Source organism: Micrococcus sp. 116, from assembly GCF_902506395.1.
GTDB lineage: Bacteria > Actinomycetota > Actinomycetes > Actinomycetales > Micrococcaceae > Micrococcus > Micrococcus luteus.
In genome coordinates this window covers 237955-295625 of the sequence record NZ_LR732370.1, presented here as the reverse complement: position 1 = coordinate 295625, position 57671 = coordinate 237955, and the positions used below count along the sequence as shown (strand labels likewise).

Genomic DNA, 57671 nt, shown 5'->3' with positions numbered 1-57671 from the left:
CCTCGCCCTGGACGAGATCGTCCCGGACTCCGCCAACCAGCCCTACGACATGCTCGAGGTCATCGCCTCGATCGTGGACGAGGGCCACCTGCTGCAGCTGCAGGAGCTGTACGCGCCCAACGTGATCACCGGCCTGGCCCGCCTGGACGGCATGAGCGTGGGCGTCGTCGCGAACCAGCCGATGCAGTTCGCCGGCACCCTGGACATCGCCGCCTCGGAGAAGGCCGCGCGGTTCGTGCGCTTCTGCGACGCGTTCAACATCCCGATCATCACCCTCGTGGACGTGCCCGGGTTCCTGCCCGGCACGGACCAGGAGTTCAACGGCATCATCCGCCGCGGCGCCAAGCTGATCTACGCCTACGCCGAGGCCACCGTGCCGAAGCTGACCGTGATCACGCGCAAGGCCTTCGGCGGCGCGTACATCGTGATGGGCTCCAAGAAGCTCGGCGCGGACCTGAACCTGGCCTGGCCGAGCGCCCAGATCGGCGTGATGGGCGCCCAGGGCGCCGTGAACATCCTGTACCGGCGCGACCTGAAGGCGACGGCGGAGGCGGGCGGCGACGTCGACGCGCGCCGGGCCGAGATCGTGGCCGACTACGAGGCCGAGCTGCTCAACCCGTACCAGGCCGCCGAGCTGGGCTACGTGGACGCCGTGGTGCCCCCGCACGCCACCCGCGGCCAGCTCATCCGCGCCCTGCGCGCCACCCTGCACAAGCGCGAGGCCCGCCCCGCCAAGAAGCACGGGAACATGCCGCTGTGAGCGCCCTGCTGGGTCCGGGCGCCCCGGACGAGAACGACGAGTCGACGCAGGCCACGCCGGCGTCGGCCGACCCGCTGCAGCTCAGCGGCCCGGAGTTGGAGCCGGAGGAGATGGCGGCGCTGGCCGCCGTCCTCGAGGCGGCCGCCGCGGCCCGGGCCGAAGCCGCCCGGCTCGCCGCCGCGGCCGCCGACCCCCGTCCCCTGGACCGCACGCTCCGCCGTCGCGGCGACCTGGGCCTGTGGGCCCGGCCCGGCCGCGGCCAGTGGCGTCAGGGCGCGGGCCCGCAGTGAGCCGGGGGCGGGTGCCAGCGCCTAGAGTGCCGGTATGACCCAGCACACCTCCGAGGCCGCCGCCGACGGCGCCCGCACCCCGTCCGCCATCGACGCGCTCGCCGAGCGCTACGTGACCGACCTCCTCGCCCTGCATCCGGACACCGCCACCGAGCTCGGCTTCCCCGGCCGGGAGACCGAGTACACGGACTTCTCCCCCGCCGGCGCCCGCGCCGACGACGAGCTCAACGCCCGCCTGCTCGAGGACTTGGCCGCGCTCGAGCCGCAGGACGAGACGGACCGCGTCACGAAGGCGGCCATGCAGGAGCGCATCGGCCTCGAGCGGGAGATCCACGCGACCGGCCGCACCGAACTGAACAACATCGCCTCCCCCGCTCAGGGCATCCGCGCGGTCTTCGACCTCATGCCCACGGACACCGCGGAGCAGTGGGGCCACATCGCCGGCCGCCTCGAGAACCTGCCGGCCGCCCTGCGCGGCTACACCGAGTCCCTGCTCGCCTCCCGCGACGCCGGCCACGTGGCCGCGGTGCGCCAGGTGGACATCGTGGTGGAGCAGGCCCGCGCCCACGGCGGCGCGGGCGGGTTCTTCCCGGGCCTGGTCGAGCGGGCCGAGGCAGCCGACGTCGTGGACGACGCCCTGGCCGCCCGCATCCGCTCCGGCGCGGACACCGCCGCGCAGGCCTACCGCGACTTCGCGGCCACGCTCGAGGCCGAGCTGCGCCCGCACGCCCCGGAGGCGGACGGCGTCGGGATCGACTACTACCGGCTGGCCTCCCGCGTCTTCCTCGGCGCCGAGATCGACCTCGAGGAGACCTACCGCTGGGGCCAGGAGGAGCTGGCCCGCATCATCGCCGCGCAGCAGGCGGACGCCGAGCGCATCCGGCCGGGCGCCACGATCGAGGAGGCGCGCGCGATCCTGGACGCGGACCCGGAGCGCACCCTGAAGGGCACCGAGGCCCTGCGCACGTGGATGCAGCGGCTCTCCGACGACGCGGTCGAGGCCATGAAGGAGCACTTCGAGATCCCGGCCCCGATGGACCGGCTCGAGTGCATGATCGCCCCCACCCAGGAGGGCGGCATCTACTACACCGGCCCCTCGGACGACTTCTCCCGGCCCGGCCGCATGTGGTGGTCCGTGCCCCCGGGCGAGGACGAGTTCACCACGTGGGCGGAGACCACCACGGTCTACCACGAGGGCGTGCCGGGCCATCACCTGCAGATCGCCACCGCCATGATGAACCGGGAGAACCTCAACCTGTGGCGCCGCAGCTTCTGCTGGACGTCCGGCCACGGTGAGGGCTGGGCGCTGTACGCGGAGAAGCTCATGGAGGAGCTCGGCTTCCTCGACGACCCGGGCGACCATCTCGGCATGCTGGACATGCAGCGCATGCGCGCGGCCCGCGTGGTGTTCGACATCGGCTACCACTGCGGCTTCGACGCCCCCGAGTCCGAGGGCGGCGGCGCGTGGACCCCGGAGAAGGGCTACGCGTTCCTGGCCAAGCACCTGATGATCTCCGAGGGCCAGCGCCGCTTCGAGTTCACGCGCTACCTCGGCTGGCCGGGGCAGGCGCCGGCGTACAAGGTGGGCCAGCGCATCTGGGAGCAGATCCGCGCCGAGCACGAGCAGGCCGAGGGCGCCGACTTCGACCTCAAGGCCTTCCACACCCGGGCCCTGCGCCTGGGCGGCATGGGCCTGGACACCCTGCGGGAGGCGCTCGCGTGATCCCGCACGACGACGGCGCGGCCGGCCCCGGCACGGGCCTGCGGCTGGTGCTCGGCTCGGCCTCCCCCGGCCGGGCGGAGGTCCTGACCCGGGCGCGGGTGCCGTTCCGCGTCGTCGTCTCGGGGGTGGACGAGGCGGCCGTGGGCGCGGCGGCGGGCGACCCGTCGCCGGCGGAGCTGGCGGGCCTGCTGGCGGAGGCCAAGGGCCGCGATGTGGCCGCCCGTGTGGCGGGCGCCGGCGTCGAGGCCCCCACGCTCGTGCTCGGCTGCGACTCCGTGTTCGAGTTCGAGGGCCGCGCCCACGGCAAGCCCTACGAGCCCGAGGTCGCCGTCGAGCGCTGGCGCGCCCAGGCCGGCCGGGAGGGCGTGCTGCATTCGGGCCACTGGGTGGGCCTGGTGCTGCCGGAGCCCGGGGTCGAGTCCGGGATGGCCGCGGAGGCGGGCGTGGTGTCCGCCGTCGTGCGCTTCGGCGCCGTCACCGAGGCCGAGATCCAGGCCTACGTGGCCACGGGCGAGCCGCTGCACTGCGCGGGCGCGTTCACGGTGGACGGCGCGGGCGCGGCCCTCGTGGACGGCGTGGACGGGGATCCCAACGCGGTGATCGGGCTGTCCGTGGCGTGGCTGCGGCGGGCCACGGCGGCCCTGGGCCAGGACTTCACCCGATTGTGGGAACCCTCCAACGCGCAGCGCTGATCCGGCGCGACAGGGCCACGTGCCTCGGAGGGTTCCGCCACAACGAGTAGGGTGCTGGTCAGAGTCGGCGCCGTCCCGCGCCTTTCGCCCCACCGGGTGAGGGGCACGACCCCGGACGTGGCGCCCGCACCCCCAGCCGTGATCGTCCGAGGAGTCCATCGCCCATGAGCATCGCCGACGCACCGCAGGCCTCGGTCGTCCCGCCCGTCGACCCCGCGGCGGAGCGCCGGTTCTCCCGGGTGCTGATCGCCAACCGCGGTGAGATCGCCGTGCGCATCATCCGGGCCTGCCAGGACGAGGGGCTGACCTCCGTGGCCGTCTACGCCGAGCCGGACCGGGACGCCCTGCACGTGAAGCTCGCGGACGAGGCCGTGGCCCTCGGCGGGGAGAGCGCCGCCGACTCCTATCTGGTGGTCGGCAAGATCCTCGACGCCGCCGAGCGCGCGGGCGCGGACGCCGTGCACCCCGGCTACGGCTTCCTCTCCGAGAACGCGGACTTCGCGCGCGCCGTGGCCGACGCCGGCCTCGTGTGGATCGGCCCGCCCGCCGCGGCGATCGACCGGCTGGGCGACAAGGTCTCGGCCCGCCAGCTGGCCACCAAGGTCGGCGCCCCGCTGGCGCCGGGCACCACCTCCCCGGTGACCGGCACGGAGGAGGTCGTCGCGTTCGCGGACGAGTTCGGCCTGCCGGTGGCCATCAAGGCGGCCTACGGCGGCGGCGGCCGCGGCATCAAGGTGGCCCGCACGCGCGAGGAGATCCCCGAGTTCTACGAGTCCGCGGTCCGTGAGGCCGTGGCCGCGTTCGGCCGGGGCGAGTGCTTCGTGGAGCGCTTCCTGGACAAGCCGCGCCACGTGGAGACGCAGTGCCTGGCGGACGTGCACGGCGACGTCGTCGTGATCTCCACCCGCGACTGCTCGCTGCAGCGCCGCAACCAGAAGCTCGTGGAGGAGGCCCCGGCGCCGTTCCTCACGGACGAGCAGAACGCCCGCCTCGTGGAGTCCTCCAAGGCGATCCTGCAGGAGGCCGGCTACGTCGGCGCGGGCACGTGCGAGTTCCTCGTGGGCCAGGACGGGACCATCTCCTTCCTCGAGGTGAACACGCGCCTGCAGGTGGAGCACCCGGTCTCCGAGGAGATCACCGGCATCGACCTCGTGCGCGAGCAGTTCCGCCTGGCCCGCGGCGAGGCCCTCGGCTACACGGACCCGCAGCCCCGCGGCCACTCGATCGAGTTCCGCCTCAACGGCGAGGACCCGGGCCGCAACTTCCTGCCCGCCCCCGGCCGGCTCACCACGTTCCGCATGCCCAGCGGCCCGGGCGTGCGCGTGGACTCCGGCGTGGTGGAGGGCGAGACCGTGTCCGGGGCCTTCGACTCCATGGTCGCCAAGCTGATCGTCACCGGCGCGGACCGCCGCCAGGCCCTGCAGCGCGCCGCCCGCGCCCTGCGCGAGGCCGAGATCGTCGGCATGCCCTCGGTGCTGCCCTTCCATCGCGCCGTGGTGCGCGACCCCGCCTTCGCCCCCGAGATCGCCGGCTCGGAGGAGCCGTTCTCGGTGCACACCCGGTGGATCGAGACGGAGTTCGCGAACCGCATCGAGCCGAGCGCCCTCACCCCGGCCGAGCCGGCCCCCCGCGAGGCGCGCCACACCGTGACCGTGGAGGTCAACGGCAAGCGCGTGGACGTCACCCTGCCCACGTGGGGCGAGGCCCTGCACACGATCTCCGGCGCCGCCCAGCGGGCCGGTGCGGGACGACGCCGGCCCCGCGGCAAGCGCGGCGCACCGGTGGCCGCGGCCGTCAGCACGGACGCGCTGACCGCCCCGATGCAGGGCACCGTGGTGAAGGTCGCCGCCGAGAACGGCCAGACCGTGGCCGAGGGCGACCTGATCGTGGTCGTGGAGGCCATGAAGATGGAGCAGCCGCTCGCGGCCCACCGCGCGGGCGTGGTCAGCGGTCTCGAGGTCGAGCCGGGCCAGACGGTCACGGCCGGCACGGTGATCGCCACCATCGCCGACGCGGAGTGAGCCGCCGGCGACGACGGCGGGGAGCGCCGGCGTCGTGGGCTGGTTCCACATGGTGGACGACGAGGATGTGACTCTCGCAGATCGGCGCGACGAGGCTTAACCTGACACGCATCTTCGTCTCACATCGTGGTCGCTCGCGACCCCCTGTGCCCGTCATACCAGGGAGACACCATGTCCCACTCCACCCCGCCCGTGAACCCGGGCGCCCCCACCGATCTCACGTCGGACGCGGTCGCCACCGCGGAGGAGGTGCCCCGCTCGCGGGTCATCATCGCCTCCCTCGTGGGCACCTCGATCGAGTTCTACGACTTCTACATCTACGCCACGGCCGCCGTCTCGGTGTTCCCGCTGATCTTCTTCGCGGGCGGCGACGACAACACGGCCCTGCTGGCCTCCATGGCCACCTTCGGCGCGGCGTTCATCGCCCGGCCGCTGGGCGCCGTCGTCTTCGGCCACCTGGGCGATCGCGTGGGCCGCAAGACCACGCTCATCGGCTCGCTGCTGACCATGGGCATCGCGACGTTCCTCATCGGCCTGCTGCCCACGTACTTCCAGATCGGCCTGTGGGCGCCGGCCATGCTGACGCTGCTGCGCTTCTTCCAGGGTCTGGGGCTCGGCGGCGAGTGGTCCGGCGCCGCCCTGCTGGCCACCGAGTACGCCAAGGACGGCAAGCGCGCGCAGGCGGCCATGTGGCCGCAGCTCGGCGCGCCGATCGGCTTCCTGCTGGCCAACGGCCTGTTCCTCGCGCTCGTGCTCGGCTTCGACCACGACTCCACGAGCCCGGTGCTCGACGGCCCGTTCCTCACGTGGGTGTGGCGCGTGCCGTTCCTGCTCTCGATCGTGATGGTGGCCGTGGGCCTCTACGTCCGCGTCAAGCTCGAGGAGACCCCGGTCTTCCAGCGCGCCCTCGACCGCGACCAGCGTGTGAAGGCGCCGCTGGGCGAGGTCTTCCGCCGCAACTGGTGGGAGCTGATCCTGGGCACCTTCGTCATGTACGCCACCTACGTGCTCTTCTACCTGATGACCACGTGGATCCTGTCCTACGCGATCGGCAAGCCGGCCAACGGCTTCCTGGGTGTCCCCTACGCCGAGTTCCTCGTGCTGCAGCTGGTCGGCATCCTGTTCTTCGCGGCGTTCGTGCCGGTCTCCGGCCTGCTGGCTGACCGCTTCGGCCGCCGCCCCACCCTGATCGTGATCTCGGTGCTCATGGTGCTGTTCGGCCTCTCGTTCGGCCTGTGGCTCTCGCCGGAGAACATGGGCGTGGGCGCGGAGCTGAACGTGCCGCTGATGCTGGCGTTCCTGGCCACGGGCATGACGCTCATGGGCCTGACCTTCGGGCCGATGTCCGCGGTGCTGCCCGAGCTGTTCCCCACGAACACGCGCTACACCGGCTCCGGCATCGCCTACAACGTGTCCTCGATCCTCGGCGCGGCGCTGACCCCCTTCATCGCGGCCTGGCTCGTGCAGAAGTTCGACGTCTCCTACGTCGGCTACTACCTGGCCGCCGCCTCGGCGATCACCGTCATCGCGCTGGTGCTCTCCCCCGAGACCCGCCACACGGACCTCGACACCGTCACCTCGGCCCGGGAGCGCCGCGCCGCCACCCGCTGACCCCGCCCGCCCGGGGCCCCCGCCCGCACTGTCGAACGTGACATCGGGGGAATGGACGCTTTCGGTCGTGAGATAGGGCCTATCTCACGACCGAAAGTCGTCTCTGGGTCAGATGCGCACGTGCAGGCGGCGGGCCGCCTCCGCGATCGACCCGGACATGGACGGGTACACGGTGAAGGTGTCCGCGAGGTCGTCCACGTGCAGCTTGTGCGTGACCGCGAGCGCGAGCGCGTAGATCAGCTCGGAGGCGCGCGGCGAGACCACCACGCCGCCGATCACGGTGCCGGAGCCCTGACGGGCGAAGATCTTCACGAACCCCTCCTCCGCGCCGGACATCTTGGCGCGGGGGTTGGTGTGGAAGTCCAGGCGCAGCACGTCCGCCTGGTACTGGCCGGAGTCCACCTGCGCCTGCGTGACGCCCACGGTGGCGATCTCCGGCGAGGTGAAGATGTTCGAGGCCAGCAGGTGCGGGCGCAGCGGCTTGAGGGCGTCGCCGAGCAGGTGGGCGACGGCGATGCGCCCCTGCATGGCCGCCACCGAGGCGAGGGCGAGCTTGCCCGTGCAGTCGCCCGCCGCGTAGATGCTCGGCACGGACGTGCGGGAGACGCCGTCCACGAGCACGTGGCCGGAGCCGGTCAGCTTCACGCCCACGTCGTCGAGGCCGAGGCCCGCCGTGTTCGGCACGCCGCCGACGGCCACGAGGGCGTGGGAGCCCTCGATCGACGGGGTGTCCTCGGCGCCCTCGCCGGAGAGGTGCACGCGCACGCCGGTCTCGGTCCGCTCGACGGACTCGGCCCGGGAGCGGGAGACCACCCTGAGGCCGTTGCCCTCGAAGACCTTCTCGAGCAGCTCGGCGGCGTCGGCGTCCTCGCCGGGGAGCACGCGGTCGCGCGAGGAGACGAGGGTGACCTTGGCGCCGAGGCGGTTGTAGGCCGAGGCGAACTCGGCGCCGGTGACGCCGGAGCCCACGACGATCAGGTGCTCGGGCAGCTCCTTGAGGTTGTAGACCTGCTTCCAGTTGAAGATCCGCTCGCCGTCCGGGACGGCGGTGGGCAGCTCGCGGGGGCTCGCGCCGACGGCCACGAGGATCGCGTCCGAGGTGATGATCTCGGGCTCGGCGCCGGCGTCGGCGTCGTCGAGGGCGCGGACGGACACCTCGTGGGGGCCGACGACGCGGCCCACGCCGTCGATCACCCGGACGCCGACCCGCTCGAGGCCCGCGCGGATGTCCGAGGACTGCTCGTGGGCCAGGTTCAGGATGCGGCGGCCGACCTGGCCCATGTCCGCGTGGACGTCGCCCCCGCCGAGGTCGACGCCCAGGTCCACGGAGGCGCCCACGCGGCGCATCGAGTCGGCGGCGGCGATCAGCGTCTTGGAGGGGACCACGTCCGTGAGGACGGCCGCGCCGCCCAACCCCTGGCGCTCGACCAGGGTCACGCGGGCGCCCAGCTTCGCGGCCACCATGGCGGCCTCGTAGCCGCCGGGGCCGCCGCCGATGATGGTCAGGGACGGGATGAAGGTGCTGTTTTCCTCGGTCACGGGCTCCATTGTGTCCGCCACGGACGGGAAAGTCCTAGCCAGCGGCCACGGGACACCGCCTAGACTCCACGACGTGACCGACCAGACCAGCATCCCCTCCCCCGACTCCCCCCTGACCGGCGACCACCCGGGCTTCGCCGAGGCCCGCGCGGCCGCCGACTCCCTCGCCCGGGCGACGGGCGTGGCGGAGCACCGCGTCGCCGTCGTCCTCGGCTCCGGCTGGGGCGAGGCCGCCGGCCTGATCGGCGAGGAGGTCGCCGCCGTGCCGCTGGCCGAGGTGCCCGGCTTCCACGCCCCGAAAGTGCCCGGCCACAACGCGGTGATCCGCTCGGTCCGACTGCCGGACGGCACGCACGCCCTCGTCTTCGGCTCGCGCACGCACTTCTACGAGTCCCGCGACGCCCAGGCCGTGGCGCACACCGTCCGCACCGCCGCCGCCGCCGGGGCGCGCACCGTGGTGCTGACCAACGGCTGCGGTGGCCTGGACCCGGAGATCGCTCCGGGCACCCCCGTCCTGCTCGCGGACCACATCAACCTCACCGGCGCCACCCCGCTCGCCGGCGCCACGTTCGTCGACCTCACCGACCTCTACTCCCCGCGGCTGCGCGCGATCGCCCGCGAGGTGGACCCGTCCCTGCGCGAGGGCGTGTACGTCCAGTTCGCCGGCCCACAGTATGAGACCCCCGCCGAGGTGCGGATGGCGCGCACCCTCGGCGGCGATCTCGTCGGCATGTCCACGGCACTGGACGCGATCGCGGCCCGTCACGCCGGGCTGGAGGTGTTCGGCATCTCGCTGGTGACCAACCTCGGCGCCGGCATCTCGGAGACGCCGCTGTCCCACGCCGAGGTCGTGGAGGCCGGTCAGGCCGCCGGCCCGCGCATCGCGCGCCTGCTCGCGGACATCGTGGGGCGGCTCTGATGCCCGCGCATCCCCCGCACGACGACGTCGCCGCGCTCCCGGAGGACGTCCTCGCCCGGGCTGAGCGGTGGGCGACGGAGGACCCCGACCCCGCGCACCGGGACACCCTGCGCGCCGAGCTCGACGCGGCCGCCGGCGTCGGCCCGGAGGCCGCGGCCGCCCGGGCGGCGCTCGCCGCCCGCTTCGCCGGGCCGCTCGCCTTCGGCACCGCCGGCCTGCGCGCCGAGGAGGGCCCGGGCGAGTCCCGCATGAACCGGCTCGTGGTGCGTCGCACCGCGGCGGGTCTGGCCGCCCACCTGTGGGACGGCGTCGGACGGGACGCTGCCCCGCCGCTGGCCGTCGTCGGGTACGACGCGCGACGCGGTTCGGCCGCCTTCGCCGCGGACACGGCCGCCGTCCTGACGGCCGCGGGCGTGCAGACCGTCCTGCTGCCGGACCCGCTGCCGACGCCGGTGCTCGCCTTCGCGGTGCGCCATCTCAGCGCGGACGCGGGCGTGATGGTCACGGCCAGCCACAACCCGCCCGCGGACAACGGCTACAAGGTCTACCTCGGCGGGCGGCTCACGGACGAGGCGGGCCGGGGGGCGCAGATCGTCTCCCCCGCGGACGCGCAGATCGCCGCCCGCATCGACCACGCGGCGTGGGCCGCGGACATCCCGCTCGCCGACGACGGCTGGACCGTGGCCGGGCCGGACCTGCTGGAGGCCTACCGCGCGGCGGCCCTCGGCGTGCTCGACGACGACCGGCACGGCCACCGCGACCTGCGCGTGGTCTACACGCCCCTGCACGGAGTGGGCGGCGCCGTGGTCCCGGGCCTGCTCGAGGACGCCGGCTTCGGCCCCGTCCACGTGGTGGCCGAGCAGGCCGCCCCGGACCCGGCCTTCCCCACGGTCGCGTTCCCCAACCCGGAGGAGCCGGGGGCGATGGACCTCGCCCTCGCCCTGGCCGCCGAGGTGGACGCGGACCTGGTGATCGCCAACGACCCCGACGCCGACCGCCTGGCCCTGGCCGCGCCCGTCACCGACGCGGACGGTGCCCGCACGTGGCGGATGCTCTCGGGCGACGCCGTCGGGACGCTGCTGGGCGCGCACGCGATGCCGGCCCTGCACGCGGCCGGCCGCAGCGCCGCGAACTCCGTGGTCTCCTCCCCGCAGCTGGCCGCCCTGGCGGAGGCGAACGGGGTGAGGCACCACGTCACGCTGACCGGCTTCAAGTGGATCTCCCGCGCCCCGGACCTCGGCTTCGGCTACGAGGAGGCCCTCGGCTACTGCGTGGACCCGGACATGGTGCGGGACAAGGACGGCATCACGGCCGCCCTCATGGCCGCGGAGCTGGCCGCCGCCCTCACAGCGCAGGGACGCGGCCTGACGGACGCCCTGGCCGACGTCGACGCGGTCACCGGCGCCATGCCCAGCGCCCAGGTCTCGGTCCGCGTGGCGGACCTGTCCCTGATCGCCCGCACCATGACGGCCCTGCGTCAGCAGGCGCCGGCCACGCTCGCGGGGGAACCGGTCACCGTGCGCCGGGACCTGGCCGCCGGCGGGGACGGGCTGCCGCCGACGGACGCACTGCTGTTCGCCACCGACTCCGGCACCCGCGTCCTCGTGCGCCCCTCCGGCACCGAGCCCAAGCTCAAGTGCTACCTCGGCACCCGGGACGCCGACCCGGCCGCGGCCGCCGAGCGGCTCGAGGCGCTGCGCGCCGAGGTGACGGCCCTCGTGGGCGGCTGAGCCTCGGTAGGCTGGCGGACATGACCGTCTCCCTCACCACCGCCGAGCTGGCGAAGTACATCGACGCGACCGCCCTGAAGGCCGACACCTCGGAGGCGGACGTGCGCCGCCTCGTGGCCGAGTCCCGCGAGGCCGGGGTCAAGAGCGTCTGCATCAACCCCGTGTGGGTGCCGCTGGTGGCCGCCGAGCTCGCGGGCTCGGACGTGCTGACCTGCACCGTGATCGGCTTCCCCCTCGGCGCCAACGCCTCGGAGGTCAAGGCCTTCGAGGCCCGGCAGGCGATCGACGCCGGCGCGGACGAGGTGGACATGGTCCTCGACGTCGCCGCGGCCCGCGCCGGGGACCGCGACCGGCTCGTCGCGGACGTCCGCGCCGTGGCCGAGGCCGCGCACGCGGATGGCCCCGCAGGCGACGGCGGGGCGCTGCTCAAGGTGATCGTGGAGACCGCCCTGCTGGACGACGACGCGATCGTCCTGGCCTGCGAGGCCGCGGTCGAGGCCGGGGCGGACTTCGTGAAGACCTCCACGGGCTTCTCCACCGCGGGCGCCACCGTCGAGCACGTCGCGCTGATGCGCCGCACCGTGGGCGAGCGCATCGGCGTGAAGGCCTCCGGCGGGGTGCGCACCCGCGCGGACGCCCTGGCGATGATCGAGGCCGGCGCCACCCGGATCGGGGCCAGCTCCGCGCTTGCTATCCTGGGATCCGACTGACTCGCATCACTTCGGCCGGGCGTCCGCCCCGGCCGGGACCGCACCGAAGGAGCATCACGTGATCCGCAACGGCAAGGCCATCGACCACTCCAACGTGGGCGGCGTCTGGGGTTCCCTGATCGCCTTCATCGTCGCCTTCGGCGCGTTCCTCGGCTGCCTCTACGCCATGGGCTTCTGGTCGCTCGAGTCGGTCTGGATCCCCGGCCTGATCGCGCTGGCCCTGGCCACTGTGGCCTTCATGATCCCCAAGGCGTTCCTGGGCCGCAGCGACACCGTGGACACCACCGCCATCCACACCCGTCCCGTCGTCGAGCACGCCGCCTCCGGCGCCCACGCCGTCGAGACCGGCGCCGCGCACCGCTGAGCCGTCCCGGAGCCGAGGATCGCTGACACCGGTCGTCCGGCCGCCGCGCGCCGAAGGGCGTCCACCCGCAACACGGGGGTGGACGCCCTTCGGCTTGTCTCCATCGCGGCGGTGGTGCTGGGTCACGCATACCTGACGGACCTCACCTTCAGCCGGTACCTGGAGATCTGGCGGATGCCGCTGTTCTTCTTCCTCACCGGCTACTTCTGGACGCGCGGCCGCCCCTGGGCCACGGACGTGTGGGGCCGCTTCCGGAGCCTGATGGTGCCGTACCTGGTGTGGGCGGCGCTCATGTCCGTGGCCGCATTCGCGTGGTTCGCCGACGACCCCGACCTCCTGCGGCGCCTGATGATCACCGGCTGGTACGGGGGCGCGGACCAGGAGCCCCCGTGGTGGGCGTTCTGGTTCATCTCCGTCCTGTTCTTCACCACGGTGCTGCGCCGATTCCTCGAGCGCTTCCCGTCCGCCGTCGCCTGGGCCGTGGGCCTGGCCGGGCTGGCGTGGGCCCACCTCGTGCCGGACTCCGCGATCGCCCGCACGCCGCTGGGCGTCGGGCTGGCCCTGCCGTGCCTGTTGTTCGTCCTCAGCGGGGAGATGTTCCGCCGCCGCGTCCAGCCGCACGTGCGGCGCCACCGGACGCTCATCGGCGTCGGCCTGGTGCTGCTCGGGATGGTCGCGGTCCGGCTGGGCCTGGAGCCGCCCAACATCAAGTTCGGCGGCTTCGGCACGCCGGTGCTCACCCCCGCCGTGGGCGTCCTGATGTCCGCGGGGATGGTGCTCGTGTTCGGTTCCACGGTGGAGAGGCTGCTGCGCTCCTTCGCCCGACGCACCGGGACGGGTCAGGCCCTGCGCCGCGCCATCACCGCCCTGGTCCGGACGGGCACGGTGGTGGTGCTGCTGCACGGCTGGGTGCTGATGTGGGTCACGCGCCACGGCGTGGAGGACAACGCCGCCAAGTTCGCCCTCGCGCTCGCCCTCAGCTGGCTGGCAGGCCTCGCCCTGCTCGCCACCCCCTGTCCAAGCCGTTCACGGGGGCGCGCCGCCGCTGGCACCCGGTGCACCGCCTGCGACGCGTGGAGCCCCCGCACCCCGTCACGTCCGCGCTGCCGCGCGTCACGACCGCCTCGGAGAGGACACACCCATGAGCAGGGATCATCGCCCCCCGATCCGCAATCCGTTCCTGCCGTCGACGCCGGAGGAGCCTGAGGTGCCGACCCGCGACGGCGGCCACCCGGCGGGTGACGGCGGCGACGCCGGCGCCCCGGCGGCCTCCACGGCGCGGGAGGATCGCCTCGCCGAGTTCCGGCTCGGCCCGGCGTTCCTCCCCCACCCGGCCGACCCCGCCGCGCCGCGGCAGCGTGCGACGCCGGCCGAGCGCGCGGTGGCTCCCGCGACCGCCGCGGCCGCTGAGCCGGCCTCGCCTGCCGCACCGGCCGACCGTGTCCCCGGCCCCGTGCCGAGCGCCCGCATCCTCGTCGTGTGCACGGGCAACATCTGCCGCTCCGCCTATGTGGAGTACGCGCTGCAGGCGCAGCTCAACGCCCTGCTCGGTGACCGGGGCCGCGCGGAGGTCACGAGCGCGGGCACGGAACCGAACCAGGCGCTGACCGTCCCCGGCCCGCTGCTCGACCTCGCACCGAGCCGCCGAGTCCGCGCCGCGTTGACGCAGCATCGACCGCAGCAGCTGACCGGGCGTTCGCTGGCGGGACAGGACCTCGTCCTGACCGCGACGGACGACCACCTGGACGAGGTGCTGCGCGAGGACCCCGCGGCGGTGCGCCGGACCTTCACGATCCTCGGCATGGGCACCCTCCTGCGCGACCACGGCGAGGAGCTCGCCGCGGCGGTCCCTCCGGGCGCGGGCGTCACCGCGCTCGTCACGGCGCTGGCGGAGCTGCGCTCCCGCCTGATCGCCCACGGGGAGCGGCCGGACGCGGATCTGCCGGACCCGTTCCGCGGCCCCGCCGAGGGCTACGCCGCGATGGCGCAGACCGCGCAGCCGATCGTCGAGCTGCTGGCGTGGGAGATCGACGGGGACCTCGTGGAGGAGGAGCCGACGGGCGCCTGACCGGCCAGCGTCAGAGATCGGGGACGGGGCCGCCTCCACTGCCACGCGCAGGGGTGCGCAGCCGGGGGGCGGACAGGCGCAGCCTAAGAATGCGTAGGCGCCGAGGATGGCGAGGACGAGCACGACGCCACCCCCATCTGCGGCGTCGACCAGAGCCACAGGACGGCGCACGCCAAGCCCGCCATGGAGGTGCAGGGCCCGTGAGGAAGACGCACACCGCGGCGGTGACGAGCAGGGCCACCTTCCACCGCCGCGTCCGCATCAGAGCGAGCGGCGACTGAGCCGACCGCGGGCGATGCAGTCAACAAGACCGATGAAGCCCGCGATCCGCGCCCATTAGCGCAACCAGTCCAGGTCTGGGATGCCCTGCGGCAGGGGGACGATCGCGGGGAACGGCATGCTCGGTGAACATGAGAATGGAACTCTGCAGGTGGATCTAGACAGGTCGCGCAGCTCATCGCGAGTCCTGCCACGCGTTCATGGATGGCACGTCAACACGGAGCACCCGGGAGCGTGCGGGTCTCGCGCCGTCAGTCCACGAATCCACCTGAACCCCCTTTAACTTTGCACCGGGCATCCGGCACAGTCACCGCCGGGCCTCCTTTGGGTCGACTAAGCTCGCGGCCATGGGAGAACGAGCGACGGGACAGCGACCGGCCGCCCCGCCGTCCCTGGACTTCGAGGTCCGCGTCCGCCTCGCCCACGCCCGCATCACGCATCTGCTGGACCGGGTCGGCATTCGCGGCCTGCACGTCAAGGGCTACGCCACGGAGCCCGGCGTCTACCCGGAGCACCGCCGCAGTTCGGACGTAGACCTGCTGGTCCATCCGGCCGATGCCACCGCCGTCATCGAGCTCCTGCACGCCCACGCCTGGGAACCGGTCGCTGACTTCTCGGAAGGGTCGATCTTCCAGCACGCGGCCACGCTCTGGCACGACCAGCTGGGGTATGTGGACGTGCATCGGCTCTTCCCCGGCCTCGGCGCGTCCCCCGAGGCGGCCTTCGACGCCCTGTGGAGCGAGCACGCCCACCTCGTGATCGCGGGCCGGCCCGTTCCGGTGCCGAGCCCGCGCCACCAGCGGCTCGTCGTGATCGTCCACGCGGCCCGCGACCCGTTCCGCGGTGGCCTCGACGTCCGGCACATCCGGGAGTCCCTCCCCGCCGAGAGCTGGGCCGCCCTGCGCGAGGAAGCCCACCGGCTGCACGCGGGCGCGGCCTGGCACGTCGCCACGGGCGAGGCCGCCGACGGCGTCGACACCCGGCAGCTGACCCTCTTCGCGGCGCTGCACGAGAGCCAGAGCGGTCTTGAGCTGTTCCGCACCCGGTGGCGGTCGGCCGCCACGGTGCGGGAGCGGGCCGTCCTCGTGGCCCGCACGATCCCGGTGAACCGCCCCCATCTGCAGATGCGCCTGGGCCGGCCTGTCACCCGCGCGGACCTGTGGCGCGAGCAGCGCGCCCGGCTCGGCGCACTCGCCGGCTGGGCCTGGACGAAGGCGGTGCGCCGTGACCGTTGAGACCACCGAGGGCTGGGCGATCTCCCCCGACATCGCGTGGGCCCGCACCGCCGGCGGCCAGGCCGCCGTCATGACGCTCGAGGCCGGTCAGCCGCTGCTGTTGGGCGCCTCGGGCGACGTGATCTGGGACGTCCTCGTGGGCGGCCGCACCCCGGAGGACGACCTGGTCGCGGATCCGCCGGTGCCGCTGTCGACGACGGACGTCACGGTCCAGGTGGCGGAGGCGTTCGGCCTCGCTCCCGCCGACGTCGCGGCCGACGTCCACGCCTTCCTCGAGATGCTCGAGGCGCACGGCATCCTCGTCCGCGTGAGGACGGCCTGACCCGCCTCAGCCCTCCGGCGCGAAGATCGCGTCGACCACCTGCTGCGCCCACTCGAGCAGCGGGACGTCCACGAGGTCCTGACCCATGACCGGCTTGGTCTTGGGACGCGGGATGAGGACGCCGTTCAGGGCCGGCTTGACCTGGGCGCCCTTGTACATGCGGGTCAGGCGCATCTGACGGGACTCCGGCAGGTCCGCGGCGGGGCCGAACTTCACGTTCTGCCCCAGCAGCATGACCTCGGTGACGCCCGCGGCTCGCGCCCGGTTGCGGAACCGGGCGACGGCGACGAGCGCCTCCACCGGCTCCGGCAGCGGGCCGTACCGGTCCTTGAGCTCCTCCACCACGGCGTCCACGGCGGCGTCGTCCGCGGCCTGGGCGAGGTTGCGGTACATCTCGAGGCGCAGCCGCTCCCCCGGCACGTAGTCGTGCGGCAGGTGGGCGTTGACCGGCAGCTCCACCTTCACCTCGGCGGGCGCGGTGTCCTCCTCGCCCTTGAAGTCGGCCACGGCCTCGCCCACCATCCGCAGGTAGAGGTCGAAGCCCACGCCGGCGATGTGGCCGGACTGCTCCCCGCCCAGCAGGTTGCCGGCGCCGCGGATCTCGAGGTCCTTCATGGCCAGCTGCATGCCCGCGCCGAGCTCGTTGTGGGTGGCCACGGCCTTGAGCCGTTCGAGGGCCACCTCGCCCAGGGGCTTCTGCGGGTCGTACAGGAAGTACGCGTACGCCCGCTCGCGGCCACGGCCCACCCGGCCGCGCAGCTGGTGCAGCTGCGAGAGGCCGTAGCGGTGGGCGTCCTCCACGATCAGGGTGTTGGCGTTGGCGATGTCCAGGCCGGTCTCGATGATCGTGGTGGAGACGAGCACGTCGAACTTCCGCTCCCAGAAGTCCACCATGATCTGCTCGAGCCGGGCCTCGCTCATCTTGCCGTGGGCGACGGCGATCCTCGCCTCCGGCACCAGCTCGGCGATGCGCTTGGCCACCTTGTCGATGGTGGTGACGCGGTTGTGCACGTAGAACACCTGGCCCTCCCGCATCAGCTCGCGGCGGATGGCCGCGGTGACCTGCTGGTCCGAGTACGGGCCCACCGAGGTGAGCACGGGGTGGCGCTCCTCCGGGGCGGTGGCCAGCGTGGAGGTCTCGCGGATGCCGGTGAGGGACATCTCGAGGGTGCGCGGGATGGGCGTGGCGGACATGGCGAGCACGTCCACGTTGGTGCGCATCTTCTTCAGCGCCTCCTTGTGCTCGACGCCGAAGCGCTGCTCCTCGTCCACGATCACCAGGCCCAGGTCCTTGAACTGCACCTGGTCGGAGAGCAGCCGGTGGGTGCCGATCACCACGTCCACCTCGCCGTGCGCGAGCCCCTCGATGACCTCCTTGGACTCCTTGGCGGTCTGGAACCGGGAGAGCGCGGCCACCTTCACGGGGAAGCCGGCGAACCGGTCGGAGAACGTCTGGTGGTGCTGGCGGGCGAGCAGCGTCGTCGGGACGAGCACGGCCACCTGCTTGCCGTCCTGCACCGCCTTGAACGCGGCGCGCACGGCCACCTCGGTCTTGCCGAAGCCGACGTCGCCGGAGACGAGCCGGTCCATGGGGACGGCCGCCTCCATGTCCTTCTTGACGTCCTCGATGGTGGTCAGCTGATCCGGCGTCTCGATGAACGGGAACGCCTCCTCCAGCTCGCCCTGCCACGGGGTGTCCGGGGCGAACGCGTGGCCGCGCGAGGCCATACGGGCCGAGTACAGGCGGATGAGCTCGCCGGCGATCTCGCGGGTGGCGCGCTTGGCCTTGGACTTGGTCTGCGCCCAGTCCGAGCCGCCCATCTTGGACAGCGACGGCGTCTCCCCGCCCACGTAGGTGGAGATCAGGTCGAGCTGGTCGGTGGGCACGAACAGCCGGTCGCCGGGGGCGCCGCGCTTCGAGGGCGCGTACTCGAGCACGAGGTACTCGCGGTAGGACTCCTCGGTGCCGGGGGCGGTGCGCGGGCCGCCGGTGACCTTGCGGCGCTGCAGCTCCACGAAGCGGGCGATGCCGTGCTGGGAGTGCACCACGTGGTCGCCGGGCTGCAGGGTCAGCGGGTCGACGGCGTTGCGCCGCTTCCGGGCCAGCCGCGCTCCGGGGGCGCGCGTGCCCGCGGTGCGGTGCCGGCCGAAGAGGTCGTGCTCCGTGATCAGGGCGATCTGCGCGTCCGGGATCGTGAAGCCGGAGCCGACGGGCGCCGCCGCGATGGAGACCCGCCCCGGGGCGAGGTCGGCGGGCAGGGGCCCGTCCACCACGGAGGCCGTGAGGCCGGCCTCCGCGTTGAGCTCGGCGAGGCGGCGGGCGGAGCCGGGGCCGTCGGTGAGGACCACGGCATGCCACCCTTCCGCGAGCCGGATGCGGGTGTGCGCGACCATGGCCTCGATGTCGCCCGAGAAGGTCTGCGCGACGCCGAGGGTGGCGCGCAGGGTGGCGGCGTCGGGCAGCAGCTCGGCGTCCGAGACCAGCGCGGTGACGGACCAGAACCCCTGGTCCTGCTCGAGCGCGGCCGCGCGGAGTTCGGCCACCGTGAGGAACCCGCCCGCGGCGGACTGGTCCGCCCCGGCCACGTCCACCGGGGCGACCGCGCCCTGCGCGGCGCCGGCCCACGCGGCCTGGAGGAACTCCTCGTTGGTGGCCAGCAGGTCGTCGGCGCGGCCGCGCAGGCGCTCGGGCTCCACGAGGACGGTCAGCGAGCCGGTGGGCAGCATGCGGGGCAGCGACGTCATGGCCTCGGCCAGCAGCGGGGAGAGGGACTCCATGCCCTCCACGGCCACGCCCTCGGCGATCCGGTCCAGCATGTCCGCGGCGGCGGGCATGGCCGGGATCAGCTCTTTGGCGCGCCGGCGCACGTGGTCCGTGATCAGCAGCTCGCGGCACGGGGGCGCGTACAGCTCGGAGGGGTGGCCCGAGCCGTCCTCCGTGGTGTCCTCGAGGGAGCGCTGGTCCGCCACGGAGAACCAGCGCATCTGCTCCACCTCGTCGCCGAAGAACTCGATGCGCACGGGGTAGTCCTCGGTGGGCGGGAACACGTCGATCAGCCCGCCGCGCACCGCGAACTCGCCGCGACGGCTGACCATGTCCACGCGCGAGTAGGCGGCGTCCGCGAGCGCGGCCACCACGCCGTCGAAGTCCCGTTCCTCCCCCGTCCGCAGGGTCACGGGGCTCAGCTCGCCGAGCCCGGCCACGAGGGGCTGCAGCACGGCGCGCACGGGGGCGACGACGATGCGCAGCGGGCCCTCCGCGTGCTCCTCGGGGTGGGCGAGGCGGCGCAGCACGGCCAGGCGGGCGCCCACGGTGTCCGAGCGCGGGGACAGGCGCTCGTGGGGCAGCGTCTCCCAGGACGGGAACAGCGCGGCGGCGCCGGCGGGGGCCCAGGCGGCGAGGTCGGTCACGAGGTCCTCGGCCTCGCGGGTGGTCGCGGTGACCACGAGGACGGCGGCGCGCTCGCCGTGGCCCTCGGCCAGCGCCTCGGCGAGGACGGTCAGCAGGGGCGCGCGGGCGCCGTCGGGCAGGCCGATCTCCAGTTCGACGCCCCGGGCCTCGAGCGGCCGGGCGGCGGAGGCGGCGGCCGCCTCGAGCGCGCGTTCGGCGCGCAGGCGCGGCAGCAGCGGGGCGAGGACGGGGGTGGTCTCGGGGGCGCTCATGCGCGGACCTCCGGGGTGGCGGTGGAGCCGTCCGTGGCGGCGGGCAGTTCGGTGGTCATGATCTCCCGGATCTCTTCGAGGAAGGCGAGGACGTCGTCGGCGCCGCCCACCGGGCCGCCGGCGGTGAGCCGGTCCGTGCCGAGCAGCACCGCGGTGGGGAACGAGTGCAGACCGAGGGCCTGCGAGGCGGCGCCGGCCGGGTCGGCGAGCACGAGCGACGCGTCGACGGCGCCGCTGTGGATCGCCCCCTCGGCGCCGGGGGCGTGCTGGGGCATGAGGACCCGCAGCCGGACCGGCCCGAGCGCGTCCTTGAACTCGTCCAGCCGGTCGATCACCCGCGTACAGGAGCCGCACCCCGTGGACAGGCGCAGGGCCACCACGGCCCCGTCCGCGACCAGCCGGTGCAGACCGGTGTACTCGCCGTCCGCGACCACGACGGCGTCCGGGAACGGGTGGCGTTCGGGCTCGGCGGCGTCGGCCGGGTCGACGGCGGCCGGAGCCTCGGGCGTGGGCGTCGCCGGGGCGGCGTCGGGTGCGGCCGGGACGGACTCGCGCCCGGCCAGGAACGCGGCGGTCGCGAGCAGCACGGACACGAGCAGGGCCCACGCCCACGCCCCGGCGCCGAAGGCGGTGAGAGGCTGCCAGGCCAGGCCCGCGCCGTGCACCGCCAGCGAGACGATCCCCTCGGCCAGGGCCAGGACGGCGAGGGCCAGGAAGACGACGTTGCGGACCACGGTGGTGCGGGAGATCGGGGCGGCCGAGGCCTCGCCGAAGCAGCCGCAGGAGACGCCGTCGTCCTGGGCCCGGACCACGAGCGCGAGGAAGGCGGCGAAGAGGGCCACGGCGACCAGGCCGACGACGGGACGCAGCAGGGTGAAGGGCTGCAGGAGGGCGGCGGCGAGCAGCAGCTCGAGCCAGGGGAACGCGCGCGCCAGGGCGGGGGCCGCGAACGGGCGGGGCACCCTGAGCCGGGTGAACGTGGCCTGCACGTCCTCGCCGGAACGGAGCTTCGCCGTCCCGCTCAGGAGCAGGATGAGGGCCACGGCCCAGAGTGCCGACATGGCGGACACACCTTCCAGGGGGTTCACGAGGGGTCGCGCGGCCGGTCCCGGCGCCGTGCACGGGACCCGGGTCGCGGAGGCCAGCATATAAGGTGAGGGATGGACGCCCATCGCCGTCGGCGAACCGGTGCCGGCCCTCTCATGGCCCGCCGGGCGCGGTCCGACTTGACCCCGAGGAGACACCGTGGCCTTTTCCGCTCAGCAGTCCATCCCGCACCCGCCGTCGGCCGTGGCGGCCGCCCTGGCGTCCGAGGACTTCCACCGTTCCGTGGTCGAGTCCTTCGGCGGCTCCCTGGTCTCGTTCTCCGTGGAGGGCTCCCCGGAGGGCCCGATGACCGTCACCGCCGTGCGCTCCCTGCCCGCGGACCGCATCCCGGACCGTGTCCCGGACATGGCCCGCAAGCTCATCGGCTCCGCCCTCCAGGTGGAGCAGGTGGAGCGCTGGGACGCGCCCGCCGCGGACGGCTCCCGCGCCGGCACCACCACCATCACCGTGCCCTCCGCCAAGGCGACGGCGGACGGCGCCCTCCGCCTGACCGCCGCCGGTGAGGGTTCCCAGTTCTCCGTGGACGGCACCCTCGTCTGCCGGATTCCGCTGGTGGGCTCGAAGCTCGCCGCGAAGGCCGAGCCGATGGTCGGCAAGGTCGTCGATCGTCAGGCCCGGGCGCTGTCCTCGTGGCTCGAGCGTGACGGCGGAGCAGCGCGCGGTTGATCTCGTTCCCCCGTCGCCCGGCGCCGACGAGCCCGTCTCCGCCTGCCCAGCGGGGGCGCCGGGCCCTCCCCTCGCCGGACGCCGTGCTCATCGTGTGCACCGGCAACGTGTGCCGATCGGCCTATGCGAGCCGGGCCCTGCAGGGACGGCTGGCGGCTCTGGTCCCCGGCCGGGTGGAGGTCGGCAGCGCCGGCTCCCAGCCGAACCAGGCCCTGACGGTGCCCCCGCCGCTCGTGCGGCTCGGCGCCGAGGCCGGTGTCGCCGGCCTCGCGGACCATCGGCCCGCCGCGTTGCAGCCGTTCATGGTCGCGGAGGCGGATCTCGTGTTGGCGGCGGCTCAGGAGCACATGCGCTTCGCGCTGCGGGAGGTGCCGCAGGCCGTCGCGCGGGTGTTCACCGTACTGGAGCTCGCGGCGCTGGTCCGCATCTTGGACGCGCGGGACGGACGGGACTGGATCCCCGCGGGCCGAGGAGTGCGTGCCTTCGCGGCGGAGGCGGCCCGCCACCGGGCCCTCGCGCGGTCGACCGCCCAGCCCCTCGACGTCGTGGACCCGTTCCGCGGACCGGTGGAGGGGTACGCGGAGATGATCCGGATCATGGATCCCGCGCTGGAGACCATCGCGGATGCCCTGGCCCGTGCCGTGACCCCGACCCCCTGAGCGTGGGGCTGCACCCCCGTCGAGGATGTCGCGGGGCGGGAGGTCAGTGGAACGCCTGCTGGGCGGGCTCGAGCCCGTCCGTGACGAGCTTCTCGACGGCGTCCGCCGCACGGTCCACGTGCAGGGGCAGGACGTCCTGCTCGGGCTTGGTGAAGGGGCGCAGCACGAAGTCGGCCACGTCCATGCGGCCCGGGGGCCGGCCGATGCCGACGCGCACGCGGGCGTAGTCCTTCGTGCCCAGCGAGGCGGTGATGGACTTCAGGCCGTTGTGGCCGCCCTCTCCCCCGCCGCGCTTGAGGCGCAGGGTGTCGAACGGGATGTCCAGCTCGTCATGGACCACCACGAGGTCCTCGGGGCCGATCCCGTAGAAGGACGCCAGCGCGGAGACGGGGCGTCCGGAGACGTTCATGTAGCCGGTGGACTTCGCGAGCACGACCCGCGGTCCCCCGATGCCGAGGCGACCCGTGGCCACCACGGCGCCGGCCCGGTGGCGGGTGAACCCGACCCCCATGCGGGAGGCGAGCTCATCCGCCACCATCTGGCCGACGTTGTGACGGGTGCGCTCGTACTCGGGCCCGGGATTGCCGAGCCCGACGATGAGCGTGGTCCCCGTCGTCATGGCGTGATCAGTCCTCGGAGCCCTCGGACTCGCCCTCGGCAGACTCGGCGGCCTGCTCCTCCTGCACGGACTCGTCGCCGAGGTCCTGCTCGACGACCTCGTTGACGGTGGCGATGACGATGTCGTCCTCGAGCTGCAGGGTGGCGCCGGCCGGGACCTGCACGTCCGGGGCGTACACGTGGTCGCCGGCCTCGCGGCCCTCGACGGAGATGGTGACGGCCTCGGGCAGGTCGGTGGCGTCGGCCTCGACCGGCACGGTGGCGTAGTCCAGCACGTACTCGGTGCCGGGGGCGACCTCGCCCTCGACCTGCACGGTGACCTCGACGATGACCTTCTCGCCGCGGCGGACCTCGATGAGGTCCAGGTGGTCCACGGTGTCCTTGATGGCGTGGCGCTGGATGTCCTTGGGCAGGACCAGGTGCTCCTCGCCGGCCTCATTCACGACGGTCAGCAGGGCGTTGGGGTTGCGGACGGCCAGGGTGGTCTCCTGGGCCGGCAGCAGCAGGTGCACGGGCTCCTGGCCGTGGCCGTAGACGACGGCGGGGATCAGGCCGGCGCGGCGGGCCTGGCGGGCGGCGCCCTTGCCGAAGTCGGTGCGGCGGGTGACCTTGATCTTGAGCTGGTCAGACATGATGCGTCCTCCTGTGGGGGTCTCGGCCGCGCTGCCGGGGGCGGCGCGGGATGCGGCCAGGAGGGGGCTTCAGTGCCGCAGCGGGTCAGCATGCTGACGCGCGGCGGCGGCCTCGTCGATCACGGAGCGCACGCTCCCTCGCCTGGGCAACCCGGACAGGATAGCACCGGTGGTGCTCGACGCGTTCAGCGGCCCGCGCGTCGGGACCGCTCGATGATGCGGTCCAGCTTGCGGCGGTGGGCCCGGTCCTTCGCGGGGGCGCCATGGTCCTCCTCGTCCTCCTGGGCGCTCAGCAGGAGTCCGCAACCGAGCACGATGGCGCCGAAGATCGTGATGAACACCTCCCCCAGCTGGAGCGAGGCCACGAGGATGATGAGGGCGGCCGCTTCGACGGCGACACGGGAAGGCGAGCGGTGCGTCCGGGCGAAGGGCCGAAGGCACAGCCAGAGGTAGGCGCCGACCACCACGATCAGGAACGGCCAGCCGCCCTCGACCAGGAGACCCAGGTAGGAGTTGTGGAAGAACATGGACACGTGGTCCAGGTCCACGAATGCCGTGGAGAGGCCCTGGCCGAAGAAGGACGTCTCCGCCACCTTCTCCACGGACGCCGCCTGGATCTGCGCCCGGAACCAGTCCGTGCCCGTGCGGTCGCCGAAGATCCCGAGGTCGGCCAGGTTCTCCTCGGCCCAGCTGACGAACCAGCCCATGACCACCACCAGTGCGATACGGAGGGCCCGCCCCAGGTAGGGGCTCACGAAGATCCATGCGACCGCGCAGAACAGCGCGGCCATCGAGGTCCGCGAGCCGGTGAGGAAGGTCAGGGCGGAGCCGGCGCCCAGCACGAGGAGCTTCGGGCCCATGCGCTGCAGGGTGGCCACGAGCAGCACGGGCAGGAGCGCGTAGAAGAGACCGGAGACGTTCTTGTCCCCCAGGAACCCGGTGAGGTAGCCGCCGTAGGTGTCCGGGACCAGGCCTGCGTAGAAGAGGGGCACGTTGATCAGTGCACCGGCCGTCATCCCGTAGAGGACGCCCTTGATGTCGATCCGCTCGCTGGCGATGGCGTAGATCAGCAGGATCAGGAGCGTGATCCTGGTGGCGCGACGCGTGGGATCAAGGTCGTTGTGCACGGTCACCGCGACGAGATACGCCACCAGGGCCAGCGCGACGAGGGCCAGCACGCCGTAATGCGAGAGGTCCCGGCGGGGCTGCCGGAACGAGGCCAGGAGCAGCAGAAGGATCGCGGAGAACTCCGCGAACGGGATCGGCAGGCCCGGAGCGGTGAACGCCTCCATCACCAGGCCGACCGCCAGTACGGCCTCGAACAGCCGCGGTGAGGCCGACGTGACCAGCGGGTTCCACGGAGAGCGGGTCCACGCGGCCTGACCGTCCGGGACGAGGCCGAGCGCGGCGTGGCCCCGGGCAGGCCGGGCCTCGGGTGGCGCGACGGCCCCCATGGCGCGGGCAGCCGTCCGGTCACGGGGCGTGCTCGGGCGCATGGTGCGGAACCTTTCGTGGACGCCGGGCAATACTCGGCTCAGCGTAGCGCGGTGGCGGGCCTCGTCCTCGGGGCCTCAGAGCGCACGGTAGGTGTTGGTACCGTGGACCTGTGCGTTTCCTGGCCACAACGGCCCGCGCATCCCCGTCCATGACCCCCGAGGTGCTCCGTGACGATCGTCGACTTCTTCCGCCTCCTGCGCGCCAACCTCCTGCTGCTCCTGGCAGCAGCCCTTGTGGGGGGTCTGTTGGGTTGGGGCTACTCCGCACTGCAGCCCCGGATCTACGCATCCGAATCTCAGGGGTTCCTCGCCGCCCGGGCTGCAGATCAGAGCCTCATCACCAGCAACCTGCCCGCCGAGAGCCGGGCTCAGGCCTACGTCGCCCTGATCAACAGCGAGGCCGTGCGTGAACGCGTGGCACAGGACACGGGGCAGGACGGCGACGGCTCGCTCTCCGCGGTGCTCGTCCCCGAGTCCAGCATGATCAAGGTGACCGCCACCTCGACCGATCCCGAGACCGCCGCGCAGCTGGCGAACAGTGCACTGCAGGCGACGGCGGACGTGGCGGCGGACGTGGACAAGAACAGCCCGCTGGAGGTCGTGCCGCTGTCCGATGCCCGCGTGCCCTCTGCCCCCGTGAGCCCTGACACCCGGCGCAACGTCCTCGTGGGCGCGGTGGCCGGACTGGGTGCGGGACTCGCCATCGCCGTGCTCCGTCGTCTCCTGGACGTGAAGGTGCGCAGCCGCGCCGACGTGAAGGAGATCACCGGCGCCGGCGTGATCGGCGCCGTCCCGGAGAACGAGTCCCTGACCCGCACGGGCGAGGAGGCCATGGACCTCGACCCCCGGGCCGGCGAGGCCATCCGGGCGCTGCGCACCAACCTCAAGTTCGTCTCCGTCGACGAGCCGCCCCGCGTCGTCTCGTTCACGAGCGCGGACCCCTCCGAGGGCAAGTCGACCGTCGCATCGAACCTGGCCCGCGCCCTGGCCCTGGCCGGCGAACGGGTGCTCGTGGTGGACGCCGACCTGCGGCGGCCCCGGCAGCACGACCTCTTCCAGGTGGCGGGCGACGTGGGCCTGTCCGAGGTGCTGGCCGGTGAGGTGCAGCCGGACGACGCCCTCGCGGCCACCGGAATCCCGAACCTCACGCTGCTCCCCGCCGGCCGGACGCCCCCGAACCCGTCGGAGCTGCTGGGCTCGAAGCGCATGCGGGCCCTGCTGAAGCTGGCATCGGAGGACTTCTTCGTCATCGTCGACTCCCCTCCCCTGCTGCCCGTCACGGACGGCTCCCTCCTGGCCACGGCCGTGGACGGGACTGTGCTCGTGGTGCGTCAGGGGCGGACCCGCAAGGACCACCTGGAGGCGGCTGTGGAGAACCTCGCCGCGGTGGACGCGCATCTGATAGGCGTCGTGATGAACGGCGTCGCGCGCTCCCAGCGCGGCGGCGGCTACTCCTATGGCTACGGGTACGAGAGCACGTACCACAAGTCCCACGAGAAGTACCTCTCGAGCGTCGGTTCGTCCGCGAAGAAGGGGCGGCGTTCACGCCGCAAGGCCCGCGCGCGCAGCTGATCGCCCCCACGCACGAAGCCCCCGCCGGAACCGGCGGGGGCTTCGTCGTGCGAGACGCGGTCAGCGCCTCAGGTACGTCCGCAGGCGTTCGCGCTGATCCGGGGCGGTGTAGCCGACGGCGGCCAGGGGCCCGAGGTCGAGGGCGCTGTTCGTCGGCCGCGGTGCCACGCCCTCCTTGCCGGCCATGTACGCGGCGGTGGTCGTGGCGGAGACGCGCCCGGCGTCGTGGCCGGTGTCCTCGAAGACCCACCGGGCGACGTCGTGCCAGGTGACCACGTCGCCGCTGTTGGTCATGTGGAACGTGCCCGTGGGCGCGTCCGTGGTGACCAGGTGCAGCAGGGCGTCGGCGAGGTCGTCGGCGAAGGTGAGGCGGCCGTGCTGGTCGGCGACGACGGCCGGGTCGATCCCGCACTCGGCGAGGGAGGCCATGGTGGCCACGAAGTTCTTCCCCTCCCCGATCACCCAGGAGGTGCGGACGATCCAGTGCCGCGCCACGGTGCGCACCGCGGCCTCGCCGGCGGCCTTCGACTGGCCGTAGACGCCCAGCGGCGCGAGCGGGTGGTCCACCGGGTGCTCCTGCCCCACGGGGAGGGCACCGTCGAACACGTAGTCCGTGGAGACGTGCGCCAGGGGCACGCCGGCCTCGGCGCAGCGGCGGGCGAGCTCGGCGACGGCGGCCGCGTTGACGGCCCAGGCCTGGGCCCGGCCCTCGGGCGTCTCGGCGGCGTCCACCGCGGTCATGGCGGACGCGTTGACCACGGCGCGCAGGCCGCGGAAGTGCTCCCGCGGCCACGAGGCCGGATCGGTCATGTCCCACGTGTCGCGTCCGTGGGCCTCCACGGGGATGCCCGCCACCTCGGCCCGGGTCACGAGGGCACGGCCGAGCTGCCCGCCGGCGCCGACCACCAGGATCGGGGCGGGCGGCATGGGAGTGACGTCCGCGAGCATCGGGTGGGCGCGGTCCTTGTCCGAGAGCGCGGCGTCCTCGAGCGGGATGGGCCAGGCGATGGCCGCCGTCGGGTCCGCGAGGTTGAGGAACGTGTACTGGCCCTGCGCGTCGGCGGACCAGTGGTCGTTGACCAGGTACGTGTAGGCGGTGTCCGGCTCGAGCGTCTGGTAAGAGTTGCCCACCCCGCGCGGCACGAAGACGGCCTTCTCCGGGCCGAGCTCCACGGTGGCGACGGCGCCGAAGGACGGCCCTTCGCGCAGGTCCACCCAGGCGCCGAAGATCCGGCCGTGGGCGACGGCCACGTACTTGTCCCACGGTTCGGCGTGGATGCCGCGGGTGGTGCCGACGGCGTCGTTGAAGGAGATGTTGTTCTGCACCGGGGCGAGCGAGGCGAGGCGGGGGTGCTCGGCGGCGAGGGCGCGGATCTTCTCGCGCTGCCAGTTCTCCTTGAACCAGCCGCGGTTGTCCCCGTGGACGTCGAGGTCGAGGACGAGCAGGCCGGGGATGGCGGTCTCGGTGATGCGCATCAGTGGTGCCCCCCTCACTGGCCCTGGGCGCGGTACGTGGCCTCGACGGCGTCCTTGGCCGGGCGCCACCAGGCCTCGTTCTCGCGGTACCAGCGGACCGTGTCCGCCAGACCGGCGCGGATGTCCGTGAACTGCGGCTCCCAGCCGAGCTCGGTGCGCAGGGCGGTGTTGTCGATCGCGTAGCGCAGGTCGTGGCCCGGGCGGTCGGCGACGAGGTCGTAGTCGTCCGCGGGGCGGTCGAAGAGCTCGAGGAGGATCTTCACGATCTCCCTGTTGTTCCTCTCGCCGTCCGAACCGATCAGGTACGTGCGGCCGATCTCGCCGCGTTCGAGGATGCGCAGCACGGCCGAGGAGTGGTCCTCCGTGTGGATCCAGTCCCGGACGTTGACGCCCTGGCCGTAGAGGCGGGGGCGGACGCCGTCGATCAGGTTGGTGATCTGGCGCGGGATGAACTTCTCGATGTGCTGGTACGGGCCGTAGTTGTTGGAGCAGTTGCTCAGCGTGGCCTGCACGCCGAAGGAGCGGACCCACGCGCGCACCAGGTGGTCCGAGCCGGCCTTCGAGGCCGAGTAGGGGCTGGAGGGGTTGTACGGGGTGGACTCGGTGAACTTCGCCGGATCGTCCAGCTCGAGGTCGCCGTAGACCTCGTCCGTGGACACGTGGTGGAACCGCTTGCCGTGCTTGCGAACCGCTTCCAGGAGGACGAAGGTCCCGACGATGTTCGTCTGGATGAACGGGGAGGGATCGTTCAGCGAATTATCGTTGTGGGACTCGGCCGCGTAGTGCACGACGGCGTCCGACTCGGCGACCAGGCGGTCCACCAGGGCCGCGTCGCAGATGTCCCCGACCTCGAGAGTGACGCGATCCTCGGGCAGGCCGGCGAGGTTCTCCCGGTTGCCAGCGTAGGTCAGCTTGTCCAGGACGACGACGTCGTGCCCGGTCTCGCGGACGACGTGGTGGACGAAGTTCGAACCGATGAACCCGGCGCCGCCGGTGACGAGGAGGTGCATGGGGTCACACTATCGGGAGCGCTTCAGCTCACCCACCGTCGTCTGGCCGGGCGATGCCGGTCCGTGCGGGCCGGACGACGCCTCTGGCCGAGAAGATCCCACTAGTCTGGCAAGAGGTCTCAGGACACACCCAGTCGACGATGGAGGGCCATGTTCGAGTCACCGCGGCTGTCGATCATCATTCCCTGCCACCGCAGCGGACAGCCCCTGAAGGACCAGATCACGGCTCTGCTGCGTCAAACCGATGCGCCGCCGAGGGAAATCCTGCTGTGCGACAACGGAGGAAATGCGTGGCTGCGATCCTATGTCGCCGCTCTCCGGCCCCTGCCTGATGGCGTGACCGTCCGCGTGGTCGACGCCGAGGAACATCGCGGTGCGGCCTTCGCCCGAAACCGTGGCATCAGCGAGGCGTCGGCCGACAGACTCGCGTTCTGCGACGACGACGACGTCGTCCACCCTGACTGGTGTCGTCTCGCCCACGAGTTTCTGGACGACTTCCCAGTCGTGACGGGAGGCGTGGTGGTCAAGGACGACGCGGCCGTCGCTGACAAGTCTTTGGAGCAGAAGCTCGAGATGCTGGCCGCCGAAACCGTGCCGGTCCCTCCACGCCCTGCAGGGCGGGGGTCGATGGGGCCGGCCCTCATGGGCGGGAATTTCGCCGCCCGACGGGACGTCCTGCTAGCCGTCGGGGGGTTCGATGCGGCCCTCGTCCGCGGTGGCGAGGACAACGACCTGGCCTTCCGCCTCAACCGCGCCGGCGTGCCGATCACGGACTGCGGAGCCATGAGCATCATCTACGCCCGACCCTCCGCATGGCGTGACCGCGTCCGCACGCAGGCCCGGGCGGGACGTTCACTTGCGGAGGCCACTTCGGCGCGGGACGCGTGGCATGCGGTGCCTGAATTGAGCTCCGCACCGACCACAGAACTGGCCCGCGCGGGCGCGGCTGCGGCCGCTATGGCCGCTGGGCTGAAGGCCCGCGACTGGCCTGGCGCGGTCGATCGCGTGGCGACGGCTTGGGGACTCGTCGACGGGTGGACGCGCCATCGAGTCTTCCGGCGACAGACTGAACCACGAATCGGTCTGGGACTGGGCTCCTCGGAGCGCCCACACAACCCGGGCACGACCGTTCTGGTGGTCGCCTATAACCACGCTCCCTACGTCATCGAGACCCTGGAGAGCATTCGACAGCAGACCGTCCCTCCGGTCCGGGTGCTGATAGCCGATGACGCATCGCCAGGAGATGACACTGCCCAGGTGATCCGGCGCTGGCTCGCTGACGCCCCGTCGTCGTTCGAGTTCCATCCCAATGCCATCAATATAGGGCTGAACCTGACCCTCAACCGGCTGCTATCCCAGGTGGACACCGAATTCGTCACCTACATCGCGGGTGACGACACCATGCGCGAGGATCGGATCGCGATCCACGAGGATCTCCTGCGGGCCGCTCCAGATGATGTCGTTCTTGCCTACAGCGACGCAGTGGTGATCGACGAGAACTCCTCGGTGCTCCACCCGTCCTCGCGAGTCGAGTTCCCTTGGCCAGACGAGCCACGGCGCAGCGAGGACACCCTCGCCTGTCTCATCGGGTCCAACTGGATTCCGGCGGCGTCGTTCTTCATGCGCACAGCTGTTCTTCGCGAGGAGGGCGGCTACGCCGAGGACCTCTTCTACGAGGACTTCGAGCTCCTCACCCGTCTGGCGGCGCGATATGGCTTCACCTACACGGAGGAGCCCCTCGTTGCCGTCAGGCGCCTGGCAACCTCTCTGGGCGCAGTGGGGTTCGCGCATGACAGTCCCCGTTTTGTCCGGTCCATGTTCGCGGCCTTGCGCAATGCGGAGCACGGCACATCGGCGGCGGCCCGAGGACTTGCGCGATCACATCGGTGGGAGCTGACCAAGCGGGCTGCACGTATCGGCATGCCATTGCGCGAGGTGTTGGCAATGTTCCAGGACAGCTGGCGTGGCGCAGCGACGCCTGCCCACGCGGCCGTCCACCTTGCTCGAATGCTCGGGCAGCGAGTGGGCAGCTGAGGGCCCGAGCCTCTCCGGGGCAGGCCCCCAGGGTGGGCAGTGCCGCTTAGAGCAGAGTGGGGCCGATGTGCTGGAGCAGGTGGTCAGCGCGACGCTGGGTTGTCGTTTCGAAATCGTTTGCCGCCACGAGGTCGAGACCTGCCTGCCGTGCACGAAGGAGAGCCTCGGGGTCATCGATGAGAGATCGCAGAATCTCCACCATGCCGTCGATGTCTCCCCTCGGCACCGCCCAGCCCACGCCATGGCGCCGCACAAGCGGGCTCAGCGTGGCGTTTGCGAAGCCGAGCACCGGTGCACCTGACCCCAGGGACTCGAAGTAGGTACAGGACGGGTCGCCCTGGAGGTGGGGCAGAAGCATAAGGTCGACGGTGTCCCGTACGTCGTTCAGCCACTCGGTACGGTAGTCACGGAATCCACGGAACTGGACCCAGCCTTCCGCGCGGTCCTGCAGCGTCTCGCGCATTGGCCCGGTCCCCAGAAAGGCCATCTCTACCGGCAGACCCGCCCGGCGTGCCCGATGGGCAACTTCGAGAGCGTACTCAGGGCCCTTGATCGGGTCCAGTCGACCGGAGAAGGCCATGCGAAGAGGACCCTCGCCGTCCCATGCCGGAACGGCGCGCGCGGCTGCGGCGTCTGCGGCGTAGATCCGATGGTCCATGAAGGCCAGCGCGGTGGCCGACTGCTTACCATAGGCCCGGAAGGCAGCAGGTCCGTTGCACTGAAGTGATCTCGCTTTCCGAGCCTGTCTGCGTAACCCGGCCTCGACACGAAGAAGTCCGACCGCTGCACGAGCGAGCGGGATTCCGGAGGACGTCGCACGGTGGATGGCGAGACGGATGCCGTAGTCCACCTCGGCCGTCAGCACTGCGGGCGTACGGACTTCGGTCACCCCTCTCCAATGGGGTGCCAAGAGACCCAGCGTCAGGTCCAGGCCCAGGGAATCGATCTCAGCCGGGACGGGCTGAGCTTTGACGATGTCGAAACCCAGACTGTCGACGTCTGCAGTCGCGTAGGCCAGTGGGAGCGGCTCGGGGATGTCGTTCACCGCAGGTGCGAGGACGATGACCCGTCCTGGCCAACTGCGAGCCAGCTCAGTCAGGCCCGAGAATCCGCGCGCTTCCATGGCAACCAGGCCACCGGAAGAGAGGATCGGACCGGGTAGCACGTATCCGAGCCGGGGGCCCGATGAAGACGGAACATCGAGACCGAGAGACATCAGGCGCTTCCCTCCCCGTACCGGTCCCCGGGCACGGCGAGCCATTCCGGCAAGAGGAGTGCGGACTCAGAGTACGGATAATGGCGTCCAAAGAACAGCGGCGCTACGACCCTGCGCGGCCGCTGCCCGGGGGGTCGAGAGGAGGCGAGGTAACCACCCCAGTACGAAAATGTAGAATTCGCCAGAATCAGATTCTCCGCGCTCGAGACCTGGGCCAGGTCTTGGAACATGTCATGTGGCGAAGGCATCACCCTGACATCGCCGCCTGCAAAGAGGTCCGACAGATGGGTCACGCACCAGTCGGGATCGTCGGAGACGAAGACCACCGGCGCCCCTCCCGGGGAGTCGATCTCTTCGATCGCCGCCCGCACGAACTCGCGAACGTCGAATCCGTAATGACGTCGGAATTCTGGGTTGCTGTAGTAGTCGCCGCGCCGCACGTTCACCACCGTGGCCCCCGGCGTGACGGAGCCCCAGCGCTCGCTGAAAGCCGACCCGTGGAGGAGCATATCCCGGCAGAACTGCTTCAGGTCCGGGTAGAGGAAATCCACATTGATCTCGTGGCCCCATTCCACGGTCCGTGGCTGGAAGAAGGAAACCTTGTCCTCCGTCACCGTCAGTTCGCGGAGTCGCGGGAATTCCTGGAGCCACGGTTCCATTTTGGGCTTGTACCTCACAAGCCAACTCACCCCGGTGGACCGTTGACGAGCCCACGCGGTCACCCACAGGAAGAGAAAATTCCCACCGTTCATGGGTTCATTTCCCCAGATCACGTATGGCTGGCGCCGGCGGATCGGAGCCATACCGCGTGCGATGGCATCTCTGACGACTTGCTGCACAGGGTGATCATATCCGGCTTCTGCTTAAGCTGAGGCGATCTTGTGCATTCACCGTGCGTGCCACTCAGACAGGAACCTCTGCTCCCGATAGCATCACAGCATGAAGGGCATCATCCTCGCCGGGGGCACCGGCTCCCGCCTGCACCCGATCACCCACGGCATCTCGAAGCAGCTGGTCCCCGTTTACGACAAGCCGATGATCTACTACCCGCTCTCCACGCTGATCCTGGCGGGGATCAGCGACATCCTGGTGATCACTACCCCGCACGACGCAGAGCAGTTCCAGCGCCTCCTGGGCGACGGCTCCCAGTTCGGGATCTCGCTCAACTACGTTCAGCAGCCATCCCCCGACGGCCTGGCACAGGCTTTCATCCTCGGTGAGGACCACATCGGCGACGAGCATGTCGCGCTCGTCCTGGGGGACAACATCTTCTACGGCCCGGGCATGGGCCAGCAGCTGCGCCGTCACACTGAGGTCGACGGCGCCACCGTGTTCGGTTACTGGGTCGCCGACCCGACGGCCTACGGCGTTGTGGAGTTCGACACCGAGGGGAAGGCCGTATCCCTCGAGGAGAAGCCGGCCCACCCCAAGTCGAACTACGCCGTCCCGGGGCTCTACTTCTACGACAACGACGTTGTCGAGATTGCCAGGAGTTTGAAGCCCTCAGCCCGCGGCGAGCTGGAGATCACGGACGTGAACCGCACCTACCTCGCGCGCGGCGCCCTGAACGTCGAAGTCCTCCCCCGCGGGACGGCGTGGCTCGACACCGGCACTTTCCACGACCTCAACGACGCGTCCAACTTCATTCGCACGGTCGAGTCCCGCCAGGGACTCAAGGTCGGTTCTCCTGAGGAAGTGGCGTGGCGCCAGGGGCTCCTTACAGATGAGCAGCTTCAGGAACGAGCCCAGCCACTGGTGAAATCCGGCTACGGCCGCTATCTGCTCGACCTGCTCAACACCGCAAGATGAGCATGGAAACCGTCGTGCGCGCACGAGGACATCACACCGACGCCGTCATCGTGACGGCCCTGATCGTGGCCCTTGTGGTCCTCCCCGCGATTGTTGCAGGCACCGCCGGTGCGCTCTGGATTCCTCACAACGACTCGTGGGCTCATTCACGGATCGCCGCTTCGTTTGCCGAGACCGGCCGGGTGCATCTCGTCGGATTCAACCGGGCCTCGATGGTCGGGATGATGGTGCCCCTAGGTTCGCTTGCGTCCAGCGTCGTCGGCCAGCATGTGTTCGTGATGCTCTGCGGAGCCGCCATGATCGGCTTCTCTTACGGCACGGCGCGACGGGTTCTGCCGAGGGGCCGCTCGTTGCTGGTCGCGGCGTTGGTCGGAGTAGCTCCAGGCTTTGCACTGCTGTCGACGTCCTACATGACTGATGTCCCGATGATGGCGGGCATTGCGGGTGGTCTGTACTTCGGTGCCCGCTACCTCGACGGCGGCGGCGTCCTCAACCTCATCGGGAGCATGGCGTTTGGGCTGTGGGCGACCACGGTTCGAGAGCAGGGCCTGGCAGCAGTGGCGGCGGTCGCGGTGACCGCCTGGCTCGTTCGACGGGACAGACGGCGCGTCATTTTCGTCGCCTCCCTCGTCACGCTGGTCGCTATCGCCGCCTTCGAGGTCTGGCGTCGGTCACAGCCAGGTGACGATCCGCCCATGGTCGATCCCACAGTTGGAGGCGCGGTGCGGGCCCTCGCAATGGGGGTCATGACCTTGATGTTCGTGTGTTCTCCGGCGGTCCTACTCGGCGCCTCAAAGCCGCGCTCCGCCGCGGCCTGGTCTTTCGGCACGGCAGGTGCCCTCACTACGGCAGGGCTAGTGTTCCTCCTCGGGCGGGGCGCCCTGCTGGGAAATTACCTGGCCGCCGACGGCGCCTACATGGCCATGTCCCACGGCGCACGTGACACGGTGCCGGGCTGGCTTCTCTGGTGCGCCGCAGGGCTGGCGATCCTCGCCGGCACCACGGTGGCGGCCCTGTGTGGCGATGTCGTGGCGCGTGCACGTCGTCGCCCAGGCCGTCCATGGCGACCGGCTGGTCAACCCGTCGTCCTGCTCATGGCCTCGTTCTTGCTGATCTACCTCGCGGGCATCACAGTGCAGACGTTCTCGGGCCAGGCGATGTTCGAGCGGTATCTCTACCCGCTCATCGTGCCCCTGAGTGTGCTGGTGCTTCGGGCCACACGGACCCGGGCGGCCCAGAGGGCCGCCGCCGCGACGGCCGCCCTCATCGTCGTGGCCTCCACTGCCCTGGTGACTCTTCATACGTGGTCGAGCACGGGCGTCGTGTGGCAGGCGGCGGAGGAGCTCGTGGCGGAGGGGCTGGCGCCGCAGGACGTGGACGCCGGATTCGCCTGGGTAGGGCTGCACTCGAACGTGGGCGTAGCAGAAGATCCGGCTCGATCAGACGTCGTCGGCGGGTGGGCTGCACTCTTCTCCGACTCGCGTCAGTGCGCCGTCGTGTCCATGGGAGACCCCGTGGCAGCCACGGAACCCGTTCGGACGATCACCTACACGAAGTACCTGTTCTTCGGACAGGACCGTGTGGTCATCGAGCGCCTGGACCCCTGCCGCTGACGACGGCGCGGACCAAGCGGTCGCGGACTCTCGCGCCGACCGCTTCCCAGGTCAGGCGCGCTGCGTGCTGTGATGCGCGGCGCCCCGCCTCCTTGGCCACAGCCGGGTCCGCCAGACGCAGCATGGCTTCACTGACCCCCCCTGGGTCTGACGGATCCACGACGATCCCACCGTCGCCGATCATGTCTGAGGCCCCGCCCACAGTGGTCCCGATGGAGGGAATGCCCATGCGGCCGGCCTCCGCGTACACGATGCCTGCGGGCTCGAGTCGGCTGGGCACGACGAGACACGTGGCTTCGGCGAAGAGGCGTCCCAGTCGCTGTTGCGCCGCCGGCTCTGAGATGGGCAGGAGCCCGTGCACCACGACCCCGTCAGCATCGATGTTGGGGACACCCGCGCCGACCAGGTGGAGGAGGGCGTCGGGGTACAGGTCGCGCACCTGCGCAAAGGCCTTGACCACGGCGTCGCCGCGTTTACGTTCCCAGTCGTGGCCGACGAAGAGGAACCGCGGCGAACTCCAATCCTTGTCCGTGGAAGGCTGCCCCTCTCGATTGACGCCCAGCCCCGTCACCGTGATCCACTCGCGAGGAATTCCGTAGTCGTCACTGATGGAGTCAGCGACCCAGGATGTAGCCGCGAAACAGATGCCCGCCTTCTCGTAGACGCTCTGCTGCAGGCGCCGTCGTCCGTCGACGAGAGCTGGCGGCAGGTCAGGAAACGGGCCCCACGCGTGCTCGACCGCCTGGGCGATCGTCATATCCTCGAAAGTGGCGAGTCGTCGGTGGTGAACTCGGTAGCCCGTGCCGATCTGGAGGACGGCGTCCACATGGCGGGGAACGCGGTACAGTGCAGTCAGCTCCACCAGGCGGGCGTAGGCAGCACTCTCACGGCCAAGCGTCAGCAACTCGTCGGCCGTCGGGCGAAGCCGTTGTGCCGTCACCCGAGTCCAGACTCGAGCGGCAGTGGACGGCGGGGTCAGGTCCACCGGCACCACCCGGACTCCCGCCGCCTCGAGGCCCCGGATGAGACCCGCCGGAGTGCCAGACCAAGACTGGGGGTCAGTCGGGTCCCCCGGGTATGTGACGGCTACGGTGAGTGTCACCCCGGGATCGTTGGCTCGCATGTGGCCATTACACCAGACGCCGAGGGATGCTCATCGCTGTCCCGCAATTCGCGGCAGATTCGTGAGCGCATTGCGAATTCGTTGGCTGAACTCCACTTCGGAAAACTGCTCGGCGTGCGCCTGCATCGCCGCCCGGTCCCAGTCATGAGCCAGCAGACGTTCCACCCCTCCGGCCACCGCATCCACCGTCGGCTCCTCCACGAACACCCCGTTGACGCCGTCCACGACGGTGTCCAGGTAACCGCCGGCCCGTAGCGCCACGGTGGGCACGCCCCACGCGCTCGCCTCGAGCGGGGTGATGCCGAAGTCCTCGTGGCTCGCTGCGATCAGTGCCGTCGCGTGCGCGTACGCCCAGCGCAGCTGCGCGTCGGTGAGGTCCTGGCCAAACACCACGTCCTCCCCCGCCATCGCGCGCAGCCGTGCCTCCTCCGGGCCCTTGCCGATCACCACGAGCGGCCGCCCCGCGCGGGCCGCAGCCTCGATGGCCACATCCACGTGCTTGTACGGCATGAGCCGCGCGACCGAGAGCAGGAAACCGTCCTCCGCCAGCCGCTCGGCGCCGGGGATCGGCGCCTGCGGGCCCTCCGTGCTCACGGAGTGCGGCGGGAACACGAGGTCCACGCCGTCGAGCCCGTAGACGTCTTCGATCCGCTCCTTCACCACCGTGGAGTTGGCCACATAGCGTGATCGACGCCGGACGGACGCGCGGTCCCACCTGCGCAGACCCGGGCGCAGCACGCGGGCGATCCGGCCCTTGATGCTGTCCCGGCCGCCCTCGCCCAGGTAGTCGTCCAGCAGGTACACCCAACGCGCCGGGGTGTGGCAGTAGACGAGCGTGGCGCCGTTGTAACGGAATCCATGCGCCCAGCCGGAGGTCGAGACGACGGCGACCGACTCCTTCACGTGCATCAGTGAGGAGGCCAGGGGCAGCAGCGGCAGTGCCCTCCGCGGGTCCTTCCGCAGCAGCCCGACCCGGTTCAGGGGCGAGGTGACGATGTGCGCGTCCTTGAACTCGGGGAACGTGCCCTCCGGGTCGTAGAACGTCGTGTAGATGGGCGCGTCCGGCCACATCCGGTGCAGGGCGAGCACCACCCGCTCCGCCCCGCCCTTCTGGGTGAGGTAGTCGTGGGCGATGGCGATCCGGCCGCGCGTCGTGTCGGTCATGGTGCTCCCCTCAGAACTGCCGGCGGGCACGCCCCGGCCGGGTGCGTCCGGTCTCCGCGGCGGCTTCGACCTGCAACGCGATCAGTTTTCGTGCAATCGGCGCCGGCAACACGGCAGCGGCACGCTCGACGACGGCGGAGCTGCACCGGATCGTGCGCTCCGTGCTCAGAGCGGCCACCGCCCGCACGGCGGCCCCCCACGGCCCGCCCGGGGCGCGGTCCCCGCCGAGTGCGTCCGCCCCGTGCTTGGCGATGAAGATCTGCCGGGCGGACCCGGAATGCAGAGCCCGGCGCGCCTTGGTGTAGGTGGTGACCGCCGCCGCGTGGTGACGGGTCTCCAGCTCCGGCCGGATCTCCACCGGATACCCGGCGGCATGGAGGCGGTAGCCGAAGTCCACGTCCTCCCAGCCATAGCGGCGGTAGTCCGGGTCGTAGCCGCCGAGCTCCGCATGGAGGGTGCGGGGGACGGACACGTTGCCCGCCCAGTGCCGCCACTGCTGCTCTGCCGTAAGGGCATAGGCATGGCGACGGTGCGCTTCGTCCTGGGCGTCACCGTAGACGCGCTGATAGGCGGAGTCCGGGAGGACATTGGCCGTCAATCCGATCACGCCGCCATGCCCGCCCGCGTGCGCGGCCACGTGGTCCCGGATGTAGTGGGGTCCGGGCTCCAGATCGTCGTCGGTGCGGATGAGGATGCGGCCGGACGTCGCGTCGGCACCTGCGTTGAGCGCGGCGACCCGTCCGCGGTTCTCGGGGAAGACGGTCCAGCTCAGGTCCAGGCCCGGGTGTTCCGCGGCCAACTGCGCGAGCACCGCTTCCGACCCGTCCACATCCCCGTCCACGACCACGTGGACCTCGAACGGCGGGGCGCCCTCCTGCGCGGCGAGGGCGCCGGCCAGGCGCGGCAACCGCTGGGCGCCGCCCCGGCTGGGGACGATCACGCTGGCCTCGGGGGTCAGGGGCGTCTCGGTCATGAGTCCTCCGCGGGGATCATAGGGACAGGTCATCCAGGAGCTCGGCGACGGCGGCGCGGCCGGCCTCGGGTGAGAACAGCGACTCCCAGCGGCGTCGCTGGGAGTGGGCCACCGCCCCCAGATCGATCGCTCGTACCGCCCGCAAGCAATTCGCGAGTGCGGCGGCGTCGCGCTGCGGAACAACGAAGGGGTGATCGCTGCCGACCACCTCGGGAACGGCCCCCGCATCGGAAGCCACCACCGGAACGCCCGCCGCCATCGCCTCGGCCGTCACCAGGCCGAAGACCTCGGCCCACTGCGACGGCACGGCCAGCACGTCCACGGTGGCCAGGAACTCACCGCTGTCCTGCCAGCCGAGCACCTGGACGTCCTCACCGGCTGCCTTCAGGGCGGTGGCGAGCCGGTCCGCCTCGTCCTCCGCCACGAATCGGCTCTCCCCCGCGACGCGGAACACGAAAGCACCCGGGTCGGTCTTCCGCAGCAGCGCGGCGGCCTCCAGCAGGGTGACGATGCCCTTGTCCTCGGACAGGCGGCCAAGGAATCCCACGGTCACCGGATCATCGGCACCGCGGGCCCGCCGTGTCTGCGGCGCCGTCGGGGCCGGAACCCAGTTGTGGAGCACGCGCGCCCCGCGGATGCGGTCCGCCGCGAATCGGGACGGCGCGAGGACCGCGAGCGCACCGGGACGCGCCAGGGCGGAGAACACGCGCAGAACCGGCTTCTCGGGTACCTGATGCAGGTGCACGATCCGGCGCCGCCGGCCGGCCAGTGCGGTGGCGGGCAGCAGCCCGTTGCACCACACGACGTCGTCCCCGCCGCGGCCTCGGTCCCAGGCCCGGAGAGCGCGCAGGTACCCCAGGCGTCCGGGCCTACCCACGCGGACCACGTCGAAGCCGTCCGCGGCCAGACGATCGGCGGTCTCGGCCGGGTGCGCCGGGGCCACGACGCCCACGTCCCGACCGAGCTCGCGCAGGGCCGTGGCGAGGTGGTGCAGCATCACCTCGCCGCCACCCACTTCGCCCTGGTTTGCCAGGATCCAGATGCGTCCGGTCATCCTGAGGTCTTCCCCACCCGGCGCCCGAGCACCTCGAGGGTCGCCTCGGCGGTCGCCCGGGCCATCGTCTCCACGTCGCCCATGCACACCTCGCCCGGGCCGTCGGCGGCGGCACGCACGACGGCGTCGGCGATGACCGCCGGAGTGGTCTCGTGGACCAGCCACTCGGGGGGCAGGATCTCTCCGTTGCCTCCCACGTCCGTGGCGACGGCGGGCAGGCCGGCGGCCGCGGCGTCGAGCAGGGTGTAGCTGAGGTTCTCCCACGCGGAGAGCTGCACCAGCACGTCGTGCTCGGCCATGGTGCCCCACGGCTCCACGAAGCCGGGAAGGTCGACCGCATCCGCGACACCGAGGTCCTCGGCCTGGGCACGCAGCGCAGCCGCGAGCGGCCCGGTGCCGGCCAGCGTCAACCGCGTCCCGGGGTCCCGCTCCAGCAGGGCGGGCAGCGCGGCGATCAGCCGGTCGAGGTTCTTCTCTGGCGCCAGCCGGGACAGGGAGAGGATCCGCAGCCCCTCCCCCGGTGCGCGCCGCCGCCCCGCGGCCGCGGCGCGCACCGCAGGCACGTCCACGCCGTTGCGCACCACGGTGAGGGGCGCCCCCGCACCCCACTTGCGCTGGAGCACGTCCGCGGTGGACTGCGCCACCGCGATCACGAGGTCGGTGCCGCGCAGCCGGGTGCGGTGCGCGGCGTTCTTCACCCGGGCCGCGGCAGCCCGGTTGTACAGCCCGTCGTCCGGGGCGATCCCGTGCTCGGTGCTGAGCAGCGCCGGCGCACCGGCCCGCCGCACGGCCCGCCCCGCGCCCAGCGCCGTGAAGGCCGCGAGGTCGGCGTAGGCCAGGTGCGTGTGGACCGCGGCCGGGCGCAGGGTGCGCACCGCCGTGCGGAGCGTGCGCACCGAGGCGGCCAGGCCGGCGTCGGGACCGACGTCCCCGGTGAACACCGCCGCGCCCTGCTCGCGCAGCCGCTCGGCGAGCGGACCCTCGGGGCAGAGCACCGCCAGACGCAGGCCGGGCAGGCCCACGCGCGCGACGTCGAGGACGTGCCGGGCCACGCCGCCGAGGTCGGCGACCGGCACCACCCAGAGCGCCAGCGGGGCCGGAGTGGCCGTCGCGGCCTCCGGGATCACAGCCACTGCTCCAGGCGGTCCAGGGCCGTCCAGAAGCCCTCGCCGTTGTTGATGTGACCCTGCCAGATCTCCGGGATGAAGCTCACCCCGGGGGCCAGGCGGTCCAGCTGCTCGCACAGCACGGGCCAGTCCACGTCACCCTCTCCGATCTGCGGCCCCTCCCCGTCCACACCGGTGGCGTCCACCAGGTGCAGGTGGATGGTGTGCGGGGCCAGCTTCTCCACCATCTCCGAGAAGGGGATCCCCAGGAACGTGGCCGAGAGCTTGGAGTGGGAGATGTCCAGGCACAGGGGCACCCCCGTGGCCTCCACGAACGCCACGGTGTCGTCCGGGTCCATGAAGAGGTTGTGATACTGCTGACCGCCCATCAGCCACGGGAACGGCGGCAGCGTCTGCGCGGCGATCCGGATGCCGGCGGTGTCCAGGCGCTTCACGGCCTCGGCGATGCGCTCGTACTTCGGCAGCCGCTCCTCCGGGCGGATGTGCCGGTCCAGGGTGAACCCGCCCATGGTGATGACCATGATGGGCTCCTCCTCGTTCGGGAACCAGCGCTTCAGGTCCCGGGTGATGTCGATCGTGCGCTGCACCTCGGCGATCGAGCGCTCCCACACGGCGTCGTCGTCGCTGGCCAGGTCCACGAGGAAGTCGCCGGAGAAGATGTCCGGCAGGTGGGTGGTGAAGCCCATCGGCATGGGCTCGTTGAACACCGAGTCGATGTCGATCTCGAGGTCCTTGTAGGAGAAGTGGAACTCCAGGAAGTCCGGGGTGCAGTCCTTCGTCAGCGCCTCGACGTCGTGATAGCGCACCGGCAGGCCCCAGGGGCGCCGGAACTCGAACTGGCGCCCGGTGGGCACCGTGTCCGTGAGGTCGCCGGCGAAGAAGAAGTCACCCTCGGCCATCTCGCGGTGCAGGGTGCGGCCGACCAGGCGCGGCAGCTCGTTGGGCTGCAGGCCGCGGCCCGGGGACTTCACGGTCACGTCGTCGGCGGTGATCGTGGCGCCGGCCCGCAGCGGACGGGCCGCCACCAGGGACTTGGCCAGGTTGATGCGGTTCATCGCCTCGCCCGTGGAGACCACGCGCTCGGTCCCGACGCCGATCGACTCCTCGATGTCCCGGGTCTGCCGGACCATCTGCGCGAACTCCTCCGGCAGCAGGGAGACCTTGTGGTCGTTGCCCTCGAGCCCGCGGTCCACGGTGAAGTGCTTCTCGATGATCGCAGCGCCCCGGGCCACCGCGGCCAGGGCCACGTGGAAGCCGCGCTCGTGGCCGGAGTAGCCGACCGGCGTCTGCGCGATCTCCGCGAGCCGGTCCAGGTAGGCCAGGTTCACGTCCTTGTAGGGGGCGGGGTACGTGGACTGGGCGTGCAGCATCGCGAAGGGGACGCCGAAGGAGCGCACCAGGGCCGCCGCCTCGCGGATCTCCTCCTCCCGGGACATGCCGGTGGAGAGCACCATCGGCAGGCCGGAGGCGGCCGCGTCCCGCAGCAGTCCGTGGTTCGTCAGGTCCGCCGAGGCGATCTTCACGCCGTCCACCGGGTACTCGCGCAGCACCCGCATGGACGGGGCGTCCCACGGGGTGCACATCAGGGCGACGCCGGCGTCCCGGACGTGGTCGAACACCCGCACCATGTCCTCGGCGGAGAGCGAGAACTTGGCCAGCTCGTCCAGGGTGCGCTGCGCCCCCAGGTCCTCGCCGGCGGTGGCCGCGCCGGACTGCCGATACAGGGCGTCCATGTCCCGCAGCTGGAACTTCACCGCGTCCGCGCCCGCCTCGACGGCCAGGTCCACGAGACGGCGGGCCAGGTCCACATCGCCCTGGTGGTTGTTGCCGATCTCCGCGATCAGGAACGCCGGGTGGCCCTCCCCGATCCGGTGCCCGCCGATCCGCAGCTCCGCCTCCCGGTTGATCGCCAGGGCCGTCAGGCGGCCGCGCTCGTCCAGCAGCGGCAGGTGCAGCGCCCCGGCGGGCAGGGCCTCACGCATCTCGGCCGGGGAGGCGCCCAGGGACGCCGTCGCCGGGGCGCGATGGGCGACGTCGGCCGCGGCCACGTCCAGCGAGGCCTCCGGATGCGCCATGAGCCAGCGACGCACGTCCCCGTCCGTCAGCGAGCCGACGAGGAAGCCGTGGGAGTCCACCACGAACACGGCACGCTCGCGGTTGTCGGTCATCTTGTGCAGGGCGACCAGGAGCGAGTCCTCGGGGAAGACGAGGTAGGGGGTGAGCCTGCGTTCGATGATCACTGCGCGCCTCCGGGGGTGCGGTTCGGGCCGGTGGTGGGGGTCTCGTTGGTGCGCAGGGCACCGAGGTCGGGGCGGTGCTGGAGCACCTTCTGGACCGCCAGGTACTGGTCCATCTGCTGCTCGGCCAGGGCGAAGTCCAGCTCGGTGTCGATGTCCACGCCCTCGAGGTCGTCGAGCTCCAGCAGGCCGATCCGGCCGCCGAGCCGGTTGTGCAGCCGGTCGTAGACCCAGGGGCGCGTCACGTAGAGGGACCCGTTCTCGCGGAACCGCAGATCGGCGCGCGACATGTCCTGCCGACGCTTGCGCGCCGTGACGTCGAAGTCCGGGATCGGCTCCCCGTCGGGGTCCTCGGCGTGGCGCCACAGGAACGGGGACACCGGGACGACGCCGACCAGCGAGTCCACCCCCGTGTCCCGGAACTGCCGCACGGCGCGGTCCAGGGTGCCGGGCAGGCGCAACGGGCTGGTGGCCTGGAGCAGCATCACGCCCTCGGGTTCGACGCCGGCCGCGCGCTCGGCCGCGAGCACGTGCTCGATCACGGGCTCGGTGGGGGTCGAGTCCTGCGCCAGGTGGGCCGGGCGCAGGCCCGGGACGTCCGCGCCGTAGCGGAGGGCGACCTCGGCGATCTCGGCCGAGTCCGTGGAGACCACCACGTGCAGGTCCTCCTCCGCCTCGAGGGCGGCCTGGATGGTCCAGGCCACGAGCGGATGGCCGCCCAGGAGGCGGATGTTCTTGCCGGGCAGCCCCCGGGACCCGCCGCGCACGGGGATGACGCACAGGATGCTCACGCGGACTCCTTCCAGACGTGCTCGGCGATCGCGGCCGCGGGGTCTGCGGTCGGCGAGGCCAGGGGCGGGGTGGGCTCCGGGGTGCGGCCGGGCCGCCACCGGGTCATGCCGTAGCGCCGCCAGAACCCCTCGAGCCAGGCGGGCGGGTCCGGGTGGACGGCCCATGCGGGTCTGCCGGCCTGCGCGGCCTCGAGGATCCCGGTGGAGAAGACGGCGGCCACGGGCCCGCGGGTGGCGACGAGGGGCGCCCCGGCGTCGTCGATCCGCACCCCGGCCCTGCGCCAGGCCGCGTGCTGGCCGCGGGAGAGGCGGTCCCCCTCGGCCGGGTGGGGGCGGTAGGCGGCGCCGGTGGCCCGCACGTACTGTCCGGCGGCCGCGGCGAAGTCCCGGCGGGGCAGCTCGGCGCCGTGCAGCTGGCCGAGGAACACCCCGGGACCGTCGTCCCCGGCACCCGAGAGCGCGGGCGCGGTCTGGCGGGCCTGCTCCAGCAGCGCCGAGCCCACCGGGACGGCCTCCACATCGGCGCGGCCCTGGGTCCACCAGTCCGCGTCCGTGCTCGTGAAGGCGTACAGGGTGGCGTCCTGCGGGACGGGCGGCGTGGACACGGCCAGCAGCCCGTGCTGGACGACGCCGATCCGCGCCCCCCGCTGCCGGGCCCAGCGCACGGCGGCGCGACCCGAGGGCAGGTACTCCCCCGCCACCAGGACGCGGCGGAGCCCGGACAGGCGATCCGTCACGACGTCGGCGGTGGCGGCGTGCTCCCGGTGACCCGCGGCCCCGGGCAGGGCGGGTGCGTCACCGGCGGGCAGCACCCAGCCGACCCCGGCGGCGACCTCCGGCCGCGCGGTGGCCAGGGCGGCCACGGGCGAGGCCAGCGCGGCCAGCTGCGTGGGGCCGAAGGACTCGAGGGCGACGAGGGTGTGCACGTCCCCCGCCGGCAGGAGCAGTCGGGGAGCGTCGTCGCCGGTGGACCGGCGGCGTGTCAGGGCGCCGGCCACGCCGCGCACGGTCGAGCGCGCGGTGTCCGCGGCCCGCCGGGTCAGCGGCCACTGGGCGCGCTGCCACGCGTGCCAGCGCGGCAGGTCCTCGGAGCGCCAGAAGAGGGGCGCGTCGGTCATGCCCACCACCCCTGGGCCATGGCCGCCCGGTGCGCGAACGTGTGCTCCGCGTGCGACCGGCGGCGGCCGGCCTCCCGGATGCGCGCTCCCCAGGCGGGGTCCGCGACGACCCGGCGGGCCTGCTCGATGAGGTGGTCCGCGTCCTCGAAGACGAGCACCTCCTCGTCCGGGACGTAGAACTCGGCCACGTCGGCCCGATCGACGAGCTGGAGACCGCCCATGCCGGGCACCTCGAAGGTCCGCATCGCGTGGCCGGCCTGCAGGCCGTGGATGTTGATGGCGCCCGCGGCGGCCGCCTGCACGGCGTACGCCTCCTCGAGGGGGATGTCCCGTTCGGCCGGCAGGTCCGGCCGGGTCAGCTCCCACGTGCGCAGGCGGTCCACCGGGTGGTGGCTCCACTGACGCCCGTAGGCGCGCACCGGCACCCCGGCCGCGGCCAGGCGCGAAAGCAGCTCCACGCGGTTCGGGTAGCGCGAGCCCACGAAGACCAGTTCGTCACTCCGCGGCACCTGGGGCAGCGCCATGGCCGGGTCGAAACCGTTGGGCATGTAGTGGGCGTCCACGCCCTCGCCGGCCAGCAGCTCGGCCTCGGAGCGGGCGTAGCTGAGCACCGGCCCGACGGAGCGCAGGAACTCCATCGAGTAGTCGTGCCGCGCGAGGTCGTCGTACAGCCAGAGCATGCGGGGCAGGCCCGCATCGAGGATCTCGGACCAGAAGTCCTCGCCCAGCGAGTCCCCCTTGATGACGAGCACGCGGTCCGGCCGGGCCTCACGCAGCGCGGCCACGGCCCGCCCGGTGTCCCAGGCGACCCGCGCGGCCGTGCGGTCCACGCCCGCCTTCTGCGGCAGCTCGAGCAGCCCCTTGTTCCGCAGCTTCATGCCGAGCGTGGCGTAGGCGTCGTAGCAGTGCACCGTGACGTCGAAGCCCTGGGCAGCCCACGCCGCCGCGATGGAGCGGTGGTAGCCGTGGAACGCCGGCGAGACGAGGAACAGCCGTTCCGGTGAGCGGCCGCCCCGCGCGTCGGGCGGCGCGGGCACGGTGTAACCGGTGGCGCTCATCGGCGCTGCCCCCTCCAGACCAGCGCGTGCTCGTCCCGGAGCACGGCGCGGGCGTCCACGTCCACACCCCGGGCCTGCCGGAGCGCGTTCACGGCGAAGTTCGCCCCCGTCGCCGCGGTGAGCGCGGCCTTGAGGGCCCAGGGGTGACCGAACTTCCGGGCGTAGCGGTACCGGGAGTCCACCAGCCAGCCGCGCCGGCGCAGCGGGTCCGAGGAGCCGTGCAGCCCGTGCGGCACACGGACGGCCGGCACCACGATCGACGGCACGCCGCGCTCGCGCAGGCGGCGCTGCAGGTCGACCTCCTCGGAATTCATGAAGTACTCCTCGTCGAACCCGCCGACGGCGCGGACCTGCGCCATCGGCAGGAGCAGCACGGCGCCCATCACCCAGTCGACCGCCACGGGCGAGGCGGACCGGGCCGCCGCGACGTCGTGCCCCACGGCCTCGTGGAGCACGTCCAGGTGGCGGAAGCGGGCCAGCGGGGTCAGCCACTCGACGGTCTGGTGCAGCACCGTGGGGAAGTGCCGCCCGGACCACTGCGGCGTGCCGTCCCCGTTGACGACCTGCGGACTGACCACGGCCGGCTGGTACGGAGCGGCCGCAACCACCAGCGCGTCGATCTGCGCCCCCGTGATCTCGGCGTCCGAGTTGAGGACCAGGGCCAGCTCGGTGGTGACCGCGGCCAGGCCGGTGTTCACGTTCGCCCCGAAGCCGCCGTTGCGCTCGCGGCGCACCACGGTCAGACGCGGATCGTGCGCCTCGGGGTACGGGGTGGGCGAGGCGTCGTCCGAGACCACGACGGCGGCCAGCGCGTCTCCGGGATCGCTCAGCAGGCGGTCGACGAGGGCGAGGGTGGGGGCCGGATCGCCGTAGTGCGGGATCACCACGGTCACCGCCGCCGTGGGCGACTGGGCTGCCATGCGGGCTCCTCCCTCAGCTCGGATGGAGGGCGCACCCAGCGCCCGAGAACCTGTGTCGAGTATAGGGAGGCTCTGGCGAGGACCCGTGCCGTCCGGTGGGGCGGCCTCGTGGCCGTCGACACGGTGCTCGGTACACTGACCGGACAACCACGGGATGGAAGGGGTGAGCCATGCCCGGCACCCAGGGGGAGGACGAAGCCACGCGCGAGACGACCGCGTTGCGCATCGGCGCCGGACTCGATGCTGTGACGGTCAGCGGCCTCACGGGAGACGAGCGGGCGGAGGTGATCGAGTCCTGGGCCCGATGCGGTGTGGAGGCCGTGGAGTCGCCCGCCGACGCGGATGCGCACCGGGGCGCAGGCGCCGCGCGTCCGTGGCTCCAGTGGCACGAGGACCTGGTGTTCCTGGCGACCTCGCAGGCGATCGAGTCCGCCCGCGGCACCCACCTGATGTTCCATGCCGCGTGCCTCGCCGCACCGGACACCGGGGAGGCGATCGTCCTGGTGGCGGCGTCCGGGACGGGCAAGACGACGGCCACGCGCCGGCTGGGACCCCATTTCGACTATCTCACCGACGAGACGGCGATCATCGCCCCGGACGGCCTGGCCGTCACCCCGTACCCCAAGCCGCTGTCCGTGCTGGAGGCACACGGAGTGCGGCCGAAGACCCAGCGCGGCCCGGACGACCTCGGTCTCGGCCCGACCCTTCCTGACGCCCGACTGGCCCGGATCACCGTGCTGGATCGCGTGCGGGATCCGGAGGGCTCGGTGTCGCCGCGGGCGGAGCCCATGGAGCTCGTGGCTGCGCTGGGGGCGCTCGTCCCCCAGACGTCCTCCCTCTCCCTGCTCCCCCGCGGCCTCGTGACGCTCTGCCGTGTCCTCGACGCGGTCGGCGGCGCCCAACGCCTGGTCTACGCCGAAGCCGAGGACCTGCGGGGCGTCGTCGACGGCCTGCTGGCGGCCCCGCCCACGCCCGTCACCCCCGCCTGGGAGGCGCTCACCGATGAGGAGCTGCGGGCCTCGGTCGGTGCGGCGGTCCCGGGCGCGGTGTCCCGCTGCGCCGTCGACGACGGCATCCTGACCGACCACGGCCGCCTGGTCCTGCTCGCCTCGGACCGCCTGGTCGTGCTCGAAGGTCTGGGCCCGTCCGTCTGGCTCCTGCTGGACGAGCCGCGGACGGCCGCCGACGTGGTGGCCTGCCTCCGCACCGAAGGACCCGTGCCCGAGGACGCCGAGGCCCGGGTGCAGGAGACGATGGACGCCCTGATCGCCGTGCAGCTGGCCACGGCCGGCTGAGCCGGCCCGGCCCGGAGACGGCCGGCGCCCAGGGCCCGCCCCCTCAGGAGATCAGTGCCCGCCCCAGTGCGTGGGCGGCCAGACGGTCACGAACACCTCGCCCACGATGTCCTCGCGGGTGACGAAGCGGGCGCAGTCCCCGGCCTGGTCGGCGGGGATGCCGCGGCACGCGATCACGGAGTCGGCCGAGTTCGAGCGGTGGTCGCCGAGCACGAGCATCGAGTCGTCCGGCACGGTGACCGGGCCGAAGCAGCGCGCGGACATCACCTCGGACTCGCAGTCCAGCTCGTCCCGGATGAACGGCAGATCGTTGTGGATGTACGGCTCGTCCACGGGCTCCCCGTCCACCGTCACCGCGCCCTCGGCGGTGCAGCACTCCACGGTCTGCCCCGCGGTGCCGACCACGCGCTTGACCAACGCCTGCTCGTGCGAGCGGCCGATGCCGGTGAGGTCGCCGAACGTGCGGACGGCGTTCTCCACGGCCCCCTCCGGTGGCATGGGGTGCGCCCAGTCCTCGTTGGCCGTGAAGACCACCACGTCCTGGGAGTCGGCCATCCCGTCCGGGTAGGCGGTGCGGTTGACCAGCATGCGGTCCCCCACCTCGAGGGTGTTCTCCATCGAGCCGGACGGCACCGAGTACACCTTCACCCACAGGGCCTGCACCACGGCGACGACCGCGAGGGCCACCACCACGTTCAGCAGCAGGGAGGCCCAGAACGGCAGGCGCGGACGGTGAGGCTGCGGCGCGGCCACCGCGCCGCCGTCTTCCCCGTGGGCCGGCTCGAGGCGCTCGGCCATGGTCAGGCGACGCCGTCGAACAGGCTGGTGACCGAGCCGTCCTCGAAGACCTCGCGGATCGCGCGGGCGATCAGCGGGGCGATCGAGAGCACGGTGAGGGTCTCGAAGCGCTTCTCCTCCGGGATGGGCAGGGTGTTGGTCACCACGACCTCGCGGGCGCCGCACTCGCCGAGCCGCTGGGCGGCCGGGTCCGAGAACACCGCGTGCGTGGCGGCGATGATGACGTCCTTCGCGCCGGCGTCCTTGAGGATCTGCACGGCGCCGGCGATCGTGCCGCCCGTGTCGATCATGTCGTCGATCAGCACGCAGACGCGGCCCTCGACGTCCCCGACCACGGTCTTGGACTCGGCCTTGTTCGGAACGGTGAGGTCCCGGCTCTTGTGCACGAAGCCCAGCGGCACACCGCCCAGGCGGTCCGCCCACTGCTCCGCCACGCGCACGCGACCGGTGTCCGGGGAGACCACCGTGACCTCCTCGCCCTCCACGCTGGAGCGGATGTGGTCCGCCAGCAGCGGGATGGCGAACAGGTGGTCCACCGGGCCGTCGAAGAAGCCCTGGATCTGGGCGGTGTGCAGGTCCACGCTCATCACGCGGGAGGCGCCGGCGGTCTTGTACAGGTCCGCCACGAGGCGGGCCGAGATCGGCTCGCGGCCGCGGCCCTTCTTGTCCTGGCGGGCGTACGGGTAGAACGGCGAGACCACCGTGATGCGGCGGGCGGAGGCGCGCTTCATGGAGTCCACCATGATCAGCTGCTCCATGAGGTGGTTGTTCAGCGGCGCCGGGTGCGACTGGATGATGAACACGTCCTTGCCGCGCACCGACTCGCCCGAGCGCACGTAGATCTCGCCGTTGGCGAAGTCGTAGGCGCTCATGGGGAGCAGCTCGGTGCCCAGCTCCTCGGCGATCTCCTGCGCGAGCTCGGGGTGGGCGCGGCCCGTGGCCAGCACCAGTCGCTTGTCCTCGCTGCGGCTCAGCTCCGTCATGACGTCCTCAACATCCTTCGTGGTCTCGCGTTTCAGGACCGACGGCGTCCGGCGTCGGTGTCGGCCGCCCGGGGCGGCCCGGTCCTCGCACCCATCCTAGGGCGCGAGGGATCAGCACTCGGCGTCCGCGACCGTCGCCCCGGCCGCCTCAGCGGCCTGCGCGGACGTGCTGCCGGGGCGCTTGGCGGGCACCCAGCCCTCGATGGTGCGCTGCGCCACGGCGTTCAGCGCCAGGGCGCCGGCCGGGACGTCATCGCGGACCACCGCGCCGGCACCGGTGTAGGCGCCGTCGCCCACCGAGATCGGGGCCGTGAACACCGTGTTCGAGCCGGTGCGCACGTGCGCGCCGATCACGGTGCGGTGCTTGGTAACGCCGTCGTAGTTGGCGGTGATGTTGCCGCAGCCGATGTTGGTGTACTCGCCGATCTCGGCGTCCCCGGCGTAGCCCAGGTGGGAGAGCTTGGCGCCGCGGCCCACGGTCACGTTCTTGGTCTCGTAGAACGCGCCGATCTTGCCGTCCTCCCCCAGCACCGTGCCCGGGCGCAGGTAGGTGAACGGGCCGACGGTCGCGCCCGCGCCGATCACGGCCTCCGTGGCGTCGGTGCGCTTCACCACGGCGCCCTCCCCCACCTGCGTGTCCGTGAGGGTGGAGTCCGGGCCGACGACGGCGCCCGTGGCCACCGACGTCGCCCCATGCAGCTGGGTGCCGGGCTTGAGCCTGACGTCCGAGGCGAGGGAGACGGTGACGTCCACCCACGTGGAGGACGGGTCGACGACCGTGACACCCTCCTTCATCCAGCCGCGCAGCACGCGGTCGTTGAGCTGGCGGCCCAGGTCGGAGAGCTGCCGGCGGTCATTGGCACCCTCGACCTCCCACACGTCGTCCGTGCCCACCGAGGCGACGCGGCCGCCCTCGGCACGGGCCATGCCGAGCACGTCCGTGAGGTACTTCTCACCCTGCACGTTGTCCGTGGAGATCTCCGGCAGGGTGCGGCGCAGCAGGGCGGCGTCGAAGGCGTAGATGCCGGAGTTGACCTCGCGGATCGCCACGAAGGAGTCATCCCCCGTGGCCTCGGCGTGGGCGAGGGCGTCCTTGTGCTCCATGATCCGCTCCACGAGGCCCTCGGCGTCGCGGACGATGCGGCCGTAGCCCGTGGCGTCCTCGAGGGTGGCGGTGAGCACGGTGACGGCGTTGCCGTCCGCCTCGTGGTCCGCGACGAGCCGGGCGAGGGTCTCCGGGGTCAGCAGCGGGACGTCACCGTAGGTCACCACGACGGTGCCCTCAAGGTCCGCGGGCAGGGCGGCCAGGCCCAGCTCGACGGCGCGGCCGGTGCCCGGCACGTCGTCCTGGTCGGCGATCGCCAGCGCGTCGATGCCCAGCTGGGCCGCCACCGTCTCGATGTGCTCGGCCACGCGGGCCCGCTCGTGCCGGACCACGGCCACGAGGTGCTCCGGCGCGAGCGACCAGGCCGCCGCGAGCGCGTGGCCCACGAGGGAGCGCCCCCCGATCGCATGCATGATCTTCGGCGTCGTCGACTTCATGCGGGTGCCCTGGCCCGCGGCCAGGACGATCACGGCGGAGGGACGGGCGGACGGCTGGGACATGGGGGCTCCTGCACCGGTGGGGGTCAGAGGACGGGTGTTCCGCCCCTAGGATTCGAACCTAGACCGCACGGCTCCAAAGGCCGGCGTGCTGCCATTACACCAGGGCGGAGCGCCGGACCCCAGGGGGCGGCGACGACGGCCTATTCTTCCACACAGGTCGCGCGGATCCGGGGTCAATAGGCGCCGTCGGCGGCGATCACGGCCTTGACGGTCCGGCCCAGGATCACGAGGTCGCCCAGGATGGACCAGTTCTCCACGTAGTAGAGGTCCAGGCGGACCGCCTCCTCCCACGGGAGGTCGGAGCGGCCGGAGACCTGCCAGAGGCCCGTGATGCCGGGCTGCACCAGAAAGCGGCGGTGCACGTACTGCTCGTAGGCCTCGACCTCGTGCGGCAGGTGGGGCCGCGGGCCCACGAGGGACATGTCCCCCCGCAGCACGTTCACGAGCTGGGGCAGCTCGTCGATGCTGGTGCGGCGGATGAGCCTGCCGACCCGGGTGATGCGCGGGTCGTCCTTCATCTTGAACAGCACGTCCGCATCCCCGCCGTCCGAGACGAGCCGCTGCCGGATCTCCTCGGCGTCCACCACCATGGAACGGAACTTGAGCATGGTGAACGGCCTGCCGCCGAGACCGATGCGCTCCTGCCGGAACAGCACCGGCCCGCCGTCCGTGGCCTTGACCGCGATCGCGACGGCGATCAGCAGCGGCGAGATGGCGATCAGGCCCAGCCCCGACGCGACGACGTCGAACGCCCGCTTGGCGAACGCCTTGCCCTCGGAGAGGCGCGGGGTGGAGAGGTGGATGAGCGGCAGGCCCGCGAGGGGCTGCGTGTGGAGGCGGGGTCCGGCGACGTCCACGAGGGCGGGCGCCATGATCAGGGAGACGCCGCGCTCCTGCAGCTCCCAGCCCAGTCGGCGGACGTCCCCGGGGACGAACGAGTGGCCCGAGGTGATCACCACGGCTTCGACGTCGCGCACCTCCACGAGGGCGACCACGTCCTCCACGGTGTCCAGGTCCGTGGAGACCGGTATCGGGAGGTAGTCCTCCTGCCGGGCCTTGTATCCGGGGAGGGCCGCCGCCACGGGGGCATAGCCGGCGCCGGCCTCGGAGTCGAGGGTCTGGAAGATGTGCCGGACCGCCTTCGGGCCGCCGACGAGCAGGAGCCGCCGCCGGAACCTGCCGTGGTGGCGCTGCCGCGCCACCCACCCGCGCACAAGGAACCGGCCCAGCAGGAGCAGGAGCACGCCCAGCGGCAGAGCCAGGCCCACGTAGCCGCGCGCCACTTCGAGACCTGCCGCATAGGCGAGGATCGCGACGGTGCCGAAGAGGTAGAGGGTGCCCTGCAGGACCCGCTTGTACTCCTCGCTGCCCACCCCCAGGATCCGGATGTCCCGCGAGCCCTGGATGGTCAGCGCGAGCACCCAGGCCGCGCTCAGCGCGAGGCTGATGACGCTGTAGTCGATGACTTCGGCGCCGGGGAGGGTGGTGCGCCGCGGTCCGCCGAAGCGGAGCTGGGCCGAGACGAAGGTGGCGAGCAGGACCGCGACCACGTCCACGATGAGGACGAGCAGCGGAAGGCCCCGCTCCCAAGGCCGGCCCAGGACACGGCCGCGGGCGGTCGAGCCCATGCGGAGCGCGGTCGACTCATCACCGGGACTCCCGATCACGCTCTGCTCCTCCGTCCTGACGCGGGGGGATGGTCCACGTCATGTGGGGTCAGGCATGGTGCTGTGCCCCGGCCCCCGATTATAGGGCGGAAACAGTCGCCGGCTGTGCCACCCGCCTCACTCTGCTGTGTGAGCCCGCCGGTCAGTCCCCTTCGGCGAGTTCAGCAGCCTGCAGCCACTCCTCCTCCAGGACGTCCAGCTGCGCGTCGAGGTCCTTCAGGTCGGCGGAGGCCGCGGTGAGGGCGTCGAAGTCCTGCGCCTGCCCCAGCTCGGCCATCCGCGCCTCGAGGCCGGACCTGCGGTCCCGGAGCCGGGTCATCTGCTTCTCGAGCCGGGCCATCTCCTTGCGGGCCAGCCGACGCTCCGCCTCGGTGGGCCCGGTGTCCTCCTCCGGCCCGCCCATGCCCGCGCACGTCCCGACGACGTCGTTGCGGCCCCGTACCGCGCCGGCTCCCCGGGCCGGGCCGCCGGCCTCGTCCATCGCGGCGCGCAGCTCGAGGTACTGGTCCACCCCGCCGGGCAGGCCGCGGACCTTGCCGTCCCCGAGCAGGGCGACCTGGTGGTCGGTGACGCGCTCGAGCAGGTAACGGTCATGGGAGACCACCACCAGGGTCCCCGGCCACCCGTCCAGCACGTCCTCGACGGCGGCCAGGGTGTCCGTGTCCAGGTCGTTGGTCGGCTCGTCGAGCATGAGGACGTTGGGCTCGCCCACGAGCAGACGCAGCAGCTGCAGGCGCCGGCGCTCGCCGCCCGAGAGCTCGGAGACCTGAGTCCACTGCCGGGAGGTGCCGAAGCCGAGCATCTCGAGCAGCTGGCCGGAGGACATCTCGCGGTCACCGACCTGGAAGGACGAACCCTCCCGGGCCATGACTTCGGCGACGCGCAGGTGGGCGACGTCGTCGAGCTCCTTCACATCCTGGGTGAGGGTGGCCGAGACCACCGTCTTGCCGCGCTTCACCCGCCCCGAGTCCGGGGCAATGCGGCCGTCGAGCAGGCGCAGCAGGGTCGACTTGCCCGCACCGTTGACGCCGACCACGCCGAGCCGCTCGCCGGGTGCCAGGCGCAGGGTGACGTCGTCGAGGATCGGCTTCTCCCCCAGCGTCAGGCTCACGTGCTCGAGGTCGAGGACGTCCTTGCCGAGCCGGGCCGTGGCCATCTTCGCCAGGGACACCGAGTCGCGCGGGGCCGGGACGTCCTCGATGATGGCGTTGGCCGCCTCGATGCGGAACTTCGGCTTGGACGTGCGCGCCGGGGCGCCACGGCGCAGCCAGGCGAGCTCCTTCTTCACCAGCTGCTGACGCTTCTGCTCCGTCACCGCCGCCTGCCGGGAGCGCTCCGCGCGCGCGAGCACCCACGCCGCGTAGCCGCCGTCGAACGGGTCCACCGTGGCGTCGTGCACCTCCCACGTGCGCGTGCAGACCTCGTCGAGGAACCACCGGTCGTGGGTGACCACCACGAAACCGCCGTCGGTGGGGCGCCAGCGCTGCTTCAGGTGGCGGGCGAGCCACGCGACGCCCTCGACGTCCAGGTGGTTGGTGGGCTCGTCGAGGAAGAGGACGTCGTCATCCCCGGCGAGCAGACGAGCCAGGGCCACGCGACGGCGCTGGCCGCCGGAGAGGCCCCGCACGGACTGCTCGAGGTCGAAGCCGTCGAGGAGTCCGCCCAGGACATCCCGGACCTTGGGGTCCGAGGCCCACACGTGGTCGTCCACGTCCCCGACCACGGCCTGACGCACGGTGTGCTCCGGGTCGAGCCGGTCCTGCTGGTCCAGCACGCCCACGCGGACGCCGCCGCGGCGGGTGACGCGGCCCGTGTCGGGTTCCTGGAGGCCGGCGAGGATGCGCATGAGGGTGGACTTGCCGTCGCCGTTGCGGCCCACGAGTCCGATCCGGTCCCCCTCATCCACGCCGAGGGAGAGGCCCTCGAGGACGGTGCGGGTGCCGAAGGCGATGCCGATGTTCTCGGCGCCGAGCAGGTGGGCCATGGAGGAGGTGGTCCTTTCCGGACGGAGGAGGGGTGGTCGGGTGCGGCGGGGTGCGCCGCCGGGTGTCAGAGCACGTGGGCGCCGGGCACGGGGCCGTGGACGGGGAGGGCGCGCACGCCCGTGCGCTCCTCGATGGCCGAGGCCAGCCGCAGTGCGGAGGCCTCGTCCTGCGCCACGAAGAGCAGGGTGGGGCCGGAGCCGGAGACCATGCCGCGCAGCGCGCCTTCGTCCAGGCCGAGGTCGAGGACGTCCGAGAGCTCGGGGAACAGGACGACGGCCGGGGTCTGCAGGTCGTTGTCCATGGCGGTGGCGAGTTCGAGCGGGTCGGCCGCGGTGAGGGCCCGCAGGACGGCCTCGTTCACCTCCGGGCGCGGCGGCCCGTCGGGCAGGTGGCCCTCCCGGCGCAGCTCGTCCAGGGTCTGGAACACCACGGGGGTGGACAGCCCGGCGTCCGCCGGGACGAGGACGAGGTGCACCGGGGTGCGGGCCGCGACGGGGGTCAGCTCGGCCCCGGTCCCGAGCCCGACGGCGGCGCCGCCCAGCACGCTGAAGGGCACGTCTGCGCCCAGCGGGGCGGCCAGCTCGGCGAGCTCGGCGCGGGTGTGCCCGGTCTCCCACAGGGCGCTGCACGCGAGCAGCGCGGCGGCCGCGTCGGCGGAGCCGCCGCCCATGCCGCCCGCGACCGGGACCTGCTTGGCGACCTCGAGGTGGACGCCGTGGGTGTCAGGATCGAGCCCGAGGGTGCGCCGCAGGTGCGCGGCGGCGCGGTGCGCGAGGTTGCGCTCGTCCCAGGGCACGTCCTCGGTGTCCACCAGACTGATGTGGCGGCCCGACGGGCCGACGGTGATCCTCCCGTCCGTGCGCGCGATCGCCGTGACGGTCTCCCGCAGGCTGACGGCCAGGTACACGGTGGCCACGGGGTGGTAGCCGTCCGCGCCGGGGGGTCCCACCCGCAGGGACAGGTTCACCTTGCCGGGGGCGCTGACCGTGACGTGCCGGGCCGTGGGGTCGAGGCCGAGGTCCTCCGTCGTCATGCGCTCACCTCCTCCGCCGCACGCCGCGGGCCGTGCTCGGCGATCCTCGCGAAGGCCGCGATGTCCAGGGCCTCGCCGCGGGCGCGCGGGTCCACGCCGGCGGCCACCAGGGCGTCCTCCGCCGCCTGCGGCGACCCCGCCCAGGAGGCGAGCGCGGCGCGCAGGGTCTTGCGGCGCTGGGCGAAGGCGGCGTCCACCACGGCGAAGACCTCCCGGCGGGACGCGCCGCCCGCCGGCGGCTCGCGCCGGGTGAAGGCGACCAGCCCGGAATGGATGCGCGGAGCCGGCCAGAACACCTGGGTGCCGATGGTGCCCGCCTTGCGCACGTCTGCGTACCACGCCGCCTTGGCGGACGGCACGCCGTAGACCTTGGAGCCGGGCCCGGCCGCGAGACGGTCCGCGACCTCCTCCTGCACCATGACCAGGCCGTGCCGCAGCCCCGGCAGGACCGCGAGCGCGTGCAGCAGCACGGGCACGGCCACGTTGTAGGGCAGGTTCGCCACGAGCGCGGTGGGACCGCCGGCGGCGGCAGCGGGCCGGACCTCGGCCAGGGCCTGCTCGCTCAGCGTCATGGCGTCCGCGTGCAGCACGGCGAGGGCGTCCTCGGCCCCGGGGCGGAACTCGGCGGCGGTGCGCGGCAGGCGGGCGGCGGTGACCGGGTCGATCTCGACGGCGGTGACGGCGGCAGCCGCGTCCAGCAGGCCGAGGGTGAGCGAGCCCAGACCAGGGCCGATCTCGAGCACGTGCTCGTCCGCGGTCACGTCCGCGGCCTGCACGATGCGCCGGATCGTGTTCGGGTCGATCACGAAGTTCTGGCCCCACTGCTTGGTGGGACGCAGGTCCAGCTCGGCGGCGATGCGCCGCACGTCCGCGGCGCTCAGCAGCGGGGCGGGGGCGGGGTGCGGG

General features: G+C 72.4%; 48 protein-coding genes and 1 tRNA gene (1 of these 49 running past the window's edge). 21 read left to right on the top strand and 28 right to left on the bottom strand.

The features are described from left to right. From CITRIK5_RS01345 to CITRIK5_RS01320, 6 genes are all read left to right on the top strand, one after another. A protein-coding gene (locus CITRIK5_RS01345; RefSeq protein WP_041103546.1) for an acyl-CoA carboxylase subunit beta crosses the window boundary here: on the top strand, positions 1–760 show its 3' portion. Its footprint begins 824 nt before the window's first position; only the last 760 of its 1584 coding nucleotides appear in the window; the start codon falls outside the window, past its left edge; the stop codon is at positions 758–760. Continuing rightward, on the top strand, positions 757–1050 hold the full coding sequence (locus CITRIK5_RS01340; RefSeq protein ID WP_101965796.1) for a hypothetical protein: 294 nt from the start codon (positions 757–759) through the stop codon (positions 1048–1050). Before CITRIK5_RS01345 ends, CITRIK5_RS01340 begins: the two co-directional genes overlap by 4 nt. A gap of 34 nt (positions 1051–1084) precedes the next feature. Then, positions 1085–2773 (top strand): DUF885 domain-containing protein, encoded by a 1689-nt coding sequence (locus CITRIK5_RS01335; protein ID WP_041103547.1) that lies wholly within the window; start codon positions 1085–1087, stop codon positions 2771–2773. After that, entirely contained in the window at positions 2770–3465 is a 696-nt protein-coding gene (locus tag CITRIK5_RS01330; RefSeq protein WP_041103548.1) for a nucleoside triphosphate pyrophosphatase, read from the top strand. The genes CITRIK5_RS01335 and CITRIK5_RS01330 overlap by 4 nt, the downstream gene beginning before the upstream one ends. Positions 3466–3629: 164 nt before the next feature. Then, a complete protein-coding gene (locus CITRIK5_RS01325; protein WP_095353457.1) occupies positions 3630–5486 on the top strand; it encodes a biotin carboxylase N-terminal domain-containing protein in 1857 nt (618 codons plus the stop codon). Between the two features lie 171 nt (positions 5487–5657). Then, the gene (locus CITRIK5_RS01320) at positions 5658–7097 is read left to right on the top strand and encodes an MFS transporter (RefSeq protein ID WP_041103550.1); all 1440 of its coding nucleotides are present in this window, start codon (positions 5658–5660) and stop codon (positions 7095–7097) included. A gap of 108 nt (positions 7098–7205) precedes the next feature. On the opposite strand, the gene CITRIK5_RS01315 is transcribed toward CITRIK5_RS01320, so the two are convergent. Then, a complete protein-coding gene (locus CITRIK5_RS01315) occupies positions 7206–8636 on the bottom strand; it encodes an NAD(P)H-quinone dehydrogenase (protein ID WP_081097739.1) in 1431 nt (476 codons plus the stop codon). A gap of 73 nt (positions 8637–8709) precedes the next feature. Between CITRIK5_RS01315 and CITRIK5_RS01310 the strand changes: the two genes are divergently transcribed. From CITRIK5_RS01310 to CITRIK5_RS01275, 8 genes are all read left to right on the top strand, one after another. Next, a complete protein-coding gene (locus CITRIK5_RS01310; protein WP_060973872.1) occupies positions 8710–9555 on the top strand; it encodes a purine-nucleoside phosphorylase in 846 nt (281 codons plus the stop codon). Further along, positions 9555–11285 carry a phospho-sugar mutase gene (locus CITRIK5_RS01305; RefSeq protein ID WP_060973873.1) on the top strand — a complete coding sequence of 577 codons (1731 nt, stop codon included), beginning with the start codon at positions 9555–9557 and terminating at the stop codon, positions 11283–11285. The genes CITRIK5_RS01310 and CITRIK5_RS01305 overlap by 1 nt, the downstream gene beginning before the upstream one ends. A 20-nt stretch (positions 11286–11305) precedes the next feature. After that, positions 11306–11995: a deoxyribose-phosphate aldolase gene (deoC, locus tag CITRIK5_RS01300; RefSeq protein ID WP_036340586.1), complete on the top strand. Its 690-nt coding sequence runs from the start codon at positions 11306–11308 to the stop codon at positions 11993–11995. Between the two features lie 58 nt (positions 11996–12053). Beyond that, positions 12054–12359 carry a hypothetical protein gene (locus CITRIK5_RS01295; protein ID WP_036317357.1) on the top strand — a complete coding sequence of 102 codons (306 nt, stop codon included), beginning with the start codon at positions 12054–12056 and terminating at the stop codon, positions 12357–12359. 114 nt (positions 12360–12473) lie between these two features. Further along, a complete protein-coding gene (locus CITRIK5_RS01290; protein ID WP_236557120.1) occupies positions 12474–13565 on the top strand; it encodes an acyltransferase family protein in 1092 nt (363 codons plus the stop codon). 1 nt (position 13566) lies between these two features. Then, positions 13567–14427, top strand: coding sequence for a low molecular weight phosphatase family protein (locus CITRIK5_RS01285; protein ID WP_060973875.1), 861 nt, complete (start codon positions 13567–13569; stop codon positions 14425–14427). Positions 14428–15053: 626 nt separating this feature from the next. Then, a complete protein-coding gene (locus tag CITRIK5_RS01280; RefSeq protein WP_060973876.1) occupies positions 15054–15941 on the top strand; it encodes a nucleotidyltransferase family protein in 888 nt (295 codons plus the stop codon). Further along, entirely contained in the window at positions 15931–16263 is a 333-nt protein-coding gene (locus tag CITRIK5_RS01275; protein WP_060973877.1) for a PqqD family protein, read from the top strand. The genes CITRIK5_RS01280 and CITRIK5_RS01275 overlap by 11 nt, the downstream gene beginning before the upstream one ends. A 6-nt stretch (positions 16264–16269) precedes the next feature. On the opposite strand, the gene mfd is transcribed toward CITRIK5_RS01275, so the two are convergent. Both mfd and CITRIK5_RS01265 read right to left on the bottom strand, forming a co-directional pair. Continuing rightward, on the bottom strand, positions 16270–19926 hold the full coding sequence (gene mfd / locus CITRIK5_RS01270; protein WP_060973878.1) for a transcription-repair coupling factor: 3657 nt from the start codon (positions 19924–19926) through the stop codon (positions 16270–16272). Then, on the bottom strand, positions 19923–20987 hold the full coding sequence (locus CITRIK5_RS01265; RefSeq protein WP_060973879.1) for a MauE/DoxX family redox-associated membrane protein: 1065 nt from the start codon (positions 20985–20987) through the stop codon (positions 19923–19925). The genes mfd and CITRIK5_RS01265 overlap by 4 nt, the downstream gene beginning before the upstream one ends. Positions 20988–21171: 184 nt before the next feature. Between CITRIK5_RS01265 and CITRIK5_RS01260 the strand changes: the two genes are divergently transcribed. Both CITRIK5_RS01260 and CITRIK5_RS01255 read left to right on the top strand, forming a co-directional pair. After that, entirely contained in the window at positions 21172–21699 is a 528-nt protein-coding gene (locus tag CITRIK5_RS01260; RefSeq protein ID WP_060973880.1) for a DUF2505 domain-containing protein, read from the top strand. A gap of 83 nt (positions 21700–21782) precedes the next feature. Further along, a complete protein-coding gene (locus tag CITRIK5_RS01255) occupies positions 21783–22358 on the top strand; it encodes a low molecular weight phosphatase family protein (RefSeq protein WP_060973881.1) in 576 nt (191 codons plus the stop codon). A 43-nt stretch (positions 22359–22401) separates the two neighbouring features. Here the strand turns inward: CITRIK5_RS01255 and pth are convergent, their stop codons facing one another. The 3 genes from pth to CITRIK5_RS01240 all read right to left on the bottom strand — a co-directional run bounded on the left by pth (position 22402) and on the right by CITRIK5_RS01240 (position 25104). Next, positions 22402–22977, bottom strand: coding sequence for an aminoacyl-tRNA hydrolase (gene pth, locus CITRIK5_RS01250; RefSeq protein ID WP_010079281.1), 576 nt, complete (start codon positions 22975–22977; stop codon positions 22402–22404). A 7-nt stretch (positions 22978–22984) separates the two neighbouring features. Beyond that, positions 22985–23608 (bottom strand): 50S ribosomal protein L25/general stress protein Ctc, encoded by a 624-nt coding sequence (locus tag CITRIK5_RS01245; RefSeq protein WP_060973882.1) that lies wholly within the window; start codon positions 23606–23608, stop codon positions 22985–22987. A gap of 185 nt (positions 23609–23793) precedes the next feature. Then, positions 23794–25104 carry an O-antigen ligase gene (locus CITRIK5_RS01240; RefSeq protein ID WP_230956221.1) on the bottom strand — a complete coding sequence of 437 codons (1311 nt, stop codon included), beginning with the start codon at positions 25102–25104 and terminating at the stop codon, positions 23794–23796. 168 nt (positions 25105–25272) lie between these two features. Here CITRIK5_RS01240 and CITRIK5_RS01235 point away from each other — a divergent pair, with 168 nt between their 5' ends. Next, positions 25273–26676, top strand: coding sequence for a polysaccharide biosynthesis tyrosine autokinase (locus tag CITRIK5_RS01235; RefSeq protein WP_060973883.1), 1404 nt, complete (start codon positions 25273–25275; stop codon positions 26674–26676). A 60-nt stretch (positions 26677–26736) separates the two neighbouring features. Here the strand turns inward: CITRIK5_RS01235 and CITRIK5_RS01230 are convergent, their stop codons facing one another. Then, positions 26737–28152, bottom strand: a complete 1416-nt coding sequence (locus tag CITRIK5_RS01230; protein WP_060973884.1) for a sugar nucleotide-binding protein — start codon at positions 28150–28152, stop codon at positions 26737–26739. A 14-nt stretch (positions 28153–28166) separates the two neighbouring features. Further along, entirely contained in the window at positions 28167–29162 is a 996-nt protein-coding gene (rfbB, locus tag CITRIK5_RS01225) for a dTDP-glucose 4,6-dehydratase (protein WP_159832917.1), read from the bottom strand. 150 nt (positions 29163–29312) lie between these two features. Between rfbB and CITRIK5_RS01220 the strand changes: the two genes are divergently transcribed. Continuing rightward, a complete protein-coding gene (locus CITRIK5_RS01220) occupies positions 29313–31196 on the top strand; it encodes a glycosyltransferase family 2 protein (RefSeq protein ID WP_159832915.1) in 1884 nt (627 codons plus the stop codon). A 46-nt stretch (positions 31197–31242) separates the two neighbouring features. Here CITRIK5_RS01220 and CITRIK5_RS01215 read toward each other — a convergent pair whose 3' ends face one another. Next, positions 31243–32412, bottom strand: a complete 1170-nt coding sequence (locus CITRIK5_RS01215; protein WP_159832913.1) for a glycosyltransferase — start codon at positions 32410–32412, stop codon at positions 31243–31245. Further along, entirely contained in the window at positions 32412–33071 is a 660-nt protein-coding gene (locus tag CITRIK5_RS01210) for an alpha-1,2-fucosyltransferase (protein WP_159832911.1), read from the bottom strand. Before CITRIK5_RS01210 ends, CITRIK5_RS01215 begins: the two co-directional genes overlap by 1 nt. A gap of 280 nt (positions 33072–33351) precedes the next feature. On the opposite strand from CITRIK5_RS01210, the gene rfbA reads away from it, so the two are divergent. Both rfbA and CITRIK5_RS01200 read left to right on the top strand, forming a co-directional pair. After that, positions 33352–34221 (top strand): glucose-1-phosphate thymidylyltransferase RfbA, encoded by an 870-nt coding sequence (gene rfbA / locus CITRIK5_RS01205; RefSeq protein ID WP_101967323.1) that lies wholly within the window; start codon positions 33352–33354, stop codon positions 34219–34221. A 2-nt stretch (positions 34222–34223) separates the two neighbouring features. Beyond that, positions 34224–35834 carry a glycosyltransferase family 39 protein gene (locus CITRIK5_RS01200; RefSeq protein ID WP_036317381.1) on the top strand — a complete coding sequence of 537 codons (1611 nt, stop codon included), beginning with the start codon at positions 34224–34226 and terminating at the stop codon, positions 35832–35834. Here CITRIK5_RS01200 and CITRIK5_RS01195 read toward each other — a convergent pair. The 10 genes from CITRIK5_RS01195 to CITRIK5_RS01150 form a co-directional block, all read right to left on the bottom strand. After that, positions 35806–36696 carry a glycosyltransferase family 4 protein gene (locus CITRIK5_RS01195; protein ID WP_159832909.1) on the bottom strand — a complete coding sequence of 297 codons (891 nt, stop codon included), beginning with the start codon at positions 36694–36696 and terminating at the stop codon, positions 35806–35808. The genes CITRIK5_RS01200 and CITRIK5_RS01195 overlap by 29 nt on opposite strands. A gap of 291 nt (positions 36697–36987) precedes the next feature. After that, positions 36988–38121 carry a glycosyltransferase gene (locus CITRIK5_RS01190; protein WP_159832907.1) on the bottom strand — a complete coding sequence of 378 codons (1134 nt, stop codon included), beginning with the start codon at positions 38119–38121 and terminating at the stop codon, positions 36988–36990. A gap of 10 nt (positions 38122–38131) precedes the next feature. Then, on the bottom strand, positions 38132–39094 hold the full coding sequence (locus tag CITRIK5_RS01185) for a glycosyltransferase family 2 protein (protein WP_070709445.1): 963 nt from the start codon (positions 39092–39094) through the stop codon (positions 38132–38134). 16 nt (positions 39095–39110) lie between these two features. Further along, the gene (locus CITRIK5_RS01180; protein ID WP_070709443.1) at positions 39111–40148 is read right to left on the bottom strand and encodes a glycosyltransferase family 4 protein; all 1038 of its coding nucleotides are present in this window, start codon (positions 40146–40148) and stop codon (positions 39111–39113) included. Beyond that, positions 40145–41281: a glycosyltransferase gene (locus CITRIK5_RS01175; protein ID WP_236557119.1), complete on the bottom strand. Its 1137-nt coding sequence runs from the start codon at positions 41279–41281 to the stop codon at positions 40145–40147. Before CITRIK5_RS01175 ends, CITRIK5_RS01180 begins: the two co-directional genes overlap by 4 nt. Then, positions 41272–43515, bottom strand: a complete 2244-nt coding sequence (locus CITRIK5_RS01170; RefSeq protein WP_159832905.1) for an N-acetylneuraminate synthase family protein — start codon at positions 43513–43515, stop codon at positions 41272–41274. Before CITRIK5_RS01170 ends, CITRIK5_RS01175 begins: the two co-directional genes overlap by 10 nt. Next, entirely contained in the window at positions 43512–44303 is a 792-nt protein-coding gene (locus tag CITRIK5_RS01165) for a cytidylyltransferase domain-containing protein (protein ID WP_159832903.1), read from the bottom strand. Before CITRIK5_RS01165 ends, CITRIK5_RS01170 begins: the two co-directional genes overlap by 4 nt. Beyond that, positions 44300–45421, bottom strand: coding sequence for a hypothetical protein (locus CITRIK5_RS01160; protein WP_060973900.1), 1122 nt, complete (start codon positions 45419–45421; stop codon positions 44300–44302). The genes CITRIK5_RS01165 and CITRIK5_RS01160 overlap by 4 nt, the downstream gene beginning before the upstream one ends. Further along, positions 45418–46479 (bottom strand): glycosyltransferase, encoded by a 1062-nt coding sequence (locus CITRIK5_RS01155; protein WP_060973901.1) that lies wholly within the window; start codon positions 46477–46479, stop codon positions 45418–45420. Before CITRIK5_RS01155 ends, CITRIK5_RS01160 begins: the two co-directional genes overlap by 4 nt. Continuing rightward, the gene (locus CITRIK5_RS01150; protein WP_060973902.1) at positions 46476–47399 is read right to left on the bottom strand and encodes a glycosyltransferase family 2 protein; all 924 of its coding nucleotides are present in this window, start codon (positions 47397–47399) and stop codon (positions 46476–46478) included. Before CITRIK5_RS01150 ends, CITRIK5_RS01155 begins: the two co-directional genes overlap by 4 nt. A 170-nt stretch (positions 47400–47569) precedes the next feature. On the opposite strand from CITRIK5_RS01150, the gene CITRIK5_RS01145 reads away from it, so the two are divergent. Then, positions 47570–48694, top strand: coding sequence for a PqqD family peptide modification chaperone (locus tag CITRIK5_RS01145; RefSeq protein ID WP_060973903.1), 1125 nt, complete (start codon positions 47570–47572; stop codon positions 48692–48694). 51 nt (positions 48695–48745) lie between these two features. On the opposite strand, the gene lepB is transcribed toward CITRIK5_RS01145, so the two are convergent. From lepB to rsmA, 8 genes are all read right to left on the bottom strand, one after another. Further along, positions 48746–49492 carry a signal peptidase I gene (lepB, locus tag CITRIK5_RS01140; protein ID WP_060973904.1) on the bottom strand — a complete coding sequence of 249 codons (747 nt, stop codon included), beginning with the start codon at positions 49490–49492 and terminating at the stop codon, positions 48746–48748. A 2-nt stretch (positions 49493–49494) separates the two neighbouring features. Then, complete coding sequence (locus CITRIK5_RS01135; protein ID WP_020627447.1) at positions 49495–50475, bottom strand: ribose-phosphate diphosphokinase; 981 nt, start codon at positions 50473–50475, stop codon at positions 49495–49497. 111 nt (positions 50476–50586) lie between these two features. Further along, positions 50587–52080, bottom strand: a complete 1494-nt coding sequence (gene glmU, locus CITRIK5_RS01130) for a bifunctional UDP-N-acetylglucosamine diphosphorylase/glucosamine-1-phosphate N-acetyltransferase GlmU (protein WP_060973905.1) — start codon at positions 52078–52080, stop codon at positions 50587–50589. 37 nt (positions 52081–52117) lie between these two features. Continuing rightward, positions 52118–52189, bottom strand: a tRNA-Gln gene (locus CITRIK5_RS01125). Between the two features lie 64 nt (positions 52190–52253). Further along, positions 52254–53747, bottom strand: a complete 1494-nt coding sequence (locus CITRIK5_RS01120; protein ID WP_159832901.1) for a sugar transferase — start codon at positions 53745–53747, stop codon at positions 52254–52256. Between the two features lie 142 nt (positions 53748–53889). Further along, positions 53890–55731, bottom strand: a complete 1842-nt coding sequence (locus tag CITRIK5_RS01115) for an ABC-F family ATP-binding cassette domain-containing protein (protein ID WP_159832899.1) — start codon at positions 55729–55731, stop codon at positions 53890–53892. 65 nt (positions 55732–55796) lie between these two features. Then, complete coding sequence (locus CITRIK5_RS01110) at positions 55797–56765, bottom strand: 4-(cytidine 5'-diphospho)-2-C-methyl-D-erythritol kinase (protein ID WP_159832897.1); 969 nt, start codon at positions 56763–56765, stop codon at positions 55797–55799. After that, a partial coding sequence (gene rsmA, locus CITRIK5_RS01105) for a 16S rRNA (adenine(1518)-N(6)/adenine(1519)-N(6))-dimethyltransferase RsmA (RefSeq protein WP_236557118.1) occupies positions 56762–57671 on the bottom strand: 910 nt, incomplete at its 5' end. The genes CITRIK5_RS01110 and rsmA, both read right to left, overlap by 4 nt.

Excerpts from the sequence above, each read along its gene's own strand:
- CITRIK5_RS01200 (WP_036317381.1), top strand. The coding sequence starts at position 34,224 with ATGGAAACCGTCGTGCGCGCACGAGGACATCACACCGACGCCGTCATC.
- CITRIK5_RS01215 (WP_159832913.1), bottom strand. The coding sequence starts at position 32,412 with ATGTCTCTCGGTCTCGATGTTCCGTCTTCATCGGGCCCCCGGCTCGGA.
- CITRIK5_RS01115 (WP_159832899.1), bottom strand. The coding sequence starts at position 55,731 with ATGGCCCACCTGCTCGGCGCCGAGAACATCGGCATCGCCTTCGGCACC.
- CITRIK5_RS01160 (WP_060973900.1), bottom strand. The coding sequence starts at position 45,421 with ATGACCGACGCGCCCCTCTTCTGGCGCTCCGAGGACCTGCCGCGCTGG.
- CITRIK5_RS01110 (WP_159832897.1), bottom strand. The coding sequence starts at position 56,765 with ATGACGACGGAGGACCTCGGCCTCGACCCCACGGCCCGGCACGTCACG.
- lepB (WP_060973904.1), bottom strand. The coding sequence starts at position 49,492 with ATGGCCGAGCGCCTCGAGCCGGCCCACGGGGAAGACGGCGGCGCGGTG.
- CITRIK5_RS01325 (WP_095353457.1), top strand. The coding sequence starts at position 3,630 with ATGAGCATCGCCGACGCACCGCAGGCCTCGGTCGTCCCGCCCGTCGAC.
- CITRIK5_RS01145 (WP_060973903.1), top strand. The coding sequence starts at position 47,570 with ATGCCCGGCACCCAGGGGGAGGACGAAGCCACGCGCGAGACGACCGCG.
- CITRIK5_RS01245 (WP_060973882.1), bottom strand. The coding sequence starts at position 23,608 with ATGTCTGACCAGCTCAAGATCAAGGTCACCCGCCGCACCGACTTCGGC.
- CITRIK5_RS01190 (WP_159832907.1), bottom strand. The coding sequence starts at position 38,121 with ATGACCGACACGACGCGCGGCCGGATCGCCATCGCCCACGACTACCTC.
- CITRIK5_RS01305 (WP_060973873.1), top strand. The coding sequence starts at position 9,555 with ATGCCCGCGCATCCCCCGCACGACGACGTCGCCGCGCTCCCGGAGGAC.
- glmU (WP_060973905.1), bottom strand. The coding sequence starts at position 52,080 with ATGTCCCAGCCGTCCGCCCGTCCCTCCGCCGTGATCGTCCTGGCCGCG.
- CITRIK5_RS01210 (WP_159832911.1), bottom strand. The coding sequence starts at position 33,071 with ATGGAACCGTGGCTCCAGGAATTCCCGCGACTCCGCGAACTGACGGTG.
- rfbB (WP_159832917.1), bottom strand. The coding sequence starts at position 29,162 with ATGCACCTCCTCGTCACCGGCGGCGCCGGGTTCATCGGTTCGAACTTC.
- pth (WP_010079281.1), bottom strand. The coding sequence starts at position 22,977 with ATGACGACGGGGACCACGCTCATCGTCGGGCTCGGCAATCCCGGGCCC.
- CITRIK5_RS01280 (WP_060973876.1), top strand. The coding sequence starts at position 15,054 with ATGGGAGAACGAGCGACGGGACAGCGACCGGCCGCCCCGCCGTCCCTG.
- CITRIK5_RS01150 (WP_060973902.1), bottom strand. The coding sequence starts at position 47,399 with ATGGCAGCCCAGTCGCCCACGGCGGCGGTGACCGTGGTGATCCCGCAC.
- deoC (WP_036340586.1), top strand. The coding sequence starts at position 11,306 with ATGACCGTCTCCCTCACCACCGCCGAGCTGGCGAAGTACATCGACGCG.
- CITRIK5_RS01265 (WP_060973879.1), bottom strand. The coding sequence starts at position 20,987 with ATGTCGGCACTCTGGGCCGTGGCCCTCATCCTGCTCCTGAGCGGGACG.
- CITRIK5_RS01185 (WP_070709445.1), bottom strand. The coding sequence starts at position 39,094 with ATGACCGAGACGCCCCTGACCCCCGAGGCCAGCGTGATCGTCCCCAGC.
- CITRIK5_RS01220 (WP_159832915.1), top strand. The coding sequence starts at position 29,313 with ATGTTCGAGTCACCGCGGCTGTCGATCATCATTCCCTGCCACCGCAGC.
- mfd (WP_060973878.1), bottom strand. The coding sequence starts at position 19,926 with ATGAGCGCCCCCGAGACCACCCCCGTCCTCGCCCCGCTGCTGCCGCGC.
- CITRIK5_RS01320 (WP_041103550.1), top strand. The coding sequence starts at position 5,658 with ATGTCCCACTCCACCCCGCCCGTGAACCCGGGCGCCCCCACCGATCTC.
- CITRIK5_RS01335 (WP_041103547.1), top strand. The coding sequence starts at position 1,085 with ATGACCCAGCACACCTCCGAGGCCGCCGCCGACGGCGCCCGCACCCCG.
- CITRIK5_RS01230 (WP_060973884.1), bottom strand. The coding sequence starts at position 28,152 with ATGCGCATCACCGAGACCGCCATCCCCGGCCTGCTCGTCCTCGACCTC.
- CITRIK5_RS01155 (WP_060973901.1), bottom strand. The coding sequence starts at position 46,479 with ATGAGCGCCACCGGTTACACCGTGCCCGCGCCGCCCGACGCGCGGGGC.
- CITRIK5_RS01135 (WP_020627447.1), bottom strand. The coding sequence starts at position 50,475 with ATGACGGAGCTGAGCCGCAGCGAGGACAAGCGACTGGTGCTGGCCACG.
- CITRIK5_RS01240 (WP_230956221.1), bottom strand. The coding sequence starts at position 25,104 with ATGCGCCCGAGCACGCCCCGTGACCGGACGGCTGCCCGCGCCATGGGG.
- CITRIK5_RS01180 (WP_070709443.1), bottom strand. The coding sequence starts at position 40,148 with ATGACCGGACGCATCTGGATCCTGGCAAACCAGGGCGAAGTGGGTGGC.
- rfbA (WP_101967323.1), top strand. The coding sequence starts at position 33,352 with ATGAAGGGCATCATCCTCGCCGGGGGCACCGGCTCCCGCCTGCACCCG.